This is a genomic window from Staphylococcus shinii, assembly GCF_017583065.1.
Taxonomy (GTDB): domain Bacteria; phylum Bacillota; class Bacilli; order Staphylococcales; family Staphylococcaceae; genus Staphylococcus; species Staphylococcus shinii.
The window spans coordinates 230685-288355 of the sequence record NZ_JAGEVL010000005.1 but is presented as its reverse complement, the minus strand read 5'-3'; the positions used below and the strand labels follow the sequence as shown (position 1 = coordinate 288355).

Here is a 57671-nt window from a genome sequence, read left to right as displayed (position 1 = left end):
GGCGTCATCATACTTGCAACAGTTGCTATGATCAATGTTAGGAACGCCAAGGCAATAATCCACTTATAGGGTAATGTATATTTAAACAACCTTATCAACACACTACCTTGATCTTTAGCCGTTAAGTTAGCGTGTTCGTATTCAGTCATCTTCATCATCCCCTTTCGTAAGATTGTCTAAGTCGCGTGACAGTTTGGCTTGTAATGCTTGAGCTTGATATGTTTCATAATACCAGCCTCGTTGTTGCATTAATGATTCATGGTGACCACGCTCAATTATTTTTCCTTCATCCATAACAATAATAAGATCAGCATGTTTCACGGCGCTCATACGATGTGCTGTTATAATATTAGTTTTAAACTTTCTCAAATGTTCTAAGTTCTCTAATATTACTTCTTCAGTTTGTGCATCAACAGCAGATAATGAATCATCCAAAATCAATACCTCAGGATTTAACAATAAAGCTCTGGCAATAGAAACACGTTGCTTCTGACCACCTGATAATGATACGCCCCGTTCCCCGACAATTGTTTGATATCCATTAGTAAAATGCATAATATCATCGTGGATATGACTTAATCGACTCACTTCATATATTTGTTCATCCTCTATAGTTTCGTTGCTAAACGCGATATTATTTCTAATCGTGGTAGAAAATAAGAAGTGTTCTTGTGGCACATAACCAAATTGCGTTCTTAATAATTCAACTTTATAATCACTCAATGGATGACCGCCATACGTTATATCTTGAGCATGTTTAGTGTCAAACTCTCTCAACAATAGTCTTATCAATGTACTTTTACCTGAACCTGTTCGCCCAACAATACCTACTGTGGTACCTTGTTCAATTGTAAAATGAATATCATATACACCTTGTTTATCATTACCCGGGAAATTAAATCGATTGATATTAAACTGAATATCGCCTTGAGGACTTTTATCAATTTTATAATGCGTATCGATACCATTAGGTAAGTTTCCAATTTCATCTATACGTTCATAAGAAGCTTTCGCTCTTTGCACAATGTTAAAAAATAATCCCAACGCTAACAACGGCCATACTAACATCCCGAGATACGTCGTAAACGTTATGAGTTGCCCTAAGCTTATCTCATTACGAAAGACCATTTGTGCGCCAAACGCAATAGATAAAAAGTAACTTGTACCAATAACTAGCGTAATTGTCGGGTCAAATAATGCGTCTATTTTAGATACTTTCAGATTTTTATCTACTACATCATCGCTTAAATCTTTAAAGTCTGCTTGGTCACTTGATTCATACCCAAATGTTTTAGTAACTTTAATACCAGCAACACTTTCTTGTGTCTTATCATTTAATTTACTAAATGCAGCTTGAGCCTTTTTAAATCCTTTACTTAAAAGCGATCCATAAAAACTTGTTAATAACACCATAAATGGTAATGGTATCATAGCAATTAATGTGAGTTTCCAACTTACTGTTATAGCCATCGTTATAACAACAGTGCCCCCTGTTATCAATGAATCAGCAATCATGAGGATTCCAGCACCTGCAGCATTTTGTACAGCTCGGATATCATTTGTAGCATGTGCCATTAAATCTCCTGTACGTCTATTTTGGAAAAATATAGCACTCATATCGGTATACTTGCTGAAAAGATATGTCCTTAATATTTGACCTAACTTTTGACTCGTTCCGAATATAGACAACCTCCATACATATCTAAGTACATAAGTTAATATGGCAACTACAATTAATATAGCTAAATAAATCATTAATAACTTAGGTGTTAATTTATGTGTCGTCATTTGATCTATCGTACGCCCGATAATCTGTGGTGGCACAATTTCAATTAATGCAATTAACAATAATGTACCTAAACCAATGATATAACTCAGTTTTTGCTGTTTAAAAAACCATCCCAATTTCCAAAATACTTTCATCCCCTCACCCCCAATGATGTTTTTATTCTATGTTCTCATATCTTACCACACGAAGATATATGTAAATAGAATGGATATTTTACACATCAATTCCACTTACTGTTCACTAAAAAACGGAAACATGAAATCTATACAAATGCGTTGGAGTTCACGTTTCCGTTTTCTATTAGTAAAGTTAAGCTAAAAACGTATGATTTATACCGAGTTTGTGCCACTTAAAATTAATTTGAATTTCTTCTTTGTTGTTCTTGAAACTCATAAAAAACTTGGAACAGCATGATAAGCATCGCTGGATTATATGTTTTAGTTTCAATATACAAATCATGTCTCGAGGCTAATTTAAAACGTTCTGATTTAGTTTGCATCAATTTGTAATGACCATCAGAGACAGTAACACTTCTTGAAAAGAATCCAGATTGGAATTTTAATATATCCCCTTTATCACCTTCGAACTGCATAGATGGTTTAAATCCCATCTTAGAGCGAAAAATTCCAATCTTCTCACCGTTCTTTTCTACTTGCCATACTGTTTTAAACGGTGTTTTAATCGCACCACTAATTGTTCTTTCTTGTAAAATTCGAAAAGTATCATGGCCATCTGTGATTTCAAAGTTCTGTTTACTATTACCAAACAAAGCCATCGCTTCCTGTCCCGCAGATGTATAAAATAATTGTAATTTAAAAGCTACTTCCTTAGTATCGTCATATATATCGATTATAGACTTTGATGCATTAAAAAAGTTTTCTTTAAAATAATAGTGTTTCATATTTAACAGTCCTATCTATGTATTTACTGACGTAACGTTATATCCATTTTATACAAGATATACACTATTTGAAAAGTAATATTACGCTAAGCATTTTTCATTGACTAAGTATACTTTTTATACTAAAGTAATACTTGTAATTAATTAAAATACAAGTATTCGATAAGGAGTAGGACGATGTCTTTTCACGATAATCAATCCATTCAAGTCACTAATATTACTTTGAACGTTGCTGATTTAAAAAAAATGACCACTTTTTATACACAAATTTTAGGTTTAGCTATCAAATCAGAAACAAATACAGTCGTTACTTTCAATATAGGAAGTAATGGTCACACCTTAACGTTACAGGAAATCAATAATGGTAGACGTCCTTCTATTAGGGAATCAGGGCTATTCCATATCGCCTTATTATTACCTAATAGACAAGATTTAGGTAACTTTTTATATCATGCTGCAAGTTTAGGCGTACAAATTGGTGGAGGAGACCATCTAGTTAGTGAAGCGTTGTATTTCGCTGACCCTGAAGGTAATGGTATCGAAATCTATGATGATAGACCTAAAGAAAATTGGCTATGGGAAGATAATAAAGTCAAAATGGATACTCTTGGGGTAGACGTCGATGACCTAGTGGCACAACGTAGTGAGACTGGTTGGCAAGGCATGCCAGATAATGCAAAAATTGGTCATTTACATTTGAAAGCAGTCAACTTGGATGAATCAGAAGATTTCTATATAAATAAACTAGGACTTGAGCACATTTCTGATTTTCCTCAAGCGCTTTTCATGTCTATGAACCACTACCATCATCACATTGCTATCAATACATGGCAATCTAACATCGTACGTCAAGATAATGATAGCAGTCTTGGATTATCAAAAGTGTCAATTTACAAACCAAATGCGGATAGAGAACAATTCGTTGGATCAGAAGGCTTTGAAATTATTATACACAGCAATGAAAACTTAGTAGCAGATAAAAATTAACTTACTTGTAAAAAATAATTATTAAGGTAAAGTTAACATCAAATCAAAAAAGGAAGTGGGACTGTAATTCAATTTCAAAAATTACTATCCCACTTCCTTTTTATCGTTTATTCTAACCATTTAACGACATCAGTTTGCGGCTGACGTACTTTAGCTTTAGGTTCAGCTTCTCTGTATCCAAAAGCTACCATAACTGAAGGTGCAAAGTTTTCAGAATCAACAATGCCTTTTTCTGACAAGTATGCCGTAACAGCGTCTAAATCAAATCCTTCAATTGGACATGAATCTATATTTAGCAATGCTGCACTTGTCATCATATTACCAAGAGCAATATAAGTTTGTTTTCTCGCCCAATCTAGTAAAGATTGTGGTGTATCATTTATATGAAAACTAGTTTGGAAATTATCAAATTTTTGTTCTGTAGCAGGAATACTCTCTTCACTATATTGTTTAATATTTCGTATCATATGTTGTACATATGGTGATTGTGAAGTCACATTTTTACGTGCTAAAATCAAAACAAAATGGCTCGCCGTATCTAGTTGGCCTTGTGCTCCCCAACTGATTTCTTTAAGTTCATCTCTTATTTCACGATTTTGAACCACGACGAATTTCCACGGTTCTAACCCTAATGAACTTGGAGACAACCTTCCTGTCTCTAAGATGGTATTAAAATCACTATCAGAGATTTTTTTATTAGCGTCAAAACGTTTTGTTGCATGCCTAAAATTAAAAGCATTTAGCAGCGTTTGTTGCATTTGGTCCATAACTTTTATACCCTACCTTTCAATTTAAGTACTTTTAAGTATAGTCAAATTTCAAATCTTATTAAAACGATATGTTTATAAATTATGTGCTAAGATATGACAGTCTTTATTTGTCATTAATTTAATGGATGAAGTACTTTTTCTTCAATAGTAGTAAGCACACCCTGTTCATCATGAGATGGTGCCACATAATTAGCAACTTTGAATAATGTTTCATCTTCGCTATTTGCCATAACGTAACTATGCTTAGCTAGTTGCAACATGTCTAAATCATTATTGGCATCACCAAAAGCCATCAAATCTTCTTCATTTATTTCCCAATATTTTAAAAGTCGCTGTAAAGCACTGCCTTTAGTCATGCCTGGTATAATTAAATCAATACTATCACGACCACTAGACACTAATTTTAAATTTTCGCTAAATTTGTTACTTAAATCTTCATCTAATGATGGATGAGATTCCCTATTAATATTAAGTGCAATTTTTACATATTCATCCTTTGGTAAATCTTGAAAAGAATCTATTTCTTTTAGTTTACGATAATAGAAATGTGCATCTTTTTTAAATGCGTCTGTATTGTCTTTTAAAATATAGGCACTGTTTAGCCCACAAACAATTAAATTATTAATTCCACGGTCAATATTTAAATAGTCAATAATTGCTTGGTAAAAATCTCTGTCAAATGCCTGATAGTCGTATAAAGTATTACCTTCATAAATGACGGCCCCATTTTCAGCTACAAAGAACATGTCACGTTCGCCAAATATTGACTTTAATTTTGCATATTGATTGCCACTTGCTGCTATAAATTTAATATTTTGAGCTTTAAGTTGCTGGAATATCTTATCAAACCTTTGCTCATCATACATTTTATTTGAATCTAAAAACGTACCATCCATATCAACTGCGATTACTTTTATCATATTGTCCCCTCAAATCTTCCAATTTATATGTACGCCCTTTCATTATATCGACAATACTAATTGTTTCAAAGTAAACTTATGAACTCTATAACAATTACTAACATAATTGAGCGTAAATTATTTAAACTATATTTTTATTTTTCTCTACTTTCTCAAACTAAATTAAGTAAATACTATTCAATATAAGTAATATTTATATAAATTTCGTTTACGTAGCCTCACCTTGAAAAGTTATAGATTTAATTACTGTTAAAAATAAAATTTTAGCCTGTGACATGTTTATATCACAGGCTCACTAATTTTATATTTGTTTGATAAATTCTAAATACGTTTGTGTATTTTCCGCTAATTGACTCGGCGTAACCGTAAATGCACTGTATAATTTATGCGCACCTACATAATTTGCTTTTACAAAACGCGTTGTCGCAATCATTGGGCTGACTAATTCATCAATTGTAAATTGCACGTTACCTTCTGATGTATAAGCTTCAGGCACGCTTCCGATAGATATCGCTAATCCAATTTGCTTTCCTTTCAGCGCATTTCCTTGTGAGCCATATGCCCAGCCATGAGTAAATACTTCGTCTAAATATTGTTTTAATAATGGCGGACAACTGTACCAATACAATGGGTATTGAAAAATAATATGGTCGTGTGCTTCAAGCAATTTTTGTTCCTTTTCAATATCAATTTGACCGTGTGGGTATTCTGGGTAGATTTCGTGGACGGTTACCAATTCCTCATGTTGAGATAATTCATCTCTCCAAGCTTTATTAACAGTTGAATTATTAATATCTGGGTGTGCAACAATAACCAATGTAGACATAAAGTTCATTCCTCGTTTCATTACTAATTTAATAGCTTTATATTAAACTTCCCTTGTTCAAAAATAAACTGATATGCCTAAGAAAATAATTCATCCACTGTAACATTAAACTGTTTGGCTAATTTAAATGCTAACGTTAAAGAGGGGTCATATTTATCATTTTCAATCGCATTTATGGTTTGTCTTGAAACATTTAAATTTTTACTTAACGTTTCCTGTGATAAACCATTCTGCTTTCTATAAGTCTTTATTTTATTTTTCATTTGATCAACCTTTTTTAAGTGTATTTCTTTTTGGTCGTAAAATAGTTAAATACTAACAAAAATAAACCTATTAATATAAATATAATTTCAGGATAAGTTGATGTTAAAGCGCCCTCAGCATCAAACCAACCAAAAACTCTTAATAATAATAAAAATAGTAGTGAATATATAAGCCAAATAAAACTCTTCGCCAGAATCTCTATAAACATTTTACTTTGTCTTTCATCATACCGTGATTGTGATTTATTTTTATCTAAAGTTTCAGCTGGCAAAAATTTATTTGTAATGCAAGTCCAAAAGCAAGAAAATAGCAACACTCCTATGAACAACATAATATTCATAATTCCATCTCCTAAATGTAAAAAGTTTTTGACATAATTAATATAGAATAGCCTTCACCAAATGTCAAACTTCTTTTACATTCTACTATGATTTCATTTTTATTTATTAAAATAGATTATCTTCCCTATAACAAACTATAAGCCGAGACATTATGTCCCAGCAAAATTATTTTTTCTTATTCTTTTTTTCATAATATGGTATTAAAAATATTACAAAAATTGCGCAAAGAATGGCTACAATTGAACCTAAAGGCATAAATGCCCTCCTTATATTTGAGTAATTTATAACTAATTATTACACTAAGTACTGTTACTATAATATCATTACCAATATAACTAATTCTACAAACCAAAGTATTAAATGATAAAACAGACAACCTTAAAAAACATATAAAGAGCCTGAATTATTTATCCAGCCTCTTTACTTAATTGTCCATTTATGACATTAAACTACTTTTCTTTTTTATCATGAACTTTCGCAATATAATTGGTATTTTCTTTAATATCAAAAATTGTTAAGCCTTTAATGTCTTTTTGTTCACCAGGTATAATAATACTAATAATGTAAGAACAGATAAATGCAACACCAAATGAAATAATAGATACAAAGAATGGTGAGTTGCCACCGCCCATACCATTAAAGATATAAGCAAAAATAATTCCTAATATCAATCCTGCTATAACACCAAAAGTATTTGTTCTTCTTGTAAAAATCCCTACAGCAAACACACCTGCTAATGGTACGCCTACAAGTCCTGTAATTAATAAGAATAAATCCCATAGATCATTTGAATCAGAAGCTATCAAATAAATAGACATACCAAATCCAAATAGCCCAGAAATTATAATCATCCATCTTGCTGTTCTTACCTCATCTTTTTCTGCGCCTTTACCAAAGAATCTGTGTTTGATATCGACCGATAGACAAGCTGATATTGAGTTTAAACTCGATGAAATAGTAGACTGAGCTGCAGCAAATATCGCTGCAATTAATAACCCTGCAATAAATGGTGGCATTTCAGTAAGGATAAAATACGGAACGATTGAAGATGTATTAAATCCTTCGGGTAGTGAACTTTCGTGATTATAGAAAGAATATAACATCGTCCCCATACCATAAAATAGAGGAGCTGATATTAATGCTAATGCACCATTCATCCATAATGAATTTTTCGTTTCTTTCATAGACTCAGACGCCTGATAACGTTGTACAACATCCTGACTTGCTGTGTATTGATGTAAATTATTGAAAATATTACCTAGAAAAATAATTGGAATAGCCGCCGCTGCAGTGTTAAGTTTCCAATTATCTACGCTGATGACCTTTTTATGTTCAAGCGCATCGGATACAACCGTTCCCATGCCACCTTGAATATGCACGACACCTAAGATAATAATAGCTGCTGCGCCACCTAGTAAAATGACCCCTTGGATAAAATCGCTCCATACAACGCCTTCAAAACCACCTAAAAATGTATATAATATACATAAAATACCTACTAAACTTGCAACGACATACGGATTCATATCCGATACTGCTGTAATTGCAAGTGTCGGTAAATAAATAACAATTGCTACTCTCCCTAAATGAAAGAACACAAAAAGTAATGACCCAATAACACGGACACTAGGTCCAAATCTCGCTTCTAAATATTCATATGCCGATGTCACTTTTAACTTTTTGAAGAATGGTACATAAAAATAAATGAGTAATGGAATAATAGCGACAATTGCTATATTACCTGCTATATATGACCAGTCCGTCAAAAACGCCTTTTCAGGTGTCGACATAAAAGTAATTGCACTTAATGTTGTAGCATAAATAGAAAAGCCTACCGCCCAAGACGGTAATCTACCACTTGCAGTAAAAAAACTATCTGTATTTTGACTCGCGCGTTTCGTAAAATAAGCCCCAATTAATAACATAACGACAAGGTAAGCAATGACTGCTACCCAGTTCCAAGCACCAAATCCTACTTGCTGCATTTACTTCAACCCCTAACGTGATGTCTTATAAGTTATAGTCTTTGATTAACTTTGCTAATTTACTTCTATTCGTTTCATTAAATGGTTTAAACGGGCGTTTCGGTAAACCACCATCTATACCACGTGTCGCTAAAATTTCTTTTAATGTAGAATATATCCCCATAGATAGTACTGTCTCTATAATGTCATTTGTCTCGTGTTGAATTTGATAAGCCTCATCAATCGACCCGTTTTGTGCTTTATCAAATATTTGTCTTGCACGTTTACCATTTACGTTATACGTAGAACCGATAGCTCCATCTACACCTGAAATTGCAGCTTGTACAAGCATTTCATCAAATCCAGAAAGTATTAATTTATCAGGAAAAGCTTTACGTATACGTTCTAATAAGAAGAAGTTGGGAGCAGTATACTTAACACCAATTACTTTTTCATGATTAAAGAGTTCAGCAAATTGTTCAATAGAAATATTGACACCTGTAAGGTCAGGAATCGCATAAATAATCAAGTTATTTTGTGTTGCTTCAATTAGTTCAAAATAATAGTCTTTGATTTCCTCGAAAGTAAATGGATAATAAAATGGTGTGACTGCAGAAATAGCATCATAACCTAATTCTGTTGCGTATTTCCCTAATTCAATTGCTTCATTTAAATCTAAAGATCCTACTTGTGCAATCAATGTTACTTCGTCATTAACCGCTTCTTTTGCAACTTTAAATACTTGCTTCTTTTGCTCTTTGCTTAGTAAAAAGTTTTCCCCTGAACTGCCATTCACGTATAAACCGTCTAAGCCCTCAGTTTCAATTGCATTTTTAGCAATTTGTTGCAGTCCTTCTTCTTTCACTTCACCATGTTCATCAAATGGTACTAATAATGCTGCATACAAGCCTTTAAAATTCTCTTTCATAAATTTCCCTCCAACTTATGTTTATATATTTTGATTAACCCTTAAAATCCCTCTTGCTTTAAGTTAAAGCTAAAAATCTTTTCTATTTACAGTTCAAATTGTAAACGCTACCATTAACAGTAGCAATAGTATTTTGAAAATATTCATCACTTATATTAAATATCTATGAAAATATTTTTCATAGTTATTATAACTACACTTTTAAATTAAAAAGTGATACACATTAATGTAAATACTACGAATGGAGGTATGAATAATGACTAATTATAAAATAGCAATTGATGTCGGAGGTACTGATATTAAAGCGGCTGTATTAGATGAAAATTTAAAGTTCATAAATTATCAAAGAATACCTACTCCAAATAACATCAATGAATTCATTGCTGATGCAATCTTTGAACTTGTGTCTCATTTTAAAGAGATTTATAGAATACATCCTTTGCAAGTAGGCATTTCTAGTGCTGGTGTTATCAATGAAAAGAAAGGAACTGTGGTATATGCTGGCCCTACAATTCCAAACTTTATTGGTACAAACTTTCATCAGTTACTTTCACCACTAAATGCAGAAGTAAAAGTGTTTAATGATGTAAATGCAGCATTACTAGGAGAGCTTACTTTACATGATTATGATGCAGATAATATTTTTTGTCTGACATTGGGGACAGGTATAGGAGGCGCTTTTTACAATAGAGTTGGAGGCTTATACAACGGCAATCGTAATAGAGCAAACGAAATCGGTTATTTATTATATAAACCAAAAGACAGATTAACTTTTGAACAACGTGCTTCAACTAATGCCTTGAAATTTCTAATGAAAACACATGCGTTACCCTACTCAGATGATGTACCCAAACTCTTTGAATTGGCTGAGCAAGAAGATGCGTTGGCAATCTCCATTCTCGATCGCTGGAGTACGCATGTCGCGGAAGGAATTGCACAAATTCAAATCGTATATGATCCAGGATTAATTTTAATTGGTGGCGGTATATCTTCTCAAGGCGAAAAATTACTAAAATATATCATACCTAAAATCGAAGAATATTTACCACCAAATTATGGTCACGCAACAATACAAACAACTAAAACCAAAAACCATGCTTCATTATATGGTGCTGTATCAAGGTTTTTATAATAGTTGACATAAATTTTATTGTGGAAGCGAAACAAAACTAAATTTCATTATAAAATGAACTTATCGTTTCGCCTCCATTATTTTTATCAATACTCGTATATACAAATGCAATATCAACAGATTTGTATGTTGATATTGCATTAATTACTTTACGGTATATTTAATAAATTCACGTAACGTTGAAGCTATTCGTTTAATACGACTTTTTTGGTATGCTGATAGACATTATGCATATAGTCATCATCTAATAGTAAATAGCTGACAATATCAATTAAGAAAAGTGTCGCTATTTGTGTATTAATAAACCTTGTATCATTAATTCTAGATTGATCTGTGGTTATTAATACTAAATCTGCACTTTGCGTTAATGCACTGCCCTCGTAATTTGTAATAGCGACAACAAATGCGCCACGTTCATGAGCAACCTCGGCTGCCGCAATAAGTTCAGTAGTTTCTCCACTATTTGAAATAGCTACAAATGTATCTGAAGCTGTTAATAGTGATGCAAAAATTTTCATTTGGTGTGCATCTGTAGATACATTGCCTTTTAACCCCATACGCATCATGCGATAATAAAATTCAGTTGCAGACAAGCCAGAACTTCCTAGTCCAGCATAAATAATTTGTCTACTACGCATAATTTGATTTACCAAATTTTGAATTTTTTCATCAGAGATAAACTCCCCTGTCTGTTGAATAATATCTTGATGGTATTTATGAATACGTTGAATAAGCGGACTATTTTCTATAACGTTGTCCGTCATTTCTTGTTGTAAATTAAACTTTAAGTCTTGAAAGTTATCATAATCCAACTTATTACTAAAGCGTGTAATAGTAGCTGGTGATGTACCTATAGCATGCGCCAATGAATTAATCGTCGAAAAAGTATCATCAAATTGATTGTTTTGAATATATTCAACAATTTGCTTATCTGTTTTGGTAAATAAGTGACGATAGCGTTGCACACGATTTTCAAATTTCATTAGAATCCTCCCCTTTCAGATATAGACATACACTCAGTAAAAATGAAAATATTTTTCATAAAGATTAAATGTATTGATTATTATTTTCTCAATGTTATATTAAAATTACAAATCTAATGGAGTTTAATGATTTATTAAATTTATCAAAGTTATGGAGTGTATATTATGTTACCACAAGGATTAATTGTGTCATGCCAAGCATTACCTGATGAACCGCTTCACTCGTCATTTATCATGTCAAAAATGGCGTTAGCAGCGTACGAAGGCGGAGCTGTTGGTATCAGAGCAAATTCTAAAGAAGATATTATTGCGATTAAGCAAGAGGTCGATTTACCAGTAATTGGTATCGTCAAAAGGGACTATGATCATTCCGATGTTTTTATTACTGCTACTAGCAAAGAAATCGATGAATTAATTGAAAGCCAATGTGAAGTCATTGCTTTAGATGCTACAAAGCAAACACGCCCTAAAGAATCATTACAATCGCTTGTATCCTATGTCCGAGAAAAAGCGCCTCATATTGAACTTATGGCAGACATTTCAACTCTAGATGAAGCAATTAACGCTGATAAACTCGGTTTTGATTACATTGGCACGACATTACATGGTTATACGTCATATACTAAAGGTCATCTTTTATATGAAAATAACTTCCAATTTCTTAAAGATGTATTAACACATATCGATTCTAAAGTCATAGCTGAAGGCAATGTCATCACTCCTGATATGTTTAAAACTGTCACTGAATTAGGTGTACATTGTACTGTTGTTGGTGGCGCTATTACCCGCCCTAAAGACATTACCAAACGATTCATTGACGTTTTAAACACATAAAATTAAAGTGGTCGAGTCATCCAAGAGGAATGTCTCGACCACAAATATGATATAAATAGTTATTAAGTTAATAATATCAAAGAATCAGTTACTTGGTTTCTATTACACCGCTTCAGCAATAAATATTTTACGGTCTTCCCATTGATTCGTTTGTTCATTATAGTTGTCACACGTTATTAATGTAAGTTGTTGTTTCTGCGATTGATGTTCTTCAAGCACTTCTACCTCTTCTGGTTTCACGTCAAAAATTTCAACAATTTTATACTCATTTTTTTTATTTCCTGTTGTAAAATATACTTTACTCCCTACTTTTGCATCTGGTAAGTTTGAGAATTGATAATCTGAGCTACCTGTATAGGTATGGCCAGCAATCGCGATGTTTTGATCTTTTAATGATTCATCGGCTTCAGCAAAGCTGACACCTCTATTGAGTTGTTCAGGTGTAGCAGGCCCTGGATAGACCGGCGTTTTAATATCTGCCTCTGGTACGGCTAAATATCCGGCCATTTTTGTTTTATCTTTGGGGATTTCAACTTCTTGATTTTTATTGTCTAAAGTATCTTTATTATAATTTTCTATCTTTGTTTCATTATCTTTTTTAGTCAAATAATCATCAATATGTGGTTTAGCGAAAAGGTAAACCGCAACTAAAATAAGTAATACTCCCGCCACAGTAATCAGACGATTAACCCATTTCTTCATCCTTTTGTTTCTCCTTTTGAACAATTTCACATTTAAAAATTTACATCAAGTATAGCACAATTCATTAATTATATTCATTAATGACATTAATTTATATCTCTTTGTTAATTTTCATGACAAAAAATTGCACCTTTTTAAAAATAAGTGTTAAATAAGTCTAAGACATTTTATAAACGATTGTGGGGAATTTTCATGATAAGACAAGCAGTTAAATCAGATTTACCAAATATTTTAGACATCTACAATGATGCTATTTTAAATACTACAGCCGTGTACACCTATAACCCGCAAACACTTGAATCGCGAGAGGCTTGGTTTGAAAATAAATTAAAGAATAACGAGCCTATTTTTGTTTATGTGGAACGTGATGAAGCCGTTGCCTTTGCAACTTATGGTTCTTTTAGAGACTGGCCAGCTTACCAATATTCTATAGAACATTCAATTTATGTAAGTAAGCATCATAGAGGAAAAGGTATCGCTTCAAAATTATTACTAGAAATCATCCATCATGCACAAAAAAGTGGCTATAAAACATTAGTTGCTGGTATAGATGCTACAAATGATTATAGTATTTATCTACATAAAAAATTTAACTTCACGCATTCTGGTACGATTCAACAAGTAGGTTATAAATTCGATAAGTGGCTAGATCTTGCATTTTATCAGTTAGATTTAAATAATTTTGACAAGTAATATTTATTTTAAAGCATGTTTTTCAAAGATCAATATACTTCTGTTTAACACATATAACTTGGAATGGTACAAAAATCTAAGCTATCTAAAAAGATTTCGTCAATACATCTTGGCAAAAATGACAAGGGCTGATAAAGATAAAAGGTTAACCTGAGTTGAAGCTTATACATAAGCCACACTAACTTGTTCTATTATCAAATTGAAAATGTGTTTTGCAATTTAAACTTAGTGGTATTAACTATAATGTATTGATTAATTTTGAAGGAAGTGTTTACATGGCAGTATTTTCAAAAGATGAACGTGTAAAAATATTATCAGACATTATTGAAATTCAATCTGTGAATGAAAAAGAACTCGATGTTGCCCATTATTTACAACAACTTTTTAAAAAGTATGATATCCATACAGAAATTTTAAAATTAGATGGTGAATCTTCACGTGCTAACCTTGTTGCAGAAATTGGTAGCGGAAAACCAGTAATCGGTGTTTCTGGACATATGGATGTCGTCACAACTGGTGATGGCGATAAATGGCACTATGATCCTTTCAAATTAACTGAAGATAATCAAGGAAGATTACACGGGCGTGGTTCAGCAGATATGAAATCTGGACTTGTGGCTTTAGCAATCAGTTTAATTGAAATTAAAGAAGCAGGGCTATTGAAACAAGGTTCGATTCGCTTTATGGCTACAGCTGGCGAAGAAGTTACTAGTAATGGTGCTGCTCTACTACATGAAAAAGGCTATATGGATGATATAGACGCATTATTAATTGCTGAACCATCCCAAGATGGCATTGTCTATACACACAAAGGTACAATGGATATTCAAGTTACTTCTAAAGGTAAATCCGCACATAGTTCTATGCCAGAACTAGGCTTTAATGCGATTAATCCTTTAGTTGATTTCATACATGACTTAAATGCAGAATATAACAAAGTAGATGTAAGTAGTGAGCTATTAGGTACGCCTACGATGAATTCAACTATTATAAACGGTGGAGACCAAGTTAACTCTATTCCTGAATATGCTGAATCGCTATTTAATATGCGTACAATTCCACAATTCGATAACAAAAAATTCGAAGATTTATTCAATCGTATCAAAGAGAAAATTGAAAAAGAAAGTAATGGGGATATTACTGTAAATCCATACGTTAACCGTGACCCTGTATACACTACAGGTGATAACTCATTTTTAAAATTAGCTAAATCTCTAGGCGATGAATACTTCAATAGAAATTTAGAAGTAACCTCTTCTACTGCTACAACTGATGCTTCTTATTTAATGAAAGACAAAGAGGAAGACTTCTCATTTGTAATGTATGGGCCAGGTGAAACAGGACAAGCACACCAAGTGGATGAATATGTTTATAAAGATGTATACCTTTCATTTATTGACCTCTACGTTCAACTATTAACACAGTATCTAAATCAATCTAAATAAGTTTGAACCCATGTTTATTAAATATAGGGCAGTATTAGTATGAAAATTACTTAGCCTTGTTGGGGGCGGGAAAACGAATCAAAATTTTGATTGAGTCTTCTCGCCCCCTATTTAAAAATATTTATTTAACTACTTATGTCCTATCTTTTATTCATTTCTAACCACTTAACCATTTCATTTAGATTATTCACTGTCATAGTTGGTGATTGTCCATTATAGTCAAAATATGATTTACTGCGATTTACCCATACTGTATCAAACCCAAAGTTAGCTGCTCCAGAAACGTCCCATGCATTTGAAGAAACGAATAAAATATCCTCACGCGTCATTTGATAATATTTCAATATTAAGGCATAGCTAGCAGGACTCGGTTTGTATTGCTTTATTTCATTTACACTAATAACAGTATCTATATACTTATTAATTTCAGAATTATCGACTAAAGGCATTAACATATTATCATTAGCATTTGATAATACACCAATTTCTAAGTTTTTCGCATTCAACTCCGAAAGTACTTTTGGAATTTCTTTAAAATAATCCAAATCTAAAAATGCATCAAATAGTTGATTTACATCTTCTCTATTGTATTGAATTTCATGAACATCTAATACATAGCGTAGAGATTCTTTAGTCAATTCATCAAAAGGAATATACCTTTGCATTACTTGTCTTAAAAACATATGCTCTAACTGAGTTTTACGCCAAAGTTGCGAAATGGACTTTGCTTCTACTTCATTGAATTGGTCCATATCGTTTTTTAGTGATTCCATATCAAATATTGTACCGTACACATCAAAAATAATAGCTTTATACATATACAACCTCCCTTTCTTGAGAAAAATCAGACTTACTTACTCTTTAGCACGTTTAGACTACATTGAAACAGTTTTAACTTAATTTCAATTAATATTTAATAATTAATTTTACTTTTTACATTTATTTTATAAATTTTCGTGTATTCTAAAGCCAAAATGTAAAGTAATAAATTTTTACTGCCATTTATAAATTATCTGTAAAATTACACTTGAATGAGATTAACTCCTTATAAATGGGATATAGAAAAGTAAGGGAGGAGGCTGGTTGTGATGCGAAAAATATTTTTAGTTGATTTGTTAAACCTATTTTTTATTGCCATAGGTTACATGCTGTTAATCACGTTAGTTTTATTTTCATTTGATTTATTTGAGATTGAAACGACCGGTTCACTATTTTTAAATACACTAAGTAGCGCCACAGTTGTTAGACTGTTTAACAACGAAATATTTAATGGTTTATTCACGCTATTTTTCTTTATCTCTGTATTAATATTTCTCTATAAAGCAATAGACCTTTATAAACAAAACAGATAGATTACCTTGACTAATATGTCCACTAATAATAAGTGACGACAGCATCCAATTATATTTAAAGATTTTCGATTCATGTACTATTTAATTTTATATTGTAAGGTTTTGTTTTTGGTTATATAATATTAATATAGAATGTTATATATCATAGAATAGTAATGTGCCGTTTATCATCATAGTTATATTCCATTCCCAGAATTAGACTTCATGCACCCATTTTAATATATGATATATCACAACATTCTACTCAAGTAGCTTATTGACTACTTGAAAAAATAAGATCTAAAGTTACTTTCAGGCAGTAACTTTAGGTCTTATTCATGTTTTGACTTCTTATAAAATTCCCTCCACCATTTATTGCTTTATCTCGTAACTTCATTTTGTTCTTTTTTAATACTAATTATCTAGAATAACTACGAAATCCAAATCTCTTTCAACAAATCAACCCTTTTCATCCTCTTTGTTATCACTTTGCTCTTTATAAAATATTTGATTTAATCACTTTTATAAACTTCGTTCTGTGTTATCCATTATTTTCCCATTAAAATCTTTTATTTTTTTATTATCTCACTGATATTTTATTAATAAATATATCCTTAAACGCTTTTCACAATGACATTTTATTAATTCAAGTATTCATTTTATTAATTTTGTTAGTTGATTGCCTTTTTTAAAGTATAGAGTTGTACAATAGGCTTACTACTATAAGGAGCAAGCCTCATATCTAGATAAAGGTGATATTTTTTGATTAGTACGCTATCTATTAGGAACCACTATACATCTGAATTAGCAAGGTGTATCAATGAAGTTATAATACTCCTCCCATTAAACAAGCCTTGCAAAATTAACTTAAATGGAACAACCATTACAGTCACTGACGGCATAATTGTTAATAATGCAGATTTATTTCAAATGTTAGATGTTCAAGAGCTGTTAGAGTTGAAAATTCCTTTACCACTTTTTATTGAAAAAGATATCAATATTTCAAAATCATATTTCGATTTTAATCGTATTCATTTTGTAGAGCAATTTAGAAACCTAGTTCTAGAAGCTATCCATCAGCCTATTCAAGATGAGTTCAGTATGAATATGTATATTTCTGGCATTATCGAGTTCTTATTAAGGGAAGCTCGTGTCGTGTTAAAGAGCATCTATATCCCTTGTTTAAATACTAAACACCCCTTAGTAGCACGTATTACTAAATATATTCATGACAACGTTTGTAACACTTTGAATACAAAACATTTATCTCAAACATTTTATATTTCACAATCGTATATATCGATACTATTTGCTAGTAATATCAATATGAATTTTAAACGTTACACAACTTCATTAAGAATTGCCTTATCCCTTTATGATCTAATTCAAGACAATATAAGCATCTATGAAGTAGCTATTAAATACCAATTTTTAAATGTAACAACTTATTCTAAACATTTTAAATATTACATCCAAATACCACCTAAAAAGTATATTTACTTGTTTAAAAAAGGTTATTATAAATCACCATATAAAGTGGCCGTAAATAATGTAACTTCAGCAGATTATTTAGATAAATACCAAGAAGCAACTATACATACAAATAACTCTGATTATTCGTTAAATCTCTCAAAACTGTCGTTTAATAATTGTTTTAAATCCATGACTGTGCTCATTCAATTAGATGACATATATGCCTTACATCATTTTTATGAATATCATATGGTACGCAATGAAGCTAAGACAACATTTTCAAAAATAAACTTTTGTATATTAGATACACATATGAAGCAATTAAATGCACTGAGTGCACAACACTTCATAAATACGATCAAACAGTTATTACTTAAAGGACATCATTTGACTATTAAAATAACTAATTTAACTTTATGTCAAACTCAAAACTTTTCGGTTGGCAAATTACTAGCTGAACTAGAAAATGATTGGAATCAGATTACATTACAGTTTGATTTTTCTTATAATACTTTTAATGAGCTTTCGAATTTTATTGAAAAAATTCGTCACAAGTATCCACTTATTAAAATCGGAATGACGATTGACACTATAATTAAAAGTAAAAATACTTTATCGCAAATGATACATAACATCACTTCAATTAAAGTAGATTTTCACTATATTAATTTAGATTTAAATCTCTTTTGTAGACTAATTGCTGATAAAGTAGCTCAGTCGTCAAAAAAACATAACTTAAAACAAGTATTCTTAATATTTATTAGCCAATTAGGTAATGAGCACGCAAAAAAATTAATTTTAACCAATTTAACTCATAAATCTTTACAAGATTACTACAATACACCTAGCCAACACACACATATATTATTAACGCGATTTTTGGTTGAGTTAAATCAGAAAATCTGTGGTTTTGGTTTTCCATACTATACCGACGATAATGATAGAATTATGCTGTTTAATAAATTTCATTGTCCAATGCCCATTGTCCATATATATAGCTTTTTAAAAGTTTTTTTCAAACAACAAGTTGCCTTACTACCTCACGCAATTATATGTAAAACAAATAGGCGTTATCATATTTTATTATTTAGTAACATGCAAAAAACATCATTTGTCGTTAAAATAAATCATCATTTCATCAAATCATTTCCAGTGTTTTCGAGGCTTTTAAATAAAGATCATGGAATAATCACAAATTTGATACCTTCAAATATAGATCAAAAATTTTTCGGATTGAGCTATATCGAGCAAATCAATAACGCTAATTACCCTTTATCGAAATTAAGTTTACATTACTATAAAGAACCTTTGATTTATAAACTTTCTCAATCATCGATTCAATATATTATGATCGCTATAAACTAACAACAAAATCGGGGTAAAAACAAATGGTTAAGTTTGTTTTTACCCCGATTTTCAATTGCAATATTTAATTTTGTTTATTAAAACATCTGAAACAACGATGCTACTTTACCATTAATTTATTGTTTGGTTATAATCGTTTAAATTTCAAAAAAGTTTTGTAAATCGTCTAAATGTTCATTATCCATTTGATATTGGTCTTTAACACAACCATTTTCAAGGTGTAATACTTCATCTGCACATGACATCAATAACTCATAATCATGTGTAATAAGTAATATTGTATACCCTTGGCTAGCTAAACGATTAAGAATATGACTCATGTCACGCATACGTTGACCATCTAATCCGCTAGAGGGCTCATCAAAAATAAGCACCTCCCGTTTAGTCTCTATAGCACTAGCAATACCTAAGCGTTGCTTTTCTCCTCCCGAAAGTGACAATGGGTGCCTATCAATATGCTCTGATATCCCATACTGTTGTAAACGCGATTGTATCGATGCATCATCTAGTTGGTTATGATTTAAACGTAGTTCTTCAGCAACACTTTCAGCAAATAATTGATTATTCACATCTTGAAAAACCATATATATATGATTTAACCTTTGATTGCGTTTTAATGTTCTCCCATCTAATTCAACATGTCCCTTAAATTTACGTTCTACGCCAGTTAGACAGCGCGCAAACGTCGATTTTCCAGAACCATTGCGACCTATAATTGCTGTTACTTTGCCTTTGGTGAGTTCGACTTTAGGAATGTTAAGTGCATATGGTTGCTTGGCTTTATAGTTAAACATAAAATTTTGCAACGCTATCTTTTCTTCTATATTGGTATAATTTGAAGTTTTAGGCTTCATATGATTTAAATGTATCGCTCTTAATCCTAAATCTCTTAAAGTATCACTTGATAATGCATTGAAAGTGATATTGTCGTATACCGTACTAATCTCTCCTTGTTTCATAACTACAAAGCGATCGACAACATCTACCAAATAATGCAAACGATGTTCAGCAATTATAATTGTTTTACCTTCATTCTTCCACCTTTTCAACAACTGACGTAATTTAGTAATTGTAGCAAAGTCTAAATTAGATGAAGGCTCATCTAAAATGATAATATCGTGTCCGCTTACTTGTATTGCTGTACAAGCGATAAGTTGCTTCTCTCCACCTGACAAGTCAAATATATTTCTATCTAATAAATGGTTCATTTTCAATACTTCAACGCTACGATTAATATTAACTTCTATATGTTGCGGGTCAACACCATAGTTTTCCGGTTCAAATGCTAATTCACTTGTTGTATTCAAACAAAAGAATTGTGAACGAGGATTTTGAAAAACCGAGCCACTTATCTTGGAAATCTCATAAATGGATTGCTGACGTATATCCTCTCCATTGATATGCACATTCCCTTCAATATTACCTTGATATAAATGTGGTATAGTGCCATTTAAAATTCGTGTCACTGTAGTTTTGCCACTGCCTGAAGCACCCGTTAAACAAATAACCTCACCACTATCAATAGTAAGATTAATATTATTTAACACTTTTTCTCCATTTTCATAATTAAACGACATATCTTCAATTCGAATCATTTTTCAACCTCACACTATATAATAGGTTACACATAAAATCAGCGCCATACTAATAAAAAACCAATCTAGCCAACGCATTTTTAGCGATACTATAGATGTTCGTTTATATGTTAAATTCAAACCACGTGTAATCGACGCAACGGTCAATTCGTTCCCAATTTTAACGACACTATTTAATAATGGGACAACACGATATTCGAAGTATTGCAATGGCTTTTTAAATGCCAAGCGTAATGAAATTCCCCTCATCTTCATCGCATCTTTAATGGATGCTGACTCTGTCTTGATAGTGGGAACAAATCTGAACATTACAGCTATGGGAATCGTAATCTTCCTTGGTATTTTCAGACGTTCTAAACCTGCAATAAGCACTTCAACTTGAGTGGTCTTAAAAAGATAATACCCCATTACGAGTGATGGCAAGAAACGTGTAATGATACCTGCAGGTACAAAAATGAGTAAAGTAGCTAGCTGATTATGATCTAATGTAACGAATGCTTCGCCATACCACGCACTAATTGTAACAATGATGCTTATCCATCCAATTAGATGTTTATCAATAAGTAGAAGTAAAACAGAAGGTATTAACATTACAAGTAACCGCAAGAAAATTTCATTTCCCGTTACACCACCAGTTAATGAAATAAGTGAAATAATTATCATGAGACCAAGCTTTACTCTAGGGTCTAAATTAAATATATAATTTTGATTTATTATGCCGCTCTTCATATTAAATCATACCTGCACGTTTAAAATGTTTCTTCAATATGGCTTTAGCGATGTAAGCCCCTATCAACGCTCCAATAATTGTTGTAACGATTATGATTGGAATCATCTCTATTGAAAATAATGCAGCTACCGTAGATTCATAACCTGAACCATATTTCTCCTGTATAAAGGTTAGATACGATTGTCTCATAAAATAAAATGGTAATAGATTGCCTATTGGCCAAAACGAGAAAATAATATAACCTATGCTATTTAATTTCCAATCTTTATAATGGCCCAACGCCATAATAACATCTGCTAATATAATAATTGGTACACTTAAAATCAACGCCATCCATGGATGACCCATAATTGCTAATATTAAGCTTACTATAATACCACAAAGGGATAGTGGACCAAATTTTTGTGTTTTCGTAATAAGCAACATAATCGGTATGCCGCCAACCAAGCCAATCATAGCAGGAAGTAATAACATAAATATTGGTATAATGCCTAAAATACCTGGTGGTGCTATAAATATAAAGTATATTGCCGTGAAGAGACCTATATTTATTAAATCTTTCACATCTATTTTGCTTTTTTTCATCAGTAACTCCCTCTTCACATAAAACTAAATTGGAATGACACAAAAACTTGTTTTTAAATAACGCTTCTCACGATTCCATACCGTAACTAGACAAAGAATACAAGAGCTAGCTCATTTCTCATGCCCAAATATGAGTATAAGATGTTAATTATGCAACTCACCCTATGTTTTATATTCCAATTAAAAATACATTTATTTCAAAGATACTATAATTGAAAACTATTATCAATGACATCGGTTTATAACACTCTAATAGCTTATAAAGTAAATAGTATGGTATTGAATTATCTATGCTACATCGTACATGTAGGTAGGAGTTAATATAACTTTCGTTTCCAAGTCATCACTTATCTATATTAAAAGGCTCTTTGACAAAGAACTTGTTAACATTAAGGGGCAGGACACAAATCAAACTTGAAAATTGATTTTGTATTCCCACCCCAAAGGTGATTTACTATAATCTAAACACTTAGTATCTAAGCATTCATTTTTGTATCATATCTTACTTATTATATACTGCTTAATATCTCAAATTAAAATATGGCGATTCCAAACTGAAATTCTTTTTAAGATTTTTAACTTTAATCTTATCATTAAATATTATATTATAAGTCATTCTCTCTTTAGACTGAAGAGAGGTCAGATAGCCATACGTAAATGTATCTGATAATAATAAAGTTGTTAGCCCTTCCGACAAGATATAGTTAAATTCTAAACAACGCAGTTGGATCGTTTTACTATCTTTTATCGTAACTTCAATCATATCGCTTAATTTATTTTGTGTTACATAAAATGATAAGTTATCAAAATCTTTTGTGAAGTACGGTGTAAAACGATAATACTTATCATTTAGTGAAGCGATCGTGCTCGTCTCTTTTCCATACGGATACGCTAAGCGTTTACTACCAATACGTTTTTCAACACTCATATTATCTACGCGCATTTCTAAAAACGTATCCCAAACTTTTTCTTTAGTTAAGTATGGCATAATATCCTTCATAGAAGCATTAAATTTAAAACGTGTTTGATCATTAATAGCTAAAGGTATATAAATCAATTCTTTTTTATTACGTGATACTAACTTTAGTTGTATCATAGAAGCTACATGGTTAGGATTGATGATTGAACTTAAAAATTCTAATTCCAATTCAAAGCCTTGTTCATTAAAGTTAAACTGCGTCATTCTGATATCTGGTTTCATCAATTTATTGAATATAAAGTATGGTTCTTCATAGTCAAATTGAATTTGCAATACACCTTGTTGCGCACTAAAATTATAAAATTGGCCATTATTAAAGCTTTCTTCAACAATTTGATAATGTTTCATATCTTTTTTGCGTGCGTAATATAACAATGGTTTCAATGAATCTCTCACGATATTATCTACTTCGGTAGGTACTTTTTGTATAAAGTCGCCTAGCGCATCCATCCAAGCTTCCTTTTTATCATCTGCTATTTTAAGTGAAAAATTATTTGTTCTTGAAAATGAAAAATGGCGATCTAAAAAATAACCTAATATTTCATGTCTGTTGTCTAAAGGGCTATTCAGAATTTCTTCTGTAATTAATCCCATAACTTTATAAAAATCTTTAGGCGACACATATGCCGAGCTCATATGTTCCCCTTCTCGCTTAGTCGCATAGTAGTATGGTTTATCTGCCAATATGGCGATTTTCTTTGCGTTAACGTATGCTTTCATTGTAAACAGTTGATCCTCTGCACTACGTAAATCTTCTGGGAACTCAATGTGATTATCAAGTAGTAATGATGTACGATAAAATTTAGTGGGACTTAATGTATAAATAATGCGTGAATTAGCTAAGGTAACATCATCGTTGGTTTCTTTAAACATAGATTTAGGAACACCACGACCATTTACACCTTCCATTTTAACTAGAACCACATCAGCTTGATTCTCTTCAACAAATTCTGATACATCTTTCAATGTATCTGGATGAATATAATCGTCTGAATCTACAAAGAATACATACTCTCCTTGAGCCATATTTAGAGCTGTATTTCTCGGTTTTCCAGGACCACCCGAATTAGCTTCAAGTTGCTTTATAGTTAAATTTAATTTATTTTTATAAGACGCTACTACATCCAAAGTATTATCTGTAGAACAATCATCGATCAATAGAACTTCAAAATCTTTCTGATCATATTTTTGCTCCTGTAAACTGTTCAATAGTTCTCCTATATACTTTTCAGAATTGTAACTTGGTACTATGATTGAAAATTTCATTAATATATCCACCTTATAAAAATGAGCTGAAATACTAATAACATAGTTAGCTCAATGATACCTAATCTATGAATAGATTCGTTATCTTACCTTTAGTTTGTTAGTTATTGTTTCAGCTCATCATAATTTTTGTTTTCAGTTTTTCTTAGCTTCCAAATACGTTTCTTACTAAACGTTCAGCCGAACGACCATCTTGATATTTAAAATGTTTATTTAAGAATGGTTCCACTTTGTCTACTTCAAAATCTTCGTTATCTAATGCTGTGATTAAATCATTAAATGACTCTACAATTTTCCCTGGCACAAACGTTTCATATGGCTCATAAAAATCACGTGATGTAATATAATCCTCAAGGTCAAATGCGTAAAAAATCATCGGGCGTTTAAACACCGCAAATTCATAAACAAGTGATGAATAATCACTAATTAAAATATCTGTAACAAATAAAATATCATTAACTTCTCTAAAATCAGAAACATCCACAAAGTATTGCTCATATTCTCTAGGAATATTTAGTCTATTCTTCACAAATGGATGCATTTTAAATAAAACTACTGCATTATTTTCACGACAATATCGTGCGAATCTAGCAAAATCAATTTTAAAGAATGGATAATGTGCCGTATGATGTCCATTACCTCTAAATGTAGGTGCAAATAATATCACTTTCTTATCTTTAATGATTTGTAGTGCCGCCTCCATTTCGGCTGTAACTTGTTGTTCATATCCCTCGTCAAATAAGATATCTGTTCTAGGGACACCAGTCGGAATTATATTTTGTTCTTTAATACCAAAGGCTTCACCATAAAATGGAATATCTGTTTCTGAAGAAACAAAGGCCTTAGTATAATTTCTATGGTTTACAGAATTAAAGAATGGACCACCTTTTTTTCCAGCTCGGCTATAACCAACTGTTTTAAAAGCGCCAACCGCATGCCATACTTGAATAATTTCCTGACTTTTTCTGAACTTCACTGTATAGAGCAATGGATGAAAATCATCAACAAATATATAATCTGCTTTGCCTAATAAATATGGAAATTTAAATTTATCGATAAAATTACGACGTGCCGAAATATTAGATTTAAACAATGCATGAATTTTATATTTTTCGTCTAAATTTTGGCGTAACATCTCGTTGTAAACATATTCAAAGTTCCCTGACATTTCAGCTCTTGAATCTGATGTGAACAGGACGGTATTCCCCTTTTTCAAATGGAAAAATTTTGTCGTGTTAAATATCAATTGAAAGACAAAATTACGCACATTATACGAATAACGATTATACTTTAATTTCAAATCTGCAATCTTTTGTTTAAGAGGATTTAACTTAGGTGTTGGAGCTTTAAACAAGATATCTAGTACGAACTCATTAACTTCACTGGATATCATCGGCCTTACAATATACTCTGTTTTATTAGAGCTTCCACCTTTTTTAAATGTGTACATAAAATGTTCTAATAGCAAATTATTTTTACCATTTTGAGTAGCTTCCTCATGGTATTGTTCTAGCTCTTCTTCCTCTAACGTATACTGACTTGGATTTAGCAACGATGGGTTGATATTTGCTATATAATCAAAGTCGTCTTTATAAACAATTAAATATTCACCTGAAGGTAGATAATTTCCATCATCCAATATAGCCACATTAAAGCGTGCTACGAATTGATTGCCATTAATTTTCACATCGTTTGCTTTCAATTCTTTGGTCTCAGTTAAATTACGAAGAACAAAACGCTTCTTGTTCAATTCGATATCCTCAACATGACCTGAAATAAATAATTGAATACGTTCCCAATAAATATTATCAATTATTATTTTAGATTTACTCAATTTAAAAACCCTCTCTTTATCCTGTTCATAATATCATTTTAAAATATTATTACTGATTGCTTATTTTTAAAAGTTTACATCGTCCATTTAATAACAGTCTTACCCCACGAAGTAGATAAATCTTTTTCAAATGCATTGACTGCGTCATTAATAGTCTTAACATCAAATTCATTACCTTTTAATAGTGCTAGTTTTTCCACAACATCTGGATGATCTTTATAGAATTTCGCAATATCCTTAAAATCTTGCGCGCCACTTCTACTACTTCCAAACATTGTTAAACCTTTTTCTAATACTAATCTTGTGTTAACTTCAACAGGATATTCACTTACACCCAGTAAGCTAACTGTACCTTCAGGTGAAATCAAATCGATGATTTGGTTTACTGCTGATTGGCTGCCTTTCCCACCTACACATTCAAAAGCATGATCAAAAGCAACACCTTCAGGCACTTCATGTATATGGTATATTTCATCTGCGAAAGAAAAGTGACTTAATTTGTAATCTGTTTTTCCAAAGATATAAATTGCCGCATTAGGGTAGAGTTTATTTAATAAAATTGCAGTAATATACCCTAAATTGCCATCGCCCCAAATACCAAAGCTATTTTTATTTGCATTTGACTTACGCTCAAACCTTTGAATTGCATGCCAACTCACGCTTACCAATTCAGAGTATGCAATTGTACTTAAATCTTCTATACTTTCGTCGATTTCTACGACACGATCATGATCCATAAAAACATAATCTTGCATAAAACCATCATATCCACTAGATCTAAATTTACTACTAGGTAAATAGTTTTCTGCTATGACCGCATCTGTTTCTACGGGTGTATTCGGTACCATAATAACTCTTGTACCAGTCTTAAATATACCTTTGTTATCATAAACAACTTCACCAACACCTTCATGAACTAGAGACATCGGTAATTTTTTCTTAAGTACCTGTTCATTTCTACTACCCGTATAATATCTTTGGTCTGCCGCACAAATTGATAAATATAATGGTCTTACAACAACTTTATCACTTTTAATATTTTCATTATTGTATGTTACTTCAAATTGTCTAGGCGCTACCAATTGATAAACTTGGTTAATCACTCAACATCCCACCTTTGATGATAGAGTTCGCTACTTTAAGATCATAAGGTGTCGTAATTTTAATGTTGTATAGTTCTCCCATCACTAATTTCACTTTTTTATTAGCTACCACAAGAATTTTACATGCATCTGTCATTATTTCTTTATCTTCAAAAGATAATGCGTTATAGCTATTTCTCAATAAATTCACATTAAATGATTGCGGTGTTTGTCCTTGGTACATTTCACTTCTGACTGGGATAGACTGTATTTGTTCTCCATCATTCGACGTGATAATTGTATCAGTTGCAGGTATTACAGTATCGACAGCGCCATGTGCTAATACACTTTCTATATTTTCTTTAATGATTCGATGCGTTAAAAACGGTCTAACCGCATCATGTGTAACGATTACATCTTTATCAGTGATAGGATGTGTTTGTTCAGCTTCATTTATAATATTCATAATTGTTTCGTTACGATCTGAACCACCTTGTACCACTTCAATTCTATCATCATTAATTTGATGTTTACGCAATGTATCCTTTGTATGCGAAATCCACTTTTGTGGCGTCGCGATAAATATTTTATCAAATTCATTCGTAAGCAAGAATTTTTCAACTGTATGAATTAATATAGGTTTACCATCTAGATCTAAAAATTGTTTTGGCAGTGGTACGTTACCCATTCTAGAACCAATACCGCCTGCTAATATACCAGCATATATCATATATTTCCCTCCTATATATCTTAAATCTTATAATTTACTTTTTAATTTTAACTTTAAATAGATTTAAATTTTCCCAATTTGATAAATAGTTTAAAGATTTACCTTTTTATGATATAGATATAGATATTATTTCTTAAGCACAATATACCAATTTTCATCATTCATTTCTACTTATAACTGTTTTTTAATTTTAATTTGTATAAGATTAACTCGTTTAATATATATTGTTTTCCAATTCTAGTTAAAACAAATTAAAATTGGGTTATATGTTTAATATAAGCGTTATTTTACACTTAAAAGGCGTTATTCAACTTTAATCTTTCAGAATATATTTACAATTCTAAATTTTCTTAGTATATTCGACATATTAGCTATTATTAACGTAACAGTTCATCATGACTTTATACATATCGATACATATTACGTTATATTATGGGAGGCGGATTAATTATGAACAAATCAGAACAACTTATTAATGAAGATAGTAAATACTTTGCCAAGCCAGGAAGAATTAAGTATTATCCATTAGCTATTTCACACGGCTATGGCGCAACGCTAGTAGACGTTGAAGGTAAAACCTATATTGACCTGCTATCTAGTGCAAGTTCTCAAAATGTCGGTCATGCGCCTAAACAGGTCACTGATGCTATCAAAGCACAAGTTGATCAATTCATACATTACACGCCTGCATACATGTATCATGAACCTTTAGTTAAATTAGCTAAAAAAATATGTGAAATTGCGCCAGGTTCATATGAAAAACGTGTACTTTTCGGACTTTCAGGGTCAGATGCAAATGATGGTATCGTCAAATTAGCTCGTGCTTATACAGGAAGACCATATATTATTAGTTTTATTAATGCTTATCATGGTTCTACATATGGATCACTTTCTATGTCCGCTATCAGTTTAAATATGCGTAAACATTATGGTCCAATGCTACCGGGTTTCTATCACATTCCTTTTCCAGATAATTATCGAGGTATGTTTGAGCATCAAAACCCAAATACAATTGAAGAATACCTTGCGCCTCTAAAAGAAATGTTTGAAAAGTACGTGCCGGCCGACGAAGTAGCCTGTATTATGATTGAAACTATCCAAGGAGACGGCGGTCTTCTTGAACCCGTAGATGGATACTTTGAGGCTTTACAAGATTTATGCCAGACGCACGGTATATTATTAGCTGTAGACGATATACAACAAGGTTTAGGTAGAACTGGATATTGGAGTTCCGTATCGCATTATAATATTGAACCTGACCTTATTACATTTGGTAAGTCACTAGCAGGTGGTCTACCAATGTCCGCTATCGTTGGGCGTTCAGAAATCATGGACTATCTAGATGCTCCTGCTCATTTATTTACTACTGGTGCCAATCCAGTGAGTTGTGAAGCCGCGTTAGCTACAATTTCTATGATTGAAGATCAAAACTTATTACAAGCTAGTACTGATAAAGGTCATTACGTTCGCAAACGCCTAAACCAATGGCCTGAAAAATATAAATCCGTCGGTAATGTCAGAGGAAAAGGTCTGTCTATAGGCATCGATATTGTGTCAGATAAAATAAAAAAAGTACGCGACCCTGAAGCAGCTTTAAAGATTTGTAATTGCTGTTATGACAATGGAGTCGTTATCATCGCTGTTGCTGGTAATGTACTTCGTTTCCAGCCGCCTTTAGTCATAACTTATGATCAGTTAGATACAGCATTAAATGTGTTAGAAGCTGCAATCCAAGACTTTGAAACAGGAAAATTAGATAACTATGATATAGCGGGGCAAGGTTGGTAATACAAATTGCTTAAATATTTAGTAAAAAAACGGGTAGATATCTCTAACTGATATCTATCCGTTTTCTTTTGTTATTGATTCTATATAGAATTTCTACATACCCCTTTATTACTACCTATTACCGACATCGTGACCAATTTCAACAGTTTTATCATTCTTATTATAAAGTGCGGCTTGAACACTACCAAAGTTCGGATCATTACGTTTTTCTTCAATCTCAAAACCTAAACTTTTGAATATATCTATATCTTGTTGACTTGTAGCATTTTCATAAAAAATTTCTCCACCATCATTATAAAAACGTGGTTTATCTATCGATTCTTGTAGGGTACCATCGCCTCTTAAATAATCTACTAATACTTCGTTTAGTGTAGTTGGTATCTTGTTACCACCTGGTGTTCCTATCCCCATATAATAATCTGGGCCTACAACAATACTTGGTGCAGTAAATGATCTTGGCTCTTTATGTTTATCGCCATAGTTTGGACTTGCCGGATCTGATGAAAAGTTGTCTAATGAGTTATTCATATAGAATCCCTCTTTCATAAATTTACCGGAACCAAAGAAACTGGCTAAAGTATTGGTAGTACTTGTTAACTTACCGTCTTTATCTATGACTACAAAATGCGTAGTACTCGTATTGTCCACATTATTTGTATTGAAATTACTATTGAAATTAACTTCATTCAATTTTCCTAATATATATTCTTGGGATAAGTATTCATCGTAGTCTTCATCTTGACCGTTAATAATATCCCTATTTCTATACATTAACGCCCTAGACTTTAACATGCCTGTAATATAATCTAATCGATTATCAGGTGTTGTATCATTACCAGTTGCTTCATCAATTTCTAAACCTTGAAGCATCAGCGTGCCACCTAATGGATTAGATGCAGAATAAACTTTATTATTTAAGTAATCCGTGCTTACTGGTTCCTTTTTCTCTGTTTTATAACTAGTGAAATCTTTTTCACTAATTTCTTCATCTACTTGTTTAGAAACACTTTTACCAACTTTCTCATAAAAGTATTCCGGACCATGGTCTCTAATACCTTTAATTGTTTTAGCTAAAGCTGGTTGTTTTACGACGTCACCTTCCCTTTTTGTCTGACCGCTATCAAAGAAAGGAGAATCTCTTTCAATATCTGAACCATAAAGTTTCAGACTGCGTTCTAGCTCTGAATCTACTTCAAAACCATCTTCAGCTAATGGTATAACGTAGTCTAATATTTTTTCCTCTTCCATTTTGCCCCCTTCATTATGTGCATCGTGTAAGCCACGTACAAAACCAGGTGTACCTATCTCGTCTTTTTGTTCAAAGTCAAAAGATGAAATGTCTTTGTATTGCCATTGCTTGGGCGCAACGTTTTCTTGTCCATCATAAGCTAACATTGCACCACCACCGCCTAATCCTGATGAATGAGGCTCTGTTATTGCAAGTGCGTAAGAAACACCTACAGATGCGTCTATCGCGTTACCTCCGTCTTTCAGTATTTTTTCTCCAACCTTCGTTGCGATTGGATTGTTTGAAGCAACACCGTAATTTTTGTCGGAAAGATCTTGGGCATGATCTGCTATTTTATTCTCATATAATTCATCTTTATTATAGTTATCCTTTTTAGTTATCATAAAAAAGCCAAAAGATATGAGGATCGTAAGGAGTAATATTACGATGAGCGTTTTTTTATTATAAATACTCATACTTAAGCTCCTTTAGAAAGATATTGGTGATGAGAAGTTTTCAGTTCATTTTGTTCATATTGATCTAATCCTTCGTTCGCTCTCGCGAAAACTATTAATAGTAAAACAATCAATACCACAGAAATAACTGTTATACTTACCCAATGTTCTTTAATGTTCATAAACATACCCTCCATTCTCTTTTTTGAAATTTATGTCTTTACCTTCAATATTATTAAGTAATTTAATTTCTTCTACTTTGTTTGGATTGGATTTGGTGATTTGTCCACCTTGTGATTTAATTGGTGTCACTGTGAACTGAGACTGGCCACCATTCCAATTCTGTTGTACCGCTAAGCCTTGTTTGTTTTTTGATAAAAAATCTTCTGATGTTACATTACCTAGACTGTAAAAAATACTAGTATCTTTATATTTTTCTATTTCTTGTACTACCGAGTTATGACCAATTATCACATCAGCACCGGCATCAACTAATGAATGTGCGTATTCTCTTTGCCGAGTTGTCACCGATCGTTCATCTGTGATACCCCAATCAACGTTAACAACTACATAATCATTGTTTTCTTTAAGCTTTTTGATTAAGGGGATGTAAATATTTGGTTCTAAACTTACTGAAGTCGTATTTTTTAATGTATCTGTATAGTCTGACTCAACATCAGTGAATGATACATTAGCTATTTTTTTATCTTTTACCGTTTGTTGAACTGTTTTACTATTGATAGCGTTGGAGCCATTTCCAGTTAAATAATTATAGCCTGACTGAGCTTCTACCGATTTCATTAAATCTCTTGCAGTCACATTATCTGTAACTTGGTTGATAAGATTTAAACTTTTTATATTCAAATCTCTTAAAAACATTATATTTTCTAAATTTTTATTAATATTTGTTTTTCTATCATCTGAGAATTTCGATACTTGTAAACTTGCAGTAGAATAATCACTCCCCTTTAAGATTGGTTTAATCGCACCAAAAGCTTCGTTAATATTATTTTTTCTAATGTGGTTGTTTAATTCGACATTTCCTAAATATGTCATTCTTATATCACCTTGACCTTTATCCATAGCTTTAACAGGTTCAATTTTTTGTGATGTCATGACAAATACTAAAAGTACAATAGCGATGATTAAAATAATGCTAGTGTAAATTGTATTTCTTTTCTTATGCCGTTTAGTCCACTTGAGTATGCGTTCTTCTATTGAAAATCTTTTAGAATTCTTCATATATATGCTCCTTACTAATTGATAAAGCTATAAAAGAATAAAATGACATAAGTGATACATGTTAAAAGCATACAAGTTGATAAAGTAATAATGACACCTTGCTTTTGGATCGTGTTTGCTATAATGCCTGGTATAACCACTCCTATGCCTGACATTTCGACCATCTCAAAAGGCGTCAACGGATATATTAAATCAAAAATAAATTTTAAAACCATTCCAGTCAAGATCATGGCTGCAAACTTTCTTCGGCCATATAAGATAACAATCCGACTTACACCATGGTTCACGATAAAGTATGTAATACAGCTAATAATGAGTACGGATAATAGCATAATCGGTTGATCAAAAATTAAAGCTAAATACCCAGGTACTACTAACCCAGCTGGACTAATACCAAACTTTTCAGCGAAAATTAAGCTTAATACAATGCCCACAAATAATGAAAAATATAACTCTGAACCTATCATATTATTTGATCCCTTCTATATACTGCGCTATTTGTTTACCTGGTCCATGGATATTACCAACACAAAATATCAATGCGTTTTGAGACTCTTGGTATAACGCTTGCTCTATTTCTTTAATATCTCTACCTTCAAAATTTAAGTACTTTTTATCGGGTTGACCTTTCATTACTTCAGTAACCATTTGAGTACTCTTACCAGTACAAATCAACGTATCAAAATCAACTTCAGTAATGAAATCCTCTGCAAACTGTCTTGTCCTATCGACCCTATCAGAACGGCAATTCAAGATAATGACAATTTTCTTATATGGATAGTTATAGCTTTCGACTTTATTTAATATTGCCTTAGTTGATTTTGGTTCGTTAGCAGCGAATGCATTGACATAAACATTAGTTGAATGATTAGCATCAAAGTATTTAACTTCAACCGCACCAACATCTGGTGGGGCATTTAACATACCTTTTAATGCGATTTCTCTATCGATACCAAGTGCTTCTGCAACACCCATTGCAATGGCTACATTATCAGGGAACACAATATAACCAAATTTTCTTAAGTACGATTCTGGCACTTCTTCTTTATCTACAACGATAAGTTTCGTCTTACGCTTTTTTGCAACTTTAGCAAAAAAATCTGTATAGTCATCTTTCATAACAACGAGGTGCCCTCTATAAGGAATAGTTGCTGTAAAAGCTTCCGCCACTTCGTCTAACGTTGGCCCAAGAACATCCATATGATCTTCCATTACGTTCACGATAACACCTATATTGGCTTTAACTAGTTCTTTTTGGAAAGTAATTTGATAATCGGGATTCACAGCCATACATTCATTAACTAAAGCGTTGGCTTTTTGTTTCACAACTTTCCTAATAATATCGCGTTGCTCTCCTATATTTGCTCCTTGTGGTTTTCTATAAACTGGATACTCTCTAGGTGTAAACCAATACATCATACGCGCGTCAGTACCCGTGGTTTTGCCAATAACCCGATAGTTGTCCTCACGTAAAGTACTGTAAATCAATCTAGTTATAGTAGATTTACCTCTAATACCATTTATATTGATACGTACAGGAATCTTCTCTAATCTGTTAGAATGCCTTTTCTTTTCAACAATACCTAACCAAAGAATAACCCCGATACAAATTATGATTAGTAGCAAATTTTATCCCTCTTTTCAACAACCTATTTAATTTTATGTATTCAAAATAGCGTAGAATATCAATATTATTAAGATGACATGTCTTATCTACCTCTATCTTTTGATAATGACATGCTATCATGTAGTTATTGATTTAGTTTAAACAGTTTGAATTATCTATTAATAATTTGTAAATCTATGTTTACAATTCATCTGTAAAAAAATTAAATATATTCAAAAACCCTTATGTGAAAGTAATTGGTTAGACTTTATATATGTTTTGTTTTTATAAGAAGAATTTTAATATTTTTTAATTACCTAAGAACTTTTTCCTAAAATAAATAAATATATTATTTACCTCAATTTTACATGGCATTAAAATTTAAATGTTATCTTATATGTGTAAGGGACAACGGATACAAATTTTAGGAGGTAGTTTATGAGTAAGTCAGTTAAATTGGTGGTTTCAATATATCTTGCTGTTGTAGCAATTATTTGCTGTGCTTATCTGGTTATGCTTTTAGTAGGGAGTTTTCAAGGTAATGATATGAGAGGCGCCGTATTAGATTCTGATAATACTAAGAACATTGAAAATGTAGACTATATCAACAACAGTTCCCAATCTTCTGAATTAAAAACTACTGAATCTAGTGACATACCTCAAGGTTCACAATCTAGTAATAATTATAAATTAAATAATGTATCTTCATTAAAAGATAATCAGCATCATACATGGTCTTTAGAACAAGGTTTATAAAGAACCATGTATGATTTTTTATAATTAATGGCTCTATTTCCCTATTAATTATGCAACAAATGCTTATCCTTCAAATTTTCTTTACATTTTATCTAGCCCTTTTAATTACAATTCTTCAATTTTATTAGCTATACTTAAATTGTCTGAATTTTATATTTATTGAAAAGGGGTTTTTATTTATGAGTAAATTTACAGAAAGTGAAAAGATTCAAATATTGGAGGATTTAGTCACAATTAAATCCGTAAATGATCATGAAATCCAAGTTTGCGAATATTTAAATGATTTACTATCACAACATGGTATTGACTCAAAAATAATTAAAATCAGTGATACAAGAGCCAATTTAGTTGCTGAAATTGGAACAGAGGGGCCCGTTTTAGGTATTTCAGGTCATATGGATGTAGTATCTGAGGGAGATATTAATAAATGGACATATGATCCATTTAAATTGACTGAAGTAGATGGCAAACTATATGGACGCGGATCGGCCGATATGAAATCTGGATTAGCTGCTTTAGTATTAAGCATGATTGATATCCATGATCAAAACTTATTAGAATATGGACGGATTAGACTATTAGCAACTGCAGGGGAAGAAATTGTGGGTGAAGGGGCTAAAACATTCCAACAAGAAGGATATATGAAAGATGTAGAGGCACTTGTTATTGCAGAGCCCTCACAAGATAGGATTATCTATGCGCATAAGGGTTCTATGGACATCCGTGTCATTTCAAGAGGGAAAGCTGCTCACAGCTCTATGCCACAACTAGGATTTAATGCAATCTCACCTTTAGTTAAATTTGTATATAAAGCTGACGAAGGATTTTCTAAATTTGATAAAAATAATAATTTACTAGGTAACCCAATTATGAACGCTACAATTTTTCATGGCGGCAATCAAGTAAACTCTATACCTGAACATGCTGAATCTGAGTTCAATATCCGCACTATTCCAGAACATGACAATGACCAATTCATAACTTATTTTAATGAAATTTTAAAACAAGTTGAAACCGATAATACAGACATAGAAATTGATACGTATATGTCTAGACCTCCTGTTTACACAACAGGTAAAAATAGCTTGATAACACTAGCTCACGATTTAGGTTTGAAATATTTAAATACAGACTTACCTTCAGAAGCATCACCAGGAGTTACAGATGCTTCTGACTTATTAGTTGATAAAGATGAAGATTTTTCATTTATCATGTATGGTCCAGGTTTAGTAAGTCAGGCACATCAAGTAGATGAATATGTTGAGAAAAATAGCTACCTCACATTCATTGATTTATACACAGAATTTTTCCCTACCTACTTAAAAAATCTAAAATAAAAATTATTTGTGCTACTGGTCACGATATGACTATTTATATACTAGAAAATTAACATTAATACGGATAATAAGGGTGAGATAGAATTCAACTATTGATTTCTATCTCGCCCTTATTTATGTTGCTTTGTCCTATGATTGTAATTGAAACTTTTGATATTGTTTTGGAGTCATGCCATAGGTATTCTTAAATAATTTTATAAAATAACTCGTGGTAGAAAAACCACAGCGCATGGCAATGTCAGTGATAGTGTATTTTGCTTTATCGTTTAACTTATAGATGCTAGCCTCAAGTCTCGTTTTTTGTATATATTCAAATGGCGTTTGTTTAGTTGCCCTTTTAAATAACTTTATCGTTTCCGCTTCACTCATATGGACCACATCGCTGAGTTGTTGTAACGTTATTTTGTTTGAGTAATGCTCATGTATATATTCAATGATTTGTTTAACACGGTTATCAAAATTGTACGTTAAATCATCTATATATGCCGACATGTGGTGTAATAACCATTTAATCGCGTTATAAAATTGTATCGTAACTTCAAGTTGATATAAGTTTTCATGCTTTTCATAAATTGTACCTGTATATTCTATTATTTTTAAAAGTTCTCGTTGTTGCTTATGACTATATGACAAATAAATATACGGAACTTGCTTGGTTAACTCAATAATATAATTTACATACTTATATTCAATAAAATTAGTAACATCAGGTTGCTCAATATTCCAACAATAAAAGTTACTACTTTGAGCCATATCGTGTATATCATGGACAGTATCAGCGTTTATAAATATACCATCTCTCTCCTTCAATACTATAATATTATCCCCAATGTTCACTTTTATTTTTCCATTAATAACATAGACAAATTGTAGAGCATGATGCCAATGTAAAGGTATATGACCTAATAATGTTTGACTTAAAGTTGTGTGGAGAATGACATGCTTCCATTGATAATCTGGGTATTGTATATATTCTTCTCTATTATTTCCTATAATTATTTCATTATCCATATAACATCACCTCAATATATTAATACTTTTAATTCATTTTAATGTATTATAGCAAATTGATTTCGTTTATAGTTTAATATATTAATAATTATTAGGTGATAAAATGAAAATACAAAAACGTATGATAGGCATTATTTTAGCAATTGTAGGAGCTTCTTTTTGGGGACTGGGAGGAACGGTATCCGATTATCTATTTAGATATAGGCATATTGATATTAACTGGTATGTTACTGCTAGACTAATACTTAGTGGTATAATACTTATGATTATTTTTAAAATTTTAAACCCCCATCGCTCTATTTTTATTATCTTCACTAAATTTACAAGTACGCTACAGCTATTGATATTTTCGATTTTTGGCATGTTACTTGTGCAATACTCTTATATGGCGTCAATCGATGAAGGCAATGCAGCAATAGCTACTTTATTACAATATATTGCGCCTGTTTATATTATTTTTTGGTATGTCGCGCGTCGCAAAGCAACTTTTAAGTTTTTTGATGTGTTAGCTATTACACTAACACTTACGGGTACATTTCTGCTCTTAACAAATGGTTCCTTAGATCGTCTTGTAGTACCAACTTCAAGCATCACTTGGGGCGTTATTTCTGGACTCGCACTTGCCTTTTACACAATATACGCAACTAAGTTATTAGTTAATTTTTCCTCAATATTAGTGGTAGGATGGGCGATGTTGATTTCAGGAATATTAATGAATTTCAAAGCACCATTATGGCAATTTGATATTTCACAAATAACTTTCAGTACACTTAGTTACTTGTCTTTTGGTATTATAGGAGGTACTGCAATTGCTTTCTTTTTCTTTATAAAAAGTTTGCAGTATTTATCAGCAAAGGAAACCACTTTGTTCGGTACGATAGAACCAGTAATGGCTATCGTAGCTAGCGCATTTTGGTTAAAAGTAACGTTCCTCCCTTTCCAATTGGTAGGCATTGTATTAATTATTTTATTAATCTTAATGCTTTCTTTAAAAAAAGATCATGCCAACTAAAATTAATATATTATTAACTATATGATTTATTCTAATAATCAATTAAAAAGAAGTGAGTTAACTTGTCTAAATGAAGTATTAGACTGTTAGCTCACTTCTTTATTATATTTTATACACATTTTAGAGCTTTCAAGCTTTATCACGCTCTTATTAAATTAAAATACGTCTATTAATTATAGTGCTAATATTTCTTAATAATCTGCTTTAATTTTGTTATTACTTGTGCTCTTTCAGGAATTGGAAACACTGGATAAATATGGAACAAATTATACCCAGGTATAAAATCATGTGCTATATTTTGTTTATTCAACATATTCGAGAGTTTAAGTGCATCTGGGTATAACGTTTCCTTAGTGCCAATGACTAATGTAATATGTCCAAGTCCTTCTAAATCTCCAAACATAGGAGAAATACGCCAATCTGTTAATGGTAAGTCTCCAGACCATAATTCTAAGAAAAACTTACTCCCTTCTCTAGCTAACATCGGATCGTTTTTCTCATAAACTACAGACTCAGGGTTAGATAATGTTCCATCAAGTACAGGTGATATCATAATAATATTACTTGGTTGAGGTAGTTCTTGCATTTTAATATATTGCGCAAATGATAAAGCAATTTGTCCACCAGCTGAATCTCCCATTACTATAATTTGATGAGGGTCTTCTACCTCTCTCACAATGTTTTCATATATTTCTTTCAATAATGTAAATGTCTCTTTATAAGTAGCATGTGGCACTTTTGGGTAAATAGGTAAAACAATTTTAGCGCTCAATTCACTTGCAAGCGTATCGATATAATCAAAATGATATTTCAATGGATCTTGGAACCAAGCACCACCATGGATATATAATACGACTTGTTGTTGTCTATCGATTTGAGCATTTACCGTATAAACTGTAGACTGCTGGACTGTTGTCGCTTGTATCTTATGTTTAAAATGGTAGTCTGTGCCATCATATAGCCCATTTGTTTGTTCTTTTACAGCATCTAAACTTTTTTGTGCATTTTCAACATTTTCAAATGGACTTTTCGCATTAGTGATTCTTAACATTAATTCATGTAAAAAACTTTTATAACTTCGTTTTTCTCTTACTTTTACGTATAGATATGAAGCGGCAATTGTCACACTTGATAGTGCAGCTATTTTTTTAATCACAATTTTTCCTCCTTGCCTATTACTATTACATATATTTTATAACAAACCCAGTAATAATTTTAACAAAAGGAACTATATCATTAGCTAACTATGATATTTTTAAAAATTAATAATCAGACTTACAATATATTTTCAGTCTCAGCTTCATAGACTTCATCCAACATCATAGACATATACAATTCATCAAAATAATGACCATCCATATAAACAGAACTATGTTTAATTCCTTCGATTTTAAAACCTATCTTTTCATAAAAATTTACAGCAGGTTTATTGATAGTAATAACTGTTAATTCCAATCTTCTAAGACCTTTTCGCTTAGCCCATTTAAAAGTTTCATCAAACATTTGCGTCGCTAAACCTTGTTGTTGTAAATCATTAACTAATCCAGTAATTATATAGCCAATATGTCTCACTTTAGCTAATGTACTAATATGTACTGATAAATAACCTAAAATTTGATTATTTTCCGACTTTACCCCTATATAAAAATTGCGCTGTATGTCATCAATAAAACGTTCTTTATCGAAACTTCTTTCATCTGGCAAATAAAGCATATATTGGGACTCTTGATCAATTGTTCTCATACAATCATACAGCGCTTCCGCTTCATTTGGACAAATTCTTTCAATTCGCATAAACATCCCCCTTAGCACTATGAATTTTTCTTATCATACATTATTTAATATAATTATGACAGTTTTTATCAAATTTTCCACTCTTTTATAATGGACAATTTATTTTTTTAACTATATAAAGAAAGGGAGCTGTGAATACAATGAAGGAGGCTAAGACAATTAGTATGTCTAGCCTCCTTCATTATTTTTGCTTCATAGATTTTAATTCTATATTAAAACCGCTAGAAATCTGTATTAAAAAGAATGTATTTACCCAATTAGATATGACTAAATATAGAAAAACGCTTATCAAATTTTAACTATCTAAACTTTGATACATTAAGTTCAATTGGTGTTCAAATTGTTGCATATCAATGAAACGACCTTGCCGATGCATTTCTTTCCCATCTAAATATATCAAATCTACTGGTACAGTAAAGATAGATAATTCACCCGCTATCTCTTCTAACTCACTTTGATTAACAATGCCCAAAGGAACATTAGGAAAATCCTTCACTACGTCCGCTATTTGAGGTAATACTGCATGACAAACACTACAATTATCTCTCATAACGTGTATGACAGCCAATGGATGACGAGCTATAAAATCATGAAATGAATCTATCGTTGCCAATATTTGTTGCATGGTTGAACACCACCTTCATTTTTATATATTGAATATTATTATGCTGTGTTTAAATGTCATATGTTAAATTTTTGCTTACCTGTATCATACGTAACCCCGTTCACATATATTGATAAAATAATATTAATCTTGAACTACATTTTGAAAGACTTCAGGTAACTTTGTCACTTTTTGTTTTTGTAAATCAAAAAATGTACCGTTTTGGTAGCCTAAGCAATGTACTTTTCCTTCAGACACAATCTCGAACTCGAATTCCCAACGCAATTTGCTTGCTTTTACAATGTAGCAACGACCTTTAGGCTTATCATGTATAGTTATAGGGGTTTTATATTCTGCCGTTGTTTTCATTAATATTGGCGAAATATGTTGGTTCATCATTTCAGAATAAGGCATGTATTGATTTATAAAATCTGTACGTAAGTCTTCGAACCACCTGATATATACTATGTTACTTACGATACCCATCGCATCTATATCGTAACCATTTACTTCTATTGCTTTTTCTGATACCAATTTTCTAACGGTCATGCTTCATTACACTCCTTAGATATTCACACTGTGTGCCACATCTCATATTATAAGTATAGTAGTAATAAAATGCACCAAAATGAAATGCAAATATTATACACTAGCTTAATATATTAATAAAATAGTGATGCTTATATTACTGCTTTTTATCGTCTGTGATTTCTGGAAGTAACTGTTGAATACGTGCTCTTGTCTCTTGTGTGTAACCTTGTAACCCGCCTGTGTGAATAAACAAAATATTATTTTGATCGTCGTAATTACCAGCTTTAATTTCTTCTACTAAGCCTCTAAAAGCTTTTCCAGTGTACGTCGGATCTAAAATAATACCTTCTTGTTGGGCAATATCAATATAAAATTGCAATTCTTCATCTGTGGCTTGTCCATAACCTAGACCAATATAATCATCATTAATAAATAGTGTTTCGTATGATGCTATATTATCATCTAAATGATTTAATATTTCGATGATTTTTGTTTTAAATGCATCGGTACTTTGATCGACTGCGAAACCTATGATATTTTTATTTAAATCGTGACTTATATTACCATACCAAAGACCTGCATAAGTGCCACCTGAACCAACTGCTAAATTTATGGAATCAAATTGGACGTTCATATCTGATTCTTGTTCAACAACCTCATCAAAGGCGTTGATATAACCGTGCGTGCCTATCCAATCGGAAGCACCTACCGGTATGGTAAATGGATGTTTCCCTTGTTTTTCTAGCTCAGTTCGTAATTGTTCCATTGTTTCTTCTCTTGAAACTGATGGCTCAATAATGTGGATATGGGCGCCCAACATCGCCTCTAAAAATAAATTACCTTCAAACTCTGCCATGTTACCTCGAAGTACTAAATAACATGTTATATTGAGCTGCGCACATAATGCAGCAGTTGCTCTTGCATGGTTAGATGTTATGGCACCTGTTGTAATCACTGTATCGTAACCATTATCCAAAACATATTGCAATGTGTATTCTAATTTACGCACCTTATTACCAGAAATTTCAGTTCCAGTATAGTCATCTCTTTTAATATAAATGTTTTTATTTAAAGCAGCACTTAACTGTTCTAATTTATGAATTGGTGTGTTTAAATTAGCTATGTTTAATTTGTTTTGTAACATTTTTCTTTCCTCCTTATGCTCATATGCGTTTATGGGTCAGGTGTAAAAACGGTTGCTTCACTATTTTCTGGATAATAAAAGCCATTTGGTACTGTTTGTAACTCAATCAGACTGCCCCATGGCGTTTTAATATAAACTGTTTGATTGCCTGCCGTATCCTCATACCTCGTATTAGCATGGGGCTCAGAGATAGGTAAACCGCCTGCTTGTTTAACTTGAGCAAGTGTTTTGTCAAAGTCATCTACGTAAAAGGAAATATGTGTAAATCCTATATCCTGTAAGGACACTGGATTATTTTGTGTAGCATGTTTAAATTCAAACATCTCTATATTAGGGCCATTATTAAATACCATCATTCTTTTTTTAATAATTACTGCCCCTTGTTCAATATTTAAAACATGTTCAACATATGAACCCCCTCGCGGCTCTTCTGCTTTAGTCTGACTATCATACGCAATTTTTCCGTCTAAAGCTTCTTTGAAAAATTGGGTAGCACTTTCAATGTCAGGAACTGTTAAACCTATATGATTAATACCTCTAGTGAGTGACATATACTCCTCCCTTTAATAACAAATTATTATTGTTGCTGTTCAAATTGTTTTTTTAATAGGACATACCGATTCATATCTCTATAATTTTCACCGTCAAAAATGTCTTCTACATCTGTAGCTAGAAAAGTAAATCCTGCTTTTTCAGCCACTTTGTTGCTGGCTATATTTCTAACATCTGCTTTAATTATAAGTTTGTTAAGAGATAACGTTTCAAACGCAAAATGACATAAATGATTAACACAATTTGTTACTATGTTTTTACCCGTATATTCTTCAGCTATCCAATAACCTACTTCTGCTTTATGATTACTATTATCTATTTTATGTAAATCAACAGTACCTATAAGTGTTGTTTCATAATAAATTAAGAATAATCTCGCTTTATTGTCCGCATGTTGCTGAATCATCATTTTTAAGTATGCGCGTTCATCTTCCACTGTCACATCTTCTGTTATAAAATCTAAAAATGGAGCTAAGTGTATAAAATTATCTTTAATAGTTTGATATAGTGGTTCGGCCATGTTTAATTCTGGTGGTACCAATGATACCTTTGGCATTACGTTCATTGCTGGTTTAAATTCCATTTCATCACCCACTACTTTCTCTTTTGTTAACTCTAATGATATTTACAATTTCAGAATATTTCAACACTTTTATTTCAAAATAGGCACTATAAACTACAGAACAAAGCAATTATTTTTCTAAGAACAATATATTTTTCTTACAATTCTTTATATAAATAACTGATGATAACGCGTAATCAATGATAAGTGGAAAACCTGTATTTAAACGTTGATTACGAACTTTTAATTTTGTAAACCATTATCATGATAATAAACAAAAAGCTCGCGACATATCATAGTATGCCTCGAGCTTTCTTTGTTTTATTTATGTCAGTTATTATTTTTGTGTGATTTTCATAATTACTTCTTCAACAGTTACATTTTTCGCATCAGCCGTTTCAATAATACGATCTTCTAAATTGGTTACGATTAAAGGAGTAACGATACTTGGTGCGTTAGACTTAATAAAGTTTAAATCAACTTTCATAATCGGTTGTCCTTGCTTAATCGTATCTCCAGTATTCACAAGGCTTTCAAAGCCCTCACCATTTAACTTAACTGTATCGATGCCTATATGAATCAATAGTTCTAATCCTTGTTCAGATTCTAAGCCAATAGCATGTTTTGTCGGGAAGATTGTTTTAACAGTTCCATCAAATGGTGCAACAATTTCTCCATCTTCTGGAATAAAGCCTACACCATCGCCCATCATTTTTTGAGCAAATACTTGATCAGGCACTTCTGATAAAGGAATAAGTTGTCCTTTCCCCGGAGCATAAACTTCTGTATCTGAGACTTCACTTAATTGAACAGTATTTTCCTCATCTTCTTCAGTGATTGTTGTCTCACTAGGTTTTGTGATTTCACCTTTCATAATTAAGGACATATCATGTTTGATTTGATCAGATTTAGGCCCAAAAATTGCTTGCATATTATTACCTACTTCAAGTACACCTGAAGCACCTAATGCTTTCAATTCAGCAGTATCCACTTTACTTTTATCTGCTACTTCAACACGTAATCTCGTAATACATGCATCAAGGTGTTTAATATTTTCTTCTCCACCCATTGCGTTTAAAACATTAAACGGTAATTCGCTTGCAGATGAATTCGAAGCTTGCGCTTGTTTATCTTCGCGACCTGGTGTTTTGTATTTAAATTTAAGGATAAAGAATCGGAATACAAAGTAGTAAATCACTGCGTAGACAAGCCCCACAGGAATGACTAGCCACCATTGCGTTTTATTAGGTAAGACACCTAACAAGACATAATCGATAAATCCACCTGAGAAAGTATAGCCTAAATGTATATCTAGTAAATATAAAGTTAAGAAAGAGAGACCATCAAGTATTGCATGAATTAAAAATAGTAATGGCGCTACAAATAAGAATGAAAATTCTAATGGTTCTGTAATACCTGTTAAGAAAGAAGTTAAAGCTGCTGACCCCATTAGCCCAGCTACTACTTTTTTATTTTCAGGTTTTGCTGTGTGATAAATCGCTAAAGCTGCTGCTGGGAGACCAAACATCATAACAGGGAATTCCCCTTGCATAAATTTACCAGCAGTTAAATTACTACCTTCTTTAATTTGTTCAATAAAGATACGTTGGTCACCGTGAATTATTTCGCCAGCAGCATTTTTCCAAGCACCAAATTCAAACCAAAACGGTGCATGGAAAATATGATGTAAACCAAATGGAATTAACAAACGTTTAATAAATCCGAATAAGAAAACTGCGACCCCTGTATTTGAATCTAATAAACCTTCACTAAATGCGTTTAAGCCAGTTTGAATACTTGGCCATATTAATGCCATTGGGAACGCTAATACAAATGAAGTGGTTGCCATCATAATAGGTACAAAACGTTTACCAGCAAAGAAACCTAAGTAAGATGGTAATGAAATATTATAGAACTTGTTATAACACCAAGCTGCTAACGCCCCAATAATAATACCGCCAAATACACCCGTTTGTAATGTAGGAATTCCTAAGACACTTGCGTAACCACTTGCTGCATCGTTAACGTTGTCTGGCGTCACATGTAAAAACGCACCCATCGTTTTGTTCATAATAACATAACCGACAAATGCTGCAATTGCTGCAACACCATCTCCGCCTGCTAAACCTATCGCAACACCCAAAGCAAATATCATTGGTAAATTATCAAATATACTACTACCGGCGCCGGCCATCATTTCAGCAACGCTTTGTACGCCAGCATTTTGAATAAATGGTAAATAGTGTTGTAGTTCCTCACCTTGTATAGCTGTACCTATTGCTAGCAATAGTCCGGCAGCTGGTAAAATAGCGACTGGTAACATTAAAGCTTTACCTATACGCTGAAGTTGTCCGAATAGCTTTTTAAACATATAAAAACATCCCTTCCAAAAATATAATTTGATCGCTATTAACGCGCAAAAAAAGGCATGAGCAAACAGACTATTCCCTATAGTCTTTCTGTTTGCTCATGCCTGCTTAACCAGTAACACGCAAAGTAACGATATGTTTTTTTCATTATATAACGCTTTCATAAAATATACAATATAAATTTTGAATTTTAATTTGTATAAGCTTATATCATTGCGCCAAATGATTCACGTCAATATCCAACTAAAAGCGCAACGGACATACCGATACAACATATGATAACCCAAGCTAAAATGACTTTCCAAGCAAATTTTAGCCATTGTGTATAGGTTATTTTGCCTACTGCTAAGGCTCCCATTAAAATAGCTGACGTTGGAAATAATACATTACTAATGGCATCGCCGTATTGGAATGCTAACACTGTAATTTGTCTATTAATATCTAACAAATCAGAAATAGGTACCATTAAAGGCATTGTGGTCAAGGCTTGGCCAGATCCTGAAGGTATAAAGAAATTGAGCATAAACTGCAATATAAACATAGCAATAATAACTAAAGAAGATGGTACATCTGCAAGTAACGTTGTCATCCCATGCACAATACTATCAATAACTTGACCATTTTCTAAAATAACAATAATACCTTTTGCAAATCCAACTATCATAGCGCCAAACAGAATATCTTTCATTCCGTCAATCATCGCATCAAATGTACCATTTAATCCAAGGCCACCAATGAAACCAGCGAGCAAACCAGCAAATATAAAGTTAGCGCTCATTTCATTAAATGACCACCCATACGTAAAAATACCATATACATTTAATATAATTACCATGACTATTAATCCTAAACCAACTGCTTGTCTTTTTGTAAAACGTGCTGCTTCCATCACACTGTCATCGAAACCTTCAACTTGTTCCAATTCATATACTAAAGATTTAGACATGTCGCGTTTTACAGTACGTGCATATAACATAACGGAAGTAATTGCAGCAGTTAAAATAAACACATAAATGATGGTCCGTAGCCCCCATCCTGAAAACATAGGTAGTTCTGCCACTGTTTGTGCCACGCCTACAGTAAAAGGATTTAACATCCCACCGATAAAACCACTTGCCGCTCCCAAGATAACCATTGCTGCACCAGTCAGTGCGTCATACCCCAATGTACGTGCGATAATAATTCCAATAGGAACAAAGATAATCGTTTCTTCTGCTAATCCTATTGAGAAACCTAATATTGAAAAGATAGTCATCGTTAAAGGAATCATCAACACTTTATATGAACCTAGTGTTTGCATTACTTTATTTACCCCATTTTCAAATGCACCAGTCTTACGTACAATTCCAAATGCACCACCGACTAGAAAAATATAAAATACAATTTCTCCCCCGCTAATTAGTCCTTCTGGTATAGCTCTAAAAATATCAAAGAATGATACACCTTGTTGCTGAACTTGTTCATATGAACCTGATATAACTAAAGTCTGTCCATCTTTCTTCTCTCTTGCATACTCACCAGCAGGAATTAAATATGTCAATACACTAGAAAAGATGATAATAAAGAGTAATAGTGCATACGTATGCGGTGTTTTTAAGTGATTATTTTTAAATATTTTTTTAATCATTTTTACGTCCTCTCCATTTTAACTACACTATGCTATAAAATAACCAAGGCACTATAAATCCTAAATGTTATTAATGCATAATACATGCTTTTCTTCTTTTGTCTGAAAATTTAGTTAACTCTATTATTCCATAGTCTGGATTTTTATCAATATCTTAATACATAAAAAAGAGCGAGACACAAACCAAAAGTTACTTTGATTTTGTGTCTCGCTCTATAAAATCACTTATTTTGTTTATCTTTGCCGACTATCTTTCAATAAAATATCTCATCAACTTTTATTATTAAGAAATATTTTAAAGCTCTATCTATAGCGACTAACACCTCATCGTTATTTTAGAAGAAGCGTTTTACTGCTGTTGAAATAGGTGGTAATTCATCAAAGTCTAATTTTTTATCTTCAGTAATAGATCTAAATGCCCATTTACCATAATTAATTGCCTCTTCATTCACAATTTTACCTGGTAATGGTGCTGCATTTTCATCTACATAAACATTAACTATCGTTGGTCTATTTTCAGCCATAGCCGCTTCAACGACTTCATCAATTCTATTTGGATCTTTAAGTGTATAACCTACGCCGCCACAACTTTCAGCAAATTTTTCTAAGTCAATATCAGTGAAGTTAATGGCATATTCTAATTCACCAGCAGCTTGTTGTTCATATTTAATAAATGAAAGTTGTTCATTATTTAATACAAACAATGTCATTGGTAAGTCATACTGCACTGCAGTTGCAAAGTCTTGCATGACCATATCAAACGCGCCATCACCAATAATACCAACTACTTGGCGGTTTGGATATTCACGTTTTGCAGCTATTGCAGTAGGTAACGCACAGCCCATTGTACCTAACCAGCTGGAAATAATAAATTTATTATTAACTGTTAAATTTAAATAGCGTGTAGACCATACTGTTGCTGTACCGACGTCTATAGAGAAAATGGCATCGTCTGTTCTAACTTTATTTATAGCATCCATTAAGCGTTCAGGTCTAATAGGTTTACTGTCATTAGCCATATCTTCAGCCATCCAAGAATCCCATGTCGCTTTTCTTTCTAATGTTTTATTTAAGAAATCACGATCTGTAACATGCTTGGCCATATCAGTTAATTGTAGTAATGCTAGTTTGCTATCGCCAAGAATACCCACATTAACATCAAAACGATGTCCAATGTTTTTTGGATTTGTATCAATTTGTATTGCTTTAATATTTTTCTTTGGTAAATAATCTACATAAGGATAATTAGTACCTACCATAATTAATAAATCTGCATCTTGCATCGTTTGATAAGCCGTTTTAGTACCAATTTTACCCAGATTCCCTATGTTGTAAGGATGTGCATCTGGAAGAACTGTTTTTGCTGGTAACGTTACAATCGTTGGTATCTTAAATGCTTCTATAAATTCACGGACTTCATCTTTTGCATGTTGTGCACCAGTACCTAGTAATACTACTGGTTTTTTACTTTTGTTAATAAGTTTAGCCGCTTTCTTTATAGTATTTGGTTTGGGTGCTACACGAGCTGGTGGCGCAGTATCTACTTTTTGATTAGTAGTGTCTTTAACTTTGCGCGTCAATAAGTTGTTTGGCAAAATTAATACAGATACACCTTTTTTCTCGTAAGCTGTACGTATTGCTTCGTTTACAATTCCAAAAATATCTTTGTCATTTTCAGTTACTTGATGTTTATATACTGCTACATCATCAACCATTTTATTAACGTCTGTTTCTTGGAAAGCTTTTGTTCCTAAAGCAGTACTGTCTGTTTGACCTGCTAAAATTAATTGTGGCACATTATCCATTTTTGCATCGTACATACCATTTAATAAATGGATAACTCCAGGACCGCCGATACTTAATGCGACACCGATTTTACCAGTTAATTTTGTATAACCCGCAGCAGCTAAACTTGCAACTTCTTCGTGACGAACATGAACAAATTCAATATTATTTCTTTCCGTTCTTAAACTATCGACCACTGCATCAATAGAATCACCAGGAATACCATATAAGTGATCAATATCCCATGCTTGTAATGCTTTTACTAATGCTTCATTTGCTTTAATTTTTGCCATTATCAAAATAGCTCCTTTCAAAATTCAAATTGATTTCCCATAATTTTTAATTAACTTCGCAATCTATCATTACTAAACAGTATATATTTAGTATAAGAAAAGGATTAAAATAGGTAAGATGATTGAACTGAGAACCGCTGTTAGTATCATTCCAATAGAGCTAAATGCGCCAGATTCTAAGTCTATTTCTAATGCTTGGGCCGTGCCAAAAGCATGTGAAGCATTCCCATAAGTCAACCCTTTCGCAATCGAGGTTTGAAACCTACCTAATCTCAATAAATAAGAACCTAAAATACTACCAATCAACCCAGTAGTTACTATAAACATAACTGTAATAGTATCGACGCCTCCAAGTTGATTTGACACTTCTATGCCTACCGCAGCAGTCATTGACCTTGGTAACATTGTCACAATCACTTCTTTTGAGTATCCTAAAATTTTTAACACACTATATACAAATATGAAATTTAACATCACTGCTGTCAGTACACTACTAAAAATAATACTTGCATTTTGTAGTATTTTATGGCGGTTTTGATAAAGTGGAAATGCTAAACAAACAACAGTGCAATTCAATAAATAATGAATCCATTTTCCACCAGTCATATAATCTTGATAATCTTCTTTAAATAATAGAAGTACAATAATAATTCCTATCGATGATATTAAAGCCGGATTTAAAAATGGTGTCTTATATTTTACCTGTAATTTCTTGGCACCTATAAACATAGCTAGTGTTAAAACAATCATTAAAAAGCCTTTTAAAAATATCATCTAATTTTGTCCATTCCCGTATCGCGCAGTTTTAACCATTTTCTCAGCTATAAAACCGGAAATTAACGCGACACAACACGTTCCTAAAATAATCATTGAAAAGAATAGGATGAAATTTAAATTAATGTCAGATACAACGTCCATAACACCAACTACTGATGGGACGAAGAAAAATACCATCGTTGTCAGGAAAAAGTTAGAGCCTTCATTCACCCATTTTGACGGAATTATTTTAAATTGTAATAAGAGGAAAAATACAAGTAATCCTACAATGCTACCTGCAATTGGTATATGCAAAACAGTCTGAATTACATTGCCTATATATGTGATTCCCATAATTAATAACACTTGCAGTAAAACTTTTGATACCTTCTTTGATATTTGCAATATTCATCATCCTTTATTGCATTATTGTCTTAATACTTTATTGATTACATCTCTTAGTATAAGGCCTCTAATTATATAATAAAAATATTGATTTTTAATATTACTTATTACTTTTATGAATGGAAGCGATTTATCCAATTATATTTATTTATGATTATGTCATATGAATTAATTTCTAACAGTTACTGGCAACATGGTTAGTAGACCTTAAATTTGCTTCCTTGGTTAAATCTTTTTAAATAAAAAAGAGTGGAACAACGAAAACACGCTGTACTTAAATGTTTTCGTCGTCCACTTCTTTTAAAATGATGGGGTGCTTAATATATTTTATAATGAAGATTTTGTTACTAGTGCAGTCCGTTACAAGTCATACTTTATAAACGTTCTTTCATAAACTCAATCCATTTTCTCGTTGCATGACTAAGATATTTATCCCGTTTCCAAATAACACCTAACTCCCAACGCATACCTGGGTCATCAATTGTAATATTTTTAAAGTTGCCATCTAATAAATTCACAATATTTTCCGGTAATATGCTTACGCCTAAGTGGGCACTTAATAAATTCTCAATAAAATTCCACTGTGAAATTTTAGATATTGTTTTAGGCACATAACCAGCATTTTTTGCTGCTTCAATAATTTTATCATTTAAATAAAAGTCTTCATTAAATAAGATAAAGTCTTCATCTTTTAACATAGCCATATTAATCTGTTCACGATTCGCTAACCTATGCTCTTTATTCACTACTAATTTTAAGTCTTCTTGGTAAAGTGGTATAGAGTGAAAAATATCTTGGTCTACGGGTATCGTCGTGATGCCAATATCAATTTCATCATTGATCAATTGTGTCTCAATCATTTTGCCACCTTTCTCAACAAGATTGTAGGTCACATTTGGGTATTGCTGGTGAAACTCTCCTAGTATATGTATAAATTTATTCATGTTCATTACTGCTGATAACCCAATACTTATATGGCCTGTTTCTAATCCTAATAAGCTATTAATTTCTTTTGGTAGATCTTTATATAACGTCAATATTTCCTTACATTTCTTGTAAAATACTTTTCCTGCATCTGTTAAAACGAGTTGCCGCTTACTACGATCAAAAAAAGTCATATTAAGTTCTTTTTCTAAGTCTTTTATCGCTTTACTAATCGTAGGCTGAGCTATATATAATGATTTTGAAGCGTTAGTCATTCCTTTTTGATCTACGACTTCGACAAAATATTTCATATGTTTAATATCCATATGTTCACACCTCTATTTGAAACATAGTTAATACTGTACAGTATACGTAGAATTTCTAATAATTCAATCATATATTTTATATAGTCCTTCACAAACTTTTAGTATAAAAATCAGAGCGGAACATCTAAGATGCCCCACTCATTCGTATATATTACAGATATTACTCTATTATATTTATGCTAAATTTGTATCGTTTGATTTTGATTCTTCTGTTTGTTCACTATCCGATTCATCTAAACCAATAATTTTAAAACCGATATAACCAAATATAATCGAAATGATTGGTACAGTATAATTTAAAATAGCAAACGGTGCATATTCTATCACTGAAACACCTAAAGTTGATGCAATAAACACACCACACGTATTCCAAGGAACAAACACAGACGTTAATGTTCCGCCATCTTCTAGTGCTCTAGATAAATTTTTCGGATGAAGCTTTTTATCTTTAAATGTATTTATGTACATACGTGAGGGTACAATAATTGATATATATTGCTCTGAACAAGTAAGATTCGTCCCAATACACGATACAATTACTGATGCAATCAATGATCCTGTAGATTTGGCCACTTTTAAAATAACTGCGATTAATGCTGTGAGCATACCAGAATATTCGAGGACGCCCCCAAAAGTCATTGCTACAAGTGTCAGTGATATTGTGTAGAACATTGATTCTAATCCACCTCGATTGAACAATTCATCTACAAGTTTGTTACCTGAATCAATTGTATAACCCGTTTGTAGTGCTGTAAGTGCTTCTGTAATAGTACCATCTTGCAAAAATATCTGGGCAAAGAATCCTAATATAATACCTACGCAAATTGCTGGTATTGCAGGAACTTTTACTACAACGAGTGCGATTACAATGATTGGTATAAGTAATAACCATGGTGTGATTAAAAAATTATCTTGCATCGTAGCAAGGATGTCTTTAATATTATTTGCATCAAAATTCCTTCCACCAAAGCGTTGTCCTATAAAGAAAAAAGCAATTAATGAAATAACTAATGCTGGAATCGTCGTATAAAACATATGCTTTATATGTTCAAACAAGTTAACACCAGTTAATCCAGAAGCTAAGTTCGTAGTGTCTGATAGAGGACTCATCTTGTCACCAAAATAAGATCCACAAATTACTGCACCAGCAACCATACCAGGTGAAATACCCATACTAATGCCAATACCCATCGATGCAACCCCCACAGTCGCCATCGTAGACCAACTACTACCTATAGCTAAAGCTACAATGCCACATAAGATAATAACAACTGCTAAAAAATATCTTGGGTCTATTAGTTGTAACCCATAGTAAATCATCGTGGCTACTACACCGCTGCCTATCCATGATCCAATTACTAATCCTACAAGTATGATGATTACGATTGCTGGTAAAGCATGACGAATCCCCTTATACATCATTTCTTCAACTTCACTAAATTCGTAACCGTGTAACATTGTAATTAGTATCGCTACAGCTGTTCCAATTAATAAAGGAATATGTGGTTCCTTTTCAAGGACTGCAACTGTAAAAAGCATTGCTGTAATCATCGTCACTAACGTAACAATTGCCGAAACAAAACCTAACGGCCTTTTGACTTTGTTCTTACTACTATTGTCTTTAGCGTTTCTACTAAAAATAATAGCCACCTCCTTTGTTAGTTAAATCATACTCAAGTTGAGAAATACTTTCAATACTTCCTTTATCATTTAAATTTCTATTTAATTTTAATTTTTATAATCAATAAATAATATTTACTATAATTCAAAAATAACCGATACACTTTCACTTTAAGTATTTGTTGAGTTAAATTACAATTGTATGGCATATATTTCAAATACGTTAAATTTGCTTGTAATAATGATTGAGTTCATTGTATTTTTCACTTTAGCTACTTATGATAAATATATAATTTTAAAAATGTCTGGAGTAATGTATGAATATTAAAAGATTTTTAACGACCATATTTATTGCCACTACGATACTTGTAACTGGGATAACAACCTTCCAAACGACATATGAAAATCAAACCGCTAATGCAGCAGTTAATTATTACAGTAAAAATCAATGTACATGGTATGTATTTAATAAAAGAGCGAGCGTGGGTAAACCTGTGCCAAATAGTTGGGGCAACGCTAAAAATTGGTATTACAAAGCAAAAAATAGTGGTTATCGTGTAGGTAGAGTACCGGCAAAACGAGCAATAATGCAATCAACTATAGGCACATATGGGCATGTTGCTTATGTAGAAACTGTTTATAAAAATGGCAGTATTAAAGTATCCGAATATAATTACAATCGTCCTCTAGCTTATGGCACAAGAATATTAAGTAAATCAGCAGCTGCCAAATATAATTATATCTATTAATAACTTTATTCCACTCGATAATTTATAAAGTATTTAAGTATTTCTTTCGAGAAAAAAACGTTGATTTGCAACGAAAACTGCAAATCAACGTTTTTTATTTTATTGGAATTGGTAGCTATGGTGTCCTTTAGCGAATCCTTTCACTGTATAAATCCAAGAACCACCATCATTTTCAATATCATTTGAACAAATAATCAATTGATCTGTTCCTGGAATAAATGCAGGGTGCGTTGATCTCAACATATGGCCGGAGTCTCGACCAGGAATCAAAACTTGACCAATTGGGTAACCTCTCTTATTAAATACCAGAACTCTTCCTTGACCATACATTGCGACATATAAATTATCATCACTATCTATACAACACGAATCAGGACCTTCATGCCCTGTGAAATGATAAGGTATAGACGCTCCAAATGGTGCGATAGTCACGCCGTCTTCTAATAAATCAATACGATGTAATCGGTTCGCATTCGTTTCTGTTACCCACAGTGTTTTTTCATCAGTACTAAGTGCTACACCATTGGCAACTGCTAAGTTTTGTAGAACAGGTGTAATAGATTGAAAGTCTGGTGAAACATAGTAAACACCGCCTTTAGGATTTGTAGAATAACCTCTAAAATCCGTAAAATAAAACCCACCTTTACTATCAAATACTAAATCGTCCACACAATATTCTGTTTCAATATCTGATACAATTTCTTGAATCTTATTGCCATTTGCATCAACAGCATAAATGCCACCTGAACTATCGAAATCTCCTAAATAACACACAAACAATCGTCCGTCTTTATGTATTTTAACGGCTGCTGGATTTTCTTTATGTGAATTTAATATTCGAGTAATTTTTTTATCAGGCAGGGCTACATGAAAAATAGTTCCCCCAAAAACTTCGCAAAGGATCAAGTCTCCATTTCTATCAAAGCAGAGTCCTTCGAGTTGTAATCCCTTATCAGAAATTTCTAACCATGGTTCTGCCGTAATGGTTTGTATCCCTTGTTCATGAGCAAGGATAGGCACCTCACTTTTAGCGTTTCCCGTATATAATAATGAAGGCACTTTATTATTGTCCATTAATCATTTCCCCTTTCTTTAATTTCTTCATATTTTAATTATATGGTATACAAAGTTTCAAATAAATCAATTACTTTAAAATTCACTATCTAATTTACTTATATGCAAAAAGCCCCTAAATGCATTAGAAAATCATTTAGGGGTTAGTTTATATTATTGTTTTTTGAATCTTAATTCTTCTAACAACTGTTGTGCAACGGCTGTATTTGCACGATCTTGTGTTTTTAAGCGTTCTGCTACTTGAGCAATTTCTTCACCTTGCGCACCTACTACAATTGCTAAAGATTTATATTGTAAACTCATATGACCTTGTTGAATACCTTCAGAAACCAATGCTCGACATGCCGCAAAATTTTGTGCTAATCCCACGGCAGCTACAACATGACCTAATTCTTGCGCAGAATCAGCCTTCATTAATTCTAAAGACGCTTTTGCGATTGGCAATACTTTAGTGCCACCACCTACAGTAGCCAATGTCATAGGCACTTCAATTGTACCTACAAGCACTTGTTTTTCTTCATTATAATGCCACGTAGCTAGGCCACGATATTGACCATCTTTACTTGCATATGCATGTGCTGTGGCTTCAGCCCCACGAGTATCATTACCTGTCGCCAACACGACAGCGTGAATACCATTCATCACACCTTTATTATGTGTGGCTGCACGGTGAATATCAACTTGAGCCAATACAGATGCACGCTCCATTCTTTTGGCTACATCTTGACCATCACGACCACCTTTTGACAATGCATCAACTGTAATCTCTCCTTGTACTTTAACGACAGATGCAGTTGCATGATTAGATAAAATGCTCATCAATATATCAACATGTTCTAATTCATTTTTTAAATAAGCTGTTATACCTTCTAAGATGGTATTTAACATATTTGCACCCATTGCATCTTTAGTATCTACGTAGACTTTTAATGACAATAAGCCTTCCTCAGGGAATGTATCTATTTCAATTTTACGAAAACCACCGCCACGCTCAATTATTGAAGGATACACTTCATCCGCAATACGTTTCATTTGTGGTTCAAGTTGTTGAAGACGGTGTTCTAAAACTGCAGTATCTAACACACCATCAAATACAATTTGCCCAATCATTAAACGCTCACTAGAAACAACTTTAAAGCCTCCAGTTTGATTTACAAGCTTTGCGCCATAACTTGCTGCTGCAACTACTGAAGGTTCTTCGACCATCATTGGCACAACATATGATTTATCGTCTACTTTGATTTCAGGTAATAAACCTACAGGTAATGTGCCTTGTCCAATGACGTTTTCTATAAGACTATTCGCAATCTCTTCTGAAATTAAAGGGTTATTGAGTAACACATTTTTATTTTCTTCAGATAACCATCCTTTAATTACTAATTCCTCTAACTTTTCTGTTCTGGACAAATGACGAAATGTCTTACCTAATGGTTCCATTAGTTATTCTCCTTTTCAATTTGAATTGCAATTCCTAAACCGCCACCGATACAAGCAGTTGCTATGCCTGATTGTTTCTCTTCTTGAGCTAAAATATTAACTAAAGTTGTAACTAAGCGCGTACCACTGGCACCAATAGGATGGCCTAACGCAATCGCACCGCCATATAGATTCAACTTATCTTCAGATATACCTAAATTATCTCTCACAGGAATACTTTGCGATGCGAAAGCTT

At 32.3% G+C, this 57671-nt stretch carries 56 protein-coding genes (2 of these 56 cut by a window edge); 12 read left to right on the top strand and 44 right to left on the bottom strand.

Annotated features, from left to right (window positions below; translation table 11 throughout):
• From J5E45_RS07865 to J5E45_RS07855, 3 genes are all read right to left on the bottom strand, one after another.
• A protein-coding gene (locus J5E45_RS07865; protein WP_101093991.1) for an ABC transporter ATP-binding protein crosses the window boundary here: on the bottom strand, positions 1–149 show its 5' end (the start). Its footprint begins 1621 nt before the window's first position; only the first 149 of its 1770 coding nucleotides appear in the window; its start codon is at positions 147–149; its stop codon lies off the left edge, out of view.
• On the bottom strand, positions 142–1923 hold the full coding sequence (locus tag J5E45_RS07860) for an ABC transporter ATP-binding protein (protein WP_208181980.1): 1782 nt from the start codon (positions 1921–1923) through the stop codon (positions 142–144). The genes J5E45_RS07865 and J5E45_RS07860 overlap by 8 nt, the downstream gene beginning before the upstream one ends.
• Positions 1924–2144: 221 nt before the next feature.
• A complete protein-coding gene (locus J5E45_RS07855; protein ID WP_039069523.1) occupies positions 2145–2690 on the bottom strand; it encodes a tubby C-terminal domain-like protein in 546 nt (181 codons plus the stop codon).
• Between the two features lie 177 nt (positions 2691–2867).
• Here J5E45_RS07855 and J5E45_RS07850 point away from each other — a divergent pair, with 177 nt between their 5' ends.
• On the top strand, positions 2868–3677 hold the full coding sequence (locus tag J5E45_RS07850; RefSeq protein ID WP_039069522.1) for a VOC family protein: 810 nt from the start codon (positions 2868–2870) through the stop codon (positions 3675–3677).
• Positions 3678–3784: 107 nt separating this feature from the next.
• Here J5E45_RS07850 and J5E45_RS07845 read toward each other — a convergent pair whose 3' ends face one another.
• The 8 genes from J5E45_RS07845 to J5E45_RS07810 form a co-directional block, all read right to left on the bottom strand.
• Entirely contained in the window at positions 3785–4444 is a 660-nt protein-coding gene (locus J5E45_RS07845; protein ID WP_107550034.1) for an NAD(P)H-dependent oxidoreductase, read from the bottom strand.
• Between the two features lie 116 nt (positions 4445–4560).
• Positions 4561–5367: a Cof-type HAD-IIB family hydrolase gene (locus tag J5E45_RS07840; RefSeq protein WP_039069520.1), complete on the bottom strand. Its 807-nt coding sequence runs from the start codon at positions 5365–5367 to the stop codon at positions 4561–4563.
• Between the two features lie 301 nt (positions 5368–5668).
• On the bottom strand, positions 5669–6193 hold the full coding sequence (locus J5E45_RS07835; RefSeq protein WP_069792260.1) for an NAD(P)H-dependent oxidoreductase: 525 nt from the start codon (positions 6191–6193) through the stop codon (positions 5669–5671).
• 77 nt (positions 6194–6270) lie between these two features.
• Complete coding sequence (locus J5E45_RS07830; protein ID WP_101104795.1) at positions 6271–6456, bottom strand: helix-turn-helix transcriptional regulator; 186 nt, start codon at positions 6454–6456, stop codon at positions 6271–6273.
• A gap of 14 nt (positions 6457–6470) precedes the next feature.
• Positions 6471–6797, bottom strand: coding sequence for a hypothetical protein (locus tag J5E45_RS07825; protein WP_119585044.1), 327 nt, complete (start codon positions 6795–6797; stop codon positions 6471–6473).
• Between the two features lie 166 nt (positions 6798–6963).
• The gene (locus tag J5E45_RS07820) at positions 6964–7053 is read right to left on the bottom strand and encodes a hypothetical protein (RefSeq protein WP_039069516.1); all 90 of its coding nucleotides are present in this window, start codon (positions 7051–7053) and stop codon (positions 6964–6966) included.
• Between the two features lie 194 nt (positions 7054–7247).
• On the bottom strand, positions 7248–8783 hold the full coding sequence (locus J5E45_RS07815) for a sodium:solute symporter family protein (RefSeq protein ID WP_208181978.1): 1536 nt from the start codon (positions 8781–8783) through the stop codon (positions 7248–7250).
• A 25-nt stretch (positions 8784–8808) separates the two neighbouring features.
• Complete coding sequence (locus J5E45_RS07810) at positions 8809–9690, bottom strand: N-acetylneuraminate lyase (protein WP_039069514.1); 882 nt, start codon at positions 9688–9690, stop codon at positions 8809–8811.
• Positions 9691–9946: 256 nt separating this feature from the next.
• On the opposite strand from J5E45_RS07810, the gene J5E45_RS07805 reads away from it, so the two are divergent.
• A complete protein-coding gene (locus J5E45_RS07805; protein WP_208181976.1) occupies positions 9947–10822 on the top strand; it encodes an ROK family protein in 876 nt (291 codons plus the stop codon).
• Positions 10823–11007: 185 nt separating this feature from the next.
• On the opposite strand, the gene J5E45_RS07800 is transcribed toward J5E45_RS07805, so the two are convergent.
• Positions 11008–11805 carry a MurR/RpiR family transcriptional regulator gene (locus J5E45_RS07800; RefSeq protein WP_039069512.1) on the bottom strand — a complete coding sequence of 266 codons (798 nt, stop codon included), beginning with the start codon at positions 11803–11805 and terminating at the stop codon, positions 11008–11010.
• 165 nt (positions 11806–11970) lie between these two features.
• On the opposite strand from J5E45_RS07800, the gene J5E45_RS07795 reads away from it, so the two are divergent.
• Complete coding sequence (locus tag J5E45_RS07795; protein WP_039069511.1) at positions 11971–12639, top strand: N-acetylmannosamine-6-phosphate 2-epimerase; 669 nt, start codon at positions 11971–11973, stop codon at positions 12637–12639.
• Between the two features lie 102 nt (positions 12640–12741).
• Here J5E45_RS07795 and srtA read toward each other — a convergent pair whose 3' ends face one another.
• Positions 12742–13341: a class A sortase SrtA gene (srtA, locus tag J5E45_RS07790; RefSeq protein ID WP_039069510.1), complete on the bottom strand. Its 600-nt coding sequence runs from the start codon at positions 13339–13341 to the stop codon at positions 12742–12744.
• Between the two features lie 192 nt (positions 13342–13533).
• On the opposite strand from srtA, the gene J5E45_RS07785 reads away from it, so the two are divergent.
• Both J5E45_RS07785 and J5E45_RS07780 read left to right on the top strand, forming a co-directional pair.
• Positions 13534–14034, top strand: coding sequence for a GNAT family N-acetyltransferase (locus tag J5E45_RS07785; RefSeq protein ID WP_039069509.1), 501 nt, complete (start codon positions 13534–13536; stop codon positions 14032–14034).
• A gap of 275 nt (positions 14035–14309) precedes the next feature.
• Positions 14310–15479: an ArgE/DapE family deacylase gene (locus J5E45_RS07780; RefSeq protein WP_208181974.1), complete on the top strand. Its 1170-nt coding sequence runs from the start codon at positions 14310–14312 to the stop codon at positions 15477–15479.
• Positions 15480–15619: 140 nt separating this feature from the next.
• Here J5E45_RS07780 and J5E45_RS07775 read toward each other — a convergent pair whose 3' ends face one another.
• On the bottom strand, positions 15620–16297 hold the full coding sequence (locus tag J5E45_RS07775; protein ID WP_039069507.1) for a haloacid dehalogenase type II: 678 nt from the start codon (positions 16295–16297) through the stop codon (positions 15620–15622).
• 270 nt (positions 16298–16567) lie between these two features.
• On the opposite strand from J5E45_RS07775, the gene J5E45_RS07770 reads away from it, so the two are divergent.
• Positions 16568–16831 carry a hypothetical protein gene (locus J5E45_RS07770; protein WP_208181973.1) on the top strand — a complete coding sequence of 88 codons (264 nt, stop codon included), beginning with the start codon at positions 16568–16570 and terminating at the stop codon, positions 16829–16831.
• Positions 16832–17572: 741 nt separating this feature from the next.
• The gene (locus J5E45_RS07765; protein WP_208181971.1) at positions 17573–19648 is read left to right on the top strand and encodes a helix-turn-helix domain-containing protein; all 2076 of its coding nucleotides are present in this window, start codon (positions 17573–17575) and stop codon (positions 19646–19648) included.
• A 137-nt stretch (positions 19649–19785) separates the two neighbouring features.
• On the opposite strand, the gene J5E45_RS07760 is transcribed toward J5E45_RS07765, so the two are convergent.
• The 7 genes from J5E45_RS07760 to J5E45_RS07730 all read right to left on the bottom strand — a co-directional run bounded on the left by J5E45_RS07760 (position 19786) and on the right by J5E45_RS07730 (position 28449).
• Positions 19786–21243 carry an ABC transporter ATP-binding protein gene (locus tag J5E45_RS07760; protein WP_069792254.1) on the bottom strand — a complete coding sequence of 486 codons (1458 nt, stop codon included), beginning with the start codon at positions 21241–21243 and terminating at the stop codon, positions 19786–19788.
• Positions 21244–21252: 9 nt separating this feature from the next.
• Positions 21253–21972 carry an energy-coupling factor transporter transmembrane component T gene (locus tag J5E45_RS07755; protein WP_069792253.1) on the bottom strand — a complete coding sequence of 240 codons (720 nt, stop codon included), beginning with the start codon at positions 21970–21972 and terminating at the stop codon, positions 21253–21255.
• Between the two features lies 1 nt (position 21973).
• Positions 21974–22558: an MptD family putative ECF transporter S component gene (locus J5E45_RS07750; RefSeq protein ID WP_039069266.1), complete on the bottom strand. Its 585-nt coding sequence runs from the start codon at positions 22556–22558 to the stop codon at positions 21974–21976.
• Between the two features lie 520 nt (positions 22559–23078).
• On the bottom strand, positions 23079–24803 hold the full coding sequence (locus J5E45_RS07745; protein WP_208181969.1) for a glycosyltransferase family 2 protein: 1725 nt from the start codon (positions 24801–24803) through the stop codon (positions 23079–23081).
• Positions 24804–24948: 145 nt separating this feature from the next.
• Positions 24949–26637, bottom strand: coding sequence for a teichoic acid ribitol-phosphate polymerase TarL (gene tarL / locus J5E45_RS07740; RefSeq protein ID WP_208181968.1), 1689 nt, complete (start codon positions 26635–26637; stop codon positions 24949–24951).
• Positions 26638–26711: 74 nt separating this feature from the next.
• Positions 26712–27740 (bottom strand): alcohol dehydrogenase catalytic domain-containing protein, encoded by a 1029-nt coding sequence (locus tag J5E45_RS07735; RefSeq protein ID WP_039069269.1) that lies wholly within the window; start codon positions 27738–27740, stop codon positions 26712–26714.
• On the bottom strand, positions 27733–28449 hold the full coding sequence (locus J5E45_RS07730) for a D-ribitol-5-phosphate cytidylyltransferase (RefSeq protein WP_039069270.1): 717 nt from the start codon (positions 28447–28449) through the stop codon (positions 27733–27735). Before J5E45_RS07730 ends, J5E45_RS07735 begins: the two co-directional genes overlap by 8 nt.
• Positions 28450–28899: 450 nt before the next feature.
• Between J5E45_RS07730 and J5E45_RS07725 the strand changes: the two genes are divergently transcribed.
• Entirely contained in the window at positions 28900–30237 is a 1338-nt protein-coding gene (locus J5E45_RS07725; protein ID WP_101050014.1) for an aspartate aminotransferase family protein, read from the top strand.
• Positions 30238–30348: 111 nt separating this feature from the next.
• On the opposite strand, the gene J5E45_RS07720 is transcribed toward J5E45_RS07725, so the two are convergent.
• The 5 genes from J5E45_RS07720 to pgsB are packed head-to-tail and all read right to left on the bottom strand — an operon-like array spanning position 30349 to position 34788.
• Entirely contained in the window at positions 30349–31941 is a 1593-nt protein-coding gene (locus tag J5E45_RS07720; RefSeq protein WP_039069272.1) for a gamma-glutamyltransferase, read from the bottom strand.
• A gap of 2 nt (positions 31942–31943) precedes the next feature.
• Entirely contained in the window at positions 31944–32102 is a 159-nt protein-coding gene (locus J5E45_RS07715; protein WP_172643904.1) for a hypothetical protein, read from the bottom strand.
• A complete protein-coding gene (locus J5E45_RS07710; RefSeq protein WP_039069273.1) occupies positions 32092–33162 on the bottom strand; it encodes a CapA family protein in 1071 nt (356 codons plus the stop codon). Before J5E45_RS07710 ends, J5E45_RS07715 begins: the two co-directional genes overlap by 11 nt.
• A gap of 14 nt (positions 33163–33176) precedes the next feature.
• Positions 33177–33629 carry a poly-gamma-glutamate biosynthesis protein PgsC gene (gene pgsC / locus J5E45_RS07705; protein ID WP_039069274.1) on the bottom strand — a complete coding sequence of 151 codons (453 nt, stop codon included), beginning with the start codon at positions 33627–33629 and terminating at the stop codon, positions 33177–33179.
• Between the two features lies 1 nt (position 33630).
• Positions 33631–34788 carry a poly-gamma-glutamate synthase PgsB gene (gene pgsB / locus J5E45_RS07700; RefSeq protein WP_039069276.1) on the bottom strand — a complete coding sequence of 386 codons (1158 nt, stop codon included), beginning with the start codon at positions 34786–34788 and terminating at the stop codon, positions 33631–33633.
• 418 nt (positions 34789–35206) lie between these two features.
• Here pgsB and J5E45_RS07695 point away from each other — a divergent pair, with 418 nt between their 5' ends.
• Positions 35207–35524, top strand: a complete 318-nt coding sequence (locus J5E45_RS07695; protein WP_039069277.1) for a hypothetical protein — start codon at positions 35207–35209, stop codon at positions 35522–35524.
• A 179-nt stretch (positions 35525–35703) separates the two neighbouring features.
• The gene (locus J5E45_RS07690) at positions 35704–36861 is read left to right on the top strand and encodes an ArgE/DapE family deacylase (RefSeq protein WP_101050018.1); all 1158 of its coding nucleotides are present in this window, start codon (positions 35704–35706) and stop codon (positions 36859–36861) included.
• 129 nt (positions 36862–36990) lie between these two features.
• Here J5E45_RS07690 and J5E45_RS07685 read toward each other — a convergent pair whose 3' ends face one another.
• Complete coding sequence (locus J5E45_RS07685) at positions 36991–37872, bottom strand: AraC family transcriptional regulator (RefSeq protein WP_039069279.1); 882 nt, start codon at positions 37870–37872, stop codon at positions 36991–36993.
• Positions 37873–37975: 103 nt separating this feature from the next.
• Between J5E45_RS07685 and J5E45_RS07680 the strand changes: the two genes are divergently transcribed.
• Complete coding sequence (locus J5E45_RS07680) at positions 37976–38884, top strand: DMT family transporter (RefSeq protein ID WP_039069280.1); 909 nt, start codon at positions 37976–37978, stop codon at positions 38882–38884.
• A 181-nt stretch (positions 38885–39065) separates the two neighbouring features.
• Here the strand turns inward: J5E45_RS07680 and J5E45_RS07675 are convergent, their stop codons facing one another.
• From J5E45_RS07675 to nhaC, 14 genes are all read right to left on the bottom strand, one after another.
• On the bottom strand, positions 39066–40040 hold the full coding sequence (locus tag J5E45_RS07675; protein ID WP_039069281.1) for an alpha/beta hydrolase fold domain-containing protein: 975 nt from the start codon (positions 40038–40040) through the stop codon (positions 39066–39068).
• Positions 40041–40159: 119 nt separating this feature from the next.
• Complete coding sequence (locus J5E45_RS07670; RefSeq protein ID WP_039069282.1) at positions 40160–40678, bottom strand: GNAT family N-acetyltransferase; 519 nt, start codon at positions 40676–40678, stop codon at positions 40160–40162.
• Positions 40679–40973: 295 nt separating this feature from the next.
• Positions 40974–41303 carry a thioredoxin family protein gene (locus J5E45_RS07665; protein WP_039069283.1) on the bottom strand — a complete coding sequence of 110 codons (330 nt, stop codon included), beginning with the start codon at positions 41301–41303 and terminating at the stop codon, positions 40974–40976.
• A gap of 123 nt (positions 41304–41426) precedes the next feature.
• Positions 41427–41831 carry an acyl-CoA thioesterase gene (locus J5E45_RS07660; RefSeq protein WP_039069284.1) on the bottom strand — a complete coding sequence of 135 codons (405 nt, stop codon included), beginning with the start codon at positions 41829–41831 and terminating at the stop codon, positions 41427–41429.
• A gap of 136 nt (positions 41832–41967) precedes the next feature.
• Positions 41968–42957, bottom strand: coding sequence for a D-cysteine desulfhydrase family protein (locus J5E45_RS07655; protein ID WP_208181966.1), 990 nt, complete (start codon positions 42955–42957; stop codon positions 41968–41970).
• Between the two features lie 29 nt (positions 42958–42986).
• Complete coding sequence (locus J5E45_RS07650) at positions 42987–43508, bottom strand: VOC family protein (RefSeq protein ID WP_069793133.1); 522 nt, start codon at positions 43506–43508, stop codon at positions 42987–42989.
• A gap of 26 nt (positions 43509–43534) precedes the next feature.
• Complete coding sequence (locus J5E45_RS07645) at positions 43535–44092, bottom strand: GNAT family N-acetyltransferase (RefSeq protein WP_069793235.1); 558 nt, start codon at positions 44090–44092, stop codon at positions 43535–43537.
• A 316-nt stretch (positions 44093–44408) separates the two neighbouring features.
• Positions 44409–46442 carry a glucose-specific PTS transporter subunit IIBC gene (ptsG, locus tag J5E45_RS07640; protein WP_039069287.1) on the bottom strand — a complete coding sequence of 678 codons (2034 nt, stop codon included), beginning with the start codon at positions 46440–46442 and terminating at the stop codon, positions 44409–44411.
• Positions 46443–46672: 230 nt separating this feature from the next.
• On the bottom strand, positions 46673–48067 hold the full coding sequence (locus J5E45_RS07635; protein ID WP_069793134.1) for a YfcC family protein: 1395 nt from the start codon (positions 48065–48067) through the stop codon (positions 46673–46675).
• A 335-nt stretch (positions 48068–48402) separates the two neighbouring features.
• Positions 48403–50145 carry a pyruvate oxidase gene (locus J5E45_RS07630; protein WP_039069289.1) on the bottom strand — a complete coding sequence of 581 codons (1743 nt, stop codon included), beginning with the start codon at positions 50143–50145 and terminating at the stop codon, positions 48403–48405.
• Between the two features lie 87 nt (positions 50146–50232).
• Complete coding sequence (locus J5E45_RS07625) at positions 50233–50919, bottom strand: LrgB family protein (protein ID WP_039069290.1); 687 nt, start codon at positions 50917–50919, stop codon at positions 50233–50235.
• Positions 50920–51306, bottom strand: coding sequence for a CidA/LrgA family protein (locus J5E45_RS07620; RefSeq protein WP_039069291.1), 387 nt, complete (start codon positions 51304–51306; stop codon positions 50920–50922).
• Between the two features lie 374 nt (positions 51307–51680).
• Positions 51681–52556, bottom strand: a complete 876-nt coding sequence (cidR, locus tag J5E45_RS07615) for a cidABC operon transcriptional activator CidR (protein ID WP_039069292.1) — start codon at positions 52554–52556, stop codon at positions 51681–51683.
• A 174-nt stretch (positions 52557–52730) separates the two neighbouring features.
• Positions 52731–54206 (bottom strand): Na+/H+ antiporter NhaC, encoded by a 1476-nt coding sequence (nhaC, locus tag J5E45_RS07610; protein ID WP_081325022.1) that lies wholly within the window; start codon positions 54204–54206, stop codon positions 52731–52733.
• A 287-nt stretch (positions 54207–54493) separates the two neighbouring features.
• Between nhaC and J5E45_RS07605 the strand changes: the two genes are divergently transcribed.
• Positions 54494–54925: a CHAP domain-containing protein gene (locus J5E45_RS07605; RefSeq protein WP_039069294.1), complete on the top strand. Its 432-nt coding sequence runs from the start codon at positions 54494–54496 to the stop codon at positions 54923–54925.
• 99 nt (positions 54926–55024) lie between these two features.
• On the opposite strand, the gene J5E45_RS07600 is transcribed toward J5E45_RS07605, so the two are convergent.
• The 3 genes from J5E45_RS07600 to J5E45_RS07590 form a co-directional block, all read right to left on the bottom strand.
• Entirely contained in the window at positions 55025–55999 is a 975-nt protein-coding gene (locus tag J5E45_RS07600) for an SMP-30/gluconolactonase/LRE family protein (protein WP_069793137.1), read from the bottom strand.
• Positions 56000–56152: 153 nt separating this feature from the next.
• The gene (locus J5E45_RS07595; RefSeq protein ID WP_069793138.1) at positions 56153–57436 is read right to left on the bottom strand and encodes a hydroxymethylglutaryl-CoA reductase, degradative; all 1284 of its coding nucleotides are present in this window, start codon (positions 57434–57436) and stop codon (positions 56153–56155) included.
• Positions 57436–57671: the 3' end of a thiolase family protein gene (locus tag J5E45_RS07590; protein ID WP_069793139.1), read on the bottom strand. 919 nt of this gene lie beyond the right edge of the window; only the last 236 of its 1155 coding nucleotides appear in the window; the start codon falls outside the window, past its right edge — the gene reads right to left on this strand; the stop codon is at positions 57436–57438. The genes J5E45_RS07595 and J5E45_RS07590 overlap by 1 nt, the downstream gene beginning before the upstream one ends.

Coding starts and splice junctions, on each gene's coding strand:
- J5E45_RS07860 (WP_208181980.1), bottom strand. CDS start 1,923: ATGAAAGTATTTTGGAAATTGGGATGGTTTTTTAAACAGCAAAAACTG.
- J5E45_RS07855 (WP_039069523.1), bottom strand. CDS start 2,690: ATGAAACACTATTATTTTAAAGAAAACTTTTTTAATGCATCAAAGTCT.
- J5E45_RS07850 (WP_039069522.1), top strand. CDS start 2,868: ATGTCTTTTCACGATAATCAATCCATTCAAGTCACTAATATTACTTTG.
- J5E45_RS07845 (WP_107550034.1), bottom strand. CDS start 4,444: ATGGACCAAATGCAACAAACGCTGCTAAATGCTTTTAATTTTAGGCAT.
- J5E45_RS07840 (WP_039069520.1), bottom strand. CDS start 5,367: ATGATAAAAGTAATCGCAGTTGATATGGATGGTACGTTTTTAGATTCA.
- J5E45_RS07835 (WP_069792260.1), bottom strand. CDS start 6,193: ATGTCTACATTGGTTATTGTTGCACACCCAGATATTAATAATTCAACT.
- J5E45_RS07830 (WP_101104795.1), bottom strand. CDS start 6,456: ATGAAAAATAAAATAAAGACTTATAGAAAGCAGAATGGTTTATCACAG.
- J5E45_RS07825 (WP_119585044.1), bottom strand. CDS start 6,797: ATGAATATTATGTTGTTCATAGGAGTGTTGCTATTTTCTTGCTTTTGG.
- J5E45_RS07820 (WP_039069516.1), bottom strand. CDS start 7,053: ATGCCTTTAGGTTCAATTGTAGCCATTCTTTGCGCAATTTTTGTAATA.
- J5E45_RS07815 (WP_208181978.1), bottom strand. CDS start 8,783: ATGCAGCAAGTAGGATTTGGTGCTTGGAACTGGGTAGCAGTCATTGCT.
- J5E45_RS07810 (WP_039069514.1), bottom strand. CDS start 9,690: ATGAAAGAGAATTTTAAAGGCTTGTATGCAGCATTATTAGTACCATTT.
- J5E45_RS07805 (WP_208181976.1), top strand. CDS start 9,947: ATGACTAATTATAAAATAGCAATTGATGTCGGAGGTACTGATATTAAA.
- J5E45_RS07800 (WP_039069512.1), bottom strand. CDS start 11,805: ATGAAATTTGAAAATCGTGTGCAACGCTATCGTCACTTATTTACCAAA.
- J5E45_RS07795 (WP_039069511.1), top strand. CDS start 11,971: ATGTTACCACAAGGATTAATTGTGTCATGCCAAGCATTACCTGATGAA.
- srtA (WP_039069510.1), bottom strand. CDS start 13,341: ATGAAGAAATGGGTTAATCGTCTGATTACTGTGGCGGGAGTATTACTT.
- J5E45_RS07785 (WP_039069509.1), top strand. CDS start 13,534: ATGATAAGACAAGCAGTTAAATCAGATTTACCAAATATTTTAGACATC.
- J5E45_RS07780 (WP_208181974.1), top strand. CDS start 14,310: ATGGCAGTATTTTCAAAAGATGAACGTGTAAAAATATTATCAGACATT.
- J5E45_RS07775 (WP_039069507.1), bottom strand. CDS start 16,297: ATGTATAAAGCTATTATTTTTGATGTGTACGGTACAATATTTGATATG.
- J5E45_RS07770 (WP_208181973.1), top strand. CDS start 16,568: ATGCGAAAAATATTTTTAGTTGATTTGTTAAACCTATTTTTTATTGCC.
- J5E45_RS07760 (WP_069792254.1), bottom strand. CDS start 21,243: ATGATTCGAATTGAAGATATGTCGTTTAATTATGAAAATGGAGAAAAA.
- J5E45_RS07755 (WP_069792253.1), bottom strand. CDS start 21,972: ATGAAGAGCGGCATAATAAATCAAAATTATATATTTAATTTAGACCCT.
- J5E45_RS07750 (WP_039069266.1), bottom strand. CDS start 22,558: ATGAAAAAAAGCAAAATAGATGTGAAAGATTTAATAAATATAGGTCTC.
- J5E45_RS07745 (WP_208181969.1), bottom strand. CDS start 24,803: ATGAAATTTTCAATCATAGTACCAAGTTACAATTCTGAAAAGTATATA.
- J5E45_RS07730 (WP_039069270.1), bottom strand. CDS start 28,449: ATGATATATGCTGGTATATTAGCAGGCGGTATTGGTTCTAGAATGGGT.
- J5E45_RS07725 (WP_101050014.1), top strand. CDS start 28,900: ATGAACAAATCAGAACAACTTATTAATGAAGATAGTAAATACTTTGCC.
- J5E45_RS07720 (WP_039069272.1), bottom strand. CDS start 31,941: ATGAGTATTTATAATAAAAAAACGCTCATCGTAATATTACTCCTTACG.
- J5E45_RS07715 (WP_172643904.1), bottom strand. CDS start 32,102: ATGAACATTAAAGAACATTGGGTAAGTATAACAGTTATTTCTGTGGTA.
- J5E45_RS07710 (WP_039069273.1), bottom strand. CDS start 33,162: ATGAAGAATTCTAAAAGATTTTCAATAGAAGAACGCATACTCAAGTGG.
- pgsC (WP_039069274.1), bottom strand. CDS start 33,629: ATGATAGGTTCAGAGTTATATTTTTCATTATTTGTGGGCATTGTATTA.
- J5E45_RS07695 (WP_039069277.1), top strand. CDS start 35,207: ATGAGTAAGTCAGTTAAATTGGTGGTTTCAATATATCTTGCTGTTGTA.
- J5E45_RS07690 (WP_101050018.1), top strand. CDS start 35,704: ATGAGTAAATTTACAGAAAGTGAAAAGATTCAAATATTGGAGGATTTA.
- J5E45_RS07685 (WP_039069279.1), bottom strand. CDS start 37,872: ATGGATAATGAAATAATTATAGGAAATAATAGAGAAGAATATATACAA.
- J5E45_RS07680 (WP_039069280.1), top strand. CDS start 37,976: ATGAAAATACAAAAACGTATGATAGGCATTATTTTAGCAATTGTAGGA.
- J5E45_RS07670 (WP_039069282.1), bottom strand. CDS start 40,678: ATGCGAATTGAAAGAATTTGTCCAAATGAAGCGGAAGCGCTGTATGAT.
- J5E45_RS07665 (WP_039069283.1), bottom strand. CDS start 41,303: ATGCAACAAATATTGGCAACGATAGATTCATTTCATGATTTTATAGCT.
- J5E45_RS07660 (WP_039069284.1), bottom strand. CDS start 41,831: ATGACCGTTAGAAAATTGGTATCAGAAAAAGCAATAGAAGTAAATGGT.
- J5E45_RS07655 (WP_208181966.1), bottom strand. CDS start 42,957: ATGTTACAAAACAAATTAAACATAGCTAATTTAAACACACCAATTCAT.
- J5E45_RS07650 (WP_069793133.1), bottom strand. CDS start 43,508: ATGTCACTCACTAGAGGTATTAATCATATAGGTTTAACAGTTCCTGAC.
- J5E45_RS07645 (WP_069793235.1), bottom strand. CDS start 44,092: ATGGAATTTAAACCAGCAATGAACGTAATGCCAAAGGTATCATTGGTA.
- ptsG (WP_039069287.1), bottom strand. CDS start 46,442: ATGTTTAAAAAGCTATTCGGACAACTTCAGCGTATAGGTAAAGCTTTA.
- J5E45_RS07635 (WP_069793134.1), bottom strand. CDS start 48,067: ATGATTAAAAAAATATTTAAAAATAATCACTTAAAAACACCGCATACG.
- J5E45_RS07630 (WP_039069289.1), bottom strand. CDS start 50,145: ATGGCAAAAATTAAAGCAAATGAAGCATTAGTAAAAGCATTACAAGCA.
- J5E45_RS07625 (WP_039069290.1), bottom strand. CDS start 50,919: ATGATATTTTTAAAAGGCTTTTTAATGATTGTTTTAACACTAGCTATG.
- cidR (WP_039069292.1), bottom strand. CDS start 52,556: ATGGATATTAAACATATGAAATATTTTGTCGAAGTCGTAGATCAAAAA.
- J5E45_RS07605 (WP_039069294.1), top strand. CDS start 54,494: ATGAATATTAAAAGATTTTTAACGACCATATTTATTGCCACTACGATA.
- J5E45_RS07600 (WP_069793137.1), bottom strand. CDS start 55,999: ATGGACAATAATAAAGTGCCTTCATTATTATATACGGGAAACGCTAAA.
- J5E45_RS07595 (WP_069793138.1), bottom strand. CDS start 57,436: ATGGAACCATTAGGTAAGACATTTCGTCATTTGTCCAGAACAGAAAAG.